Source organism: Nonomuraea sp. PA05, from assembly GCF_008086045.1.
In the GTDB taxonomy this organism is placed as follows: domain Bacteria; phylum Actinomycetota; class Actinomycetes; order Streptosporangiales; family Streptosporangiaceae; genus Nonomuraea; species Nonomuraea monospora.
In genome coordinates this window covers 1-52893 of sequence record NZ_VSEY01000066.1, presented here as the reverse complement: position 1 = coordinate 52893, position 52893 = coordinate 1, and the positions used below count along the sequence as shown (strand labels likewise).

The following is a 52893-nucleotide window of genomic DNA, read 5'->3' as shown; positions in this document are numbered from 1 at the left end:
GGGCCCCCCGGGGGGCGCCGCGGGGGGGGGGGGGGGGGGGGGGGGGGGGGGGGGGGGGGGGGGGGGGGGGGGGAGGGGGGGTGGGGGGGGGGGGGGGGGGGGGGGCGGGCGGCCGGGGGGGGGGGGGGGGCGCCCCCCCCCCCCCCCCGGGGGGGGGGGGGGGGGGCGCCCGGGGGGGGGGGGGGGGGGGGGGGCGCCCCCCCCCCCCCCCCGCCCCCCCCCCCCGCCGCTCCTCCGCCCCGCCCCGCCCTGCTCGCCCGCCCTGCTCGGCTGCCCGCCTGCTCACCCGCTCGCCTGGTTCGCCCGTTTGCCGCCCGCCTGCCCTGCAAGGCCCGCCGCCCGCTCAGCGGACCGGAGCGGGCCGGCGAGGACGGGCGAGCGAGGCGTGCGGGGCAGCCCGGACGCTCCGGACGTCAGCCGGGCGTCTGCTCGGACGGCGGGCGCAGGAGCAGCGCCTGCCTGGCGGACGCGACGTGATGCCGCATCGCGGCCACCGCCGCCTCAGGATTGCGCGTCACGATGGCCAGGAGGATCGCCTGATGCTCCTCTAACGAGCCGGCCCGCGGATGCTGCGCGGACAGGTTGCGATACTGCCGCATCACCAGCGGATACAGCAGCGTGTCATACGCCCTGGCCAAAGTCCGCTGATGCGCCGCCGCCTTCACCTGCTGATGGAACGTGCGGTTCCCCTGCGAGTACGCCGCCTGATCACCCCGCGCCTCGCAGTCCTCCATGAACTCCAGCGTCCGGCGCAACTCCTCGATCTCCTCCGCGGTGGCCCGCTCCGCGGCCTTGCCCGCCAGCGCCGACTCCAGCACCTCGCGCGCCTCCAGGATGTCCGCCGCCTCCTCGACGGAGAAGCTGCGCGTGCGCACCCCGCGGTTCACCTCGCTGGTGACGTACCCCTCCTGGGTCAGCCGGACCAGCACCGAGCGCATGGTGCTGCGGGAGACGTTGAACCTGCTGGTCAGCTCCGCCTCGGTGAGGCGGGCGCCGGGTTCGATGCCGCCCGACAGCAGCAGCGAGCGCAGCCCCTCGTACGCCTCGTCGTGCCGGGTGCGCGAGGTCTTGTCCTGCGCGTCGGCGTGTTCCCTGACTTCCACCATGATCACCTTGTGCTTCGGAGGAGATGCTCGTTGCTCCCGGAGTATTCCTGCTCTCCGGCCTGCCACCCGCCATGCCCCGAACGTCCCGTGTGTCGCCCGCCCCGGCTCGGCGTCCGGCGGGCGCGTCAGCGTAGGTGGCGGAGGATGGCGTGGCGGATCTGCTCGGGCGTCATCGGGTCCGTCGACAGGGCGCTGTGCAGGACGAGGCCCTCGATGAGCGCGTCCAGCTCCCTGGCCGTGGTGGCGTCGAAGTGGCGCTCCAGCGCCCGGCGGCTGCGCGCCATCCACGCCTGGGTGACGGCGCGCAGGGCGGGGTTGCGCGCCGCGGCCACGTACAGCTCCACGGAGAGGACCAGGTCGTGCCGCGAGCCGAGCAGGTCGGCCGAGACCATCGCGATGACCGCCTCGGCCGCCTCGTCCGGGTCGCGGGCGGCGCTCATGCGTTCGTCGAAGACGCGCGCCACCGCGTCGGCGTGCCGGGTGAACGCCTCGGCGAGCACCTCCTCCAGCGACGTGAAGTGGTACGTCATCGAGCCGAGCGGCACGTCGGCGGCGCGGGCGATCTCCCGGTGCGTCGTCCCGGCGACGCCGCGCTCGGCGATGACGGCGAGGGCGGCGTCGATCAGCCGATCCCGCCGCCCGGGATCGTGCCGCCGCGCCCGCCTCCGTGGCGCGGCCCCGCTCGCGTCCTCCGCGCCGCGCCCGGCCCGATCGTGCCCAGTCCCGCTCGGGTCGCTCCGATGGTGCGGGAGTCCGCTCGGATCGGGCCGAGTCCCGCTCGGGTCGCCCCGATCGCGCGGCGGCCCGTTCATCTCGCCTCTGTCGCGCCCGGCTCGATCGTACGAATCACCCGGGCGGGATTCCCCACCGCCACCACGTTCGCCGGCAGATCCCGGGTGACCACCGCCCCGGCCCCGACCACGGTGTTCTCCCCGATGGTGACCCCGGCCAGCACGATCGCCCCGCTCCCCAGCCACACGTTGTCGCCGATGACGATCGGCTTGGCGGCCTCCCACTTGGCCCGCCGCAGCTCCGGATCCACCGGATGCGTCGGCGTCATGAGCTGCACGTTCGACCCGATCTGCACGTCGTCGCCGATGGTGATCGAAGCCACGTCCAGGGCGACGAGACCGAAGTTGGCGAACGAGCGGGCGCCGATGCGGATGTGGCTGCCGTAGTCGACCCACAGCGGCGGCCGGATCACGGTCCCCTCACCGACGGCCCCCAGCAGGTCTTCCAGCAGCCGCTGCCGGAGCTGCGGGTCGCGGGCCGACGACCCGTTGTACGCCTCCATCAGGTCGGCGGCGCGCAGCAGGTGCTCGCCCAGCTCAGGGTCGTCGGCGAGGTAGAGGTCGCCGGCGAGCATCCGTTCGCGCATCGTGCGGTTGTCCACGTCAGGTATCATGTGTACGAGCGTACATAAGATTCCGTCAGCAGTCCTGCGACGCCGGCCGCGTGCCGACGGCCGCCAGCCGCCGCAGAGCCGCCTGGGAGGCGGAGCCCGGGACCGTCGTGAACAGGTCGAGCCGCAGGGGCGGATCGTCCGGCAGCGGCAGCAGCTCACCGTGCACCTCGATGGCGCCCACCTGCGGATGCTCCAGACGGTAGACGCGGTGTGTGACGCCGCGCACGTGCAGGGCGTTCCAGAGGCCGTCGAACTCGGGGCTCTCCGCCCGCATCCGCGCGATGTGCGCGGCCAGGGCGGCGTCCCCGGGGTAGCGGGCGGCCAGCGTACGCAGGTGCGCGACCGCCTCCCGCGCCACCCTGGATAGCTGGTCGCCGTGCAGCCGGCGGAAGTCCGCGTTCAGGAAGAGCAGGTGACTGATGCTGCGCCGCTCGCGCGGGACCACGGCGAAGTCGGCCCACAGGGCCGCGCCCAGCCGGTTCCAGGCGACGACCGTCGTGTCGCTGTCGAGGATGAGCGCGGGGACGGTCTCCATGGACGCGAGCAACTGGCGCAGCCCCGGCCGCAGCGCCGGGGTCTCCACCGGCGGGGCCGGCTCGGGGTGGGCGCGGCGGTGCAGGTAGAGGCGTTCGTCCTCGGTGAGGCGCAGCGCGCGGGCGACCGCGTCGAGCACGGCGGCCGACACGTTGCGCGCGTTGCCCTGCTCCAGCCGCGTGTAGTGGGCGATGCTCACCCCGGCCAGCGCCGCCAGCTCCTCGCGGCGCAGCCCCGGCACGCGCCGCCGCTCCCCTGACGCGGCCAGCCCGACGTCCTCCGGGCGCAGCCGGGCCCGCCTGGACTGCAGGAACGCGGCGAGCTCCCGGTCCTTACCCTTGTCGTGGCGCACGTCGGACCATGCTAGCCAGCCGCCTGATCAAACGTTGCGTAGGCAAGGCGGGGGTCTGGCTCGGGCGGCGTCCGGTGATCCAAGCTGGTCGCCATCCACGAGTTTGGGGGACGTTCATGACAGACGCAGGTGAGGGCCGCGCGTGGGTGGCGGGGTTCCGCTCGGGCGTGATCAGCCCGTACGAGCAGATCAAGCTGGCCGAGTCGCGCGGTTTCCGTGACGAGACGGTACGCCAGGCGCTCGTGCTGGCCGGAGGCGGCGACCAGGTGCGCGTCCGGCTCACCAACCGCTATGGCCGCGCGCCGCTGACGATCGGGGCCGTTCGGGTGGCGCTGCGCCCGACCGGCGATGGGTTCGTGCCGGAGACCGGGCGAGAGGCGCGGTCCGGTGACGCGGCCGGTGGCGAGGCGCGGTCCGGTGACGCGGCCGGTGGCGGGGTGCGGTCCGGTGACGCGATCGTGCCCGGGACCGAGCGGGAGGTGCGGTTCGGTGGGGCGGGCGAGGTGACGATCCCGGCGGGCGGCGAGGTCGTCGGCGACCCGGTGGAGCTGGTCGTGCGGGCGGGCGAGCACCTGGTGCTGAGCCTGTACGTGCCGGGCGGGACGGAGCCCGCGACCTTCTCCCACCAGCCGATGGAAACGGCCTACGTCGCGCCGGGCGACCAGGTGAGCGCCCCCGCGCTGCCCGGCGCGGAGCAGGTCGCCGCCCGCTTCTACGTGTCCGGCGTGGACGTGCGTGCGCCGCGCGGCACGTCGATCGGGGTCGCGTTCGGCGACTCGTGGTTCGAGGGCGTGGGCACCACGATGGGCGCCGACCGGCGCTCGGTGGACGTGCTGAACGCGCGCCTGCCACGCGGCTGGGTGGTCAACCAGGGCATCGCGGGCAACCGGCTGCTGGTGGACGAGATCGGCGAGCACGGCCTGGCCCGCCTGGAGCGGGACGCGCTGTCCGTGCCGGGCGCGACGCACGTCCTCGTGCACTTCGGCATCAACGACCTCGGCCTGCCGGGCATGGCCGGGGCGCCGCCCGCGACGGCCGAGGACCTGATCGCCGGGTTCACCGAGCTGGGCGGGCGGGTGCGGGCGGCGGGCATGAGGGTGCTGGCCGCCACGATCGGGCCGTTCGCCGGTGCGATCTATCCGGGGGTGAGCACGCCGGAGGGGGTGGCGGCGCGGCGGCGGGTGAACGAGTGGATCCGTACGGGTGCGGCGTTCGACGGGGTCTTCGACGTGGCCAAGGCGGTCGAGAAGCCGGACGAGCCCGACTTCATCAGGCCGGAGTTCGACGCGGGCGACGGGATGCACCTCAACGACGTCGGCGCCCAGGCCATGGGTGCTGCGGTGAACCTCGCCGACCTACTGCTCTGAACTGCTCTGAACGCCGTGCCGGTGGATGGATGGCAAGATGTGGTGATCGCGACGTACGACCAGAAAGAGGCACCACCGGCATGGCCGTCATCCACCGCACCGAACTCAAGCCGACCAAGCTGGAGCTGCTCACCGCCTGGTTGCCCACCCGCCCGTGGTACCGGGGTGGCGCGCCGGAGCTCGTCAAGGCGGGCGGTTTCCGGCTGGACGATCCCGAGGGGGCGGTCGGCATCGAGTTCATGGTGGTCACCGACGTCTCGGGGCCCGAGCCCGCGTCCTACCTGGTGCCGCTGACCTACCGGGGCGCGCCGCTCGACGGGGCGGAGCACGCGCTCGTCGGGACCATGGAGCACGGGGTGCTGGGGCGGCGCTGGGCGTACGACGGGTGCCACGACCCGGTGCTGGTCGGCCAGTTGCTGGCGCTGATCGGGGGCAAGGCGGAGGCTCAGGACCAGAACGCCAGCGACACGCCCGATCGGGAGGTCACCCGCTCCTGCTCCGGTCCCGTCCCCTCGGGGCTCGCCGCCGCCGACGACGATCGCGAGGGCACGGAGCTGCGCGCGCCGGACGGGACGGTGCTGCGCGTGCGCCGGCTCCTGCACCCGGACGCGAACGCCTCGAACGCCTCGAACGGCGCGGACGGCGCGGACGGCGGGAACGGCGCGGACGGCGCGGGGCCGGGGGTGACCGGCTATGTGGCGGGTGCCTGGAACCTGCTCGACGGCACCCGCGTCCGAGGCCTGCTGGCCGTTCTGAGCGAGTGAGAGGTCAGGCGTCGGTAGCGGTCTTGATCGCGCTGCCCGCCAGCCACTCCTCCCACGACTTGGCCCACGGCGTCGGCCCGTTGCCGAACTGGAGCCTTTGCGAAGTCCCGGTGACCTTGATGATGTCGCCCCGCTGGGTGAAGTTGTAGAACCAGCGGGCGTCGCCGGTCCCGGCGTTCACGCAGCCGTGGCTGACGTTGCGGTGCCCCTGTGCCCCGGTGGACCATGGCGCGGCGTGGAAGAACATGCCGCTGTAGGTCATCCGGACGTTCCACTTGGTGTGGTGCAGATACTCGCCCGGGATGCCGATGGTGGCGGAGTCCATGAGGAAGTTCTCCGCCTTCTCCTGGGCGATCATGGTGCCGGACCAGCTCTCGAAGCCCGGCTTGCCCAGGCTGACGGGGATCTTACGGACGACCTCGCCGTTCTTGCGCACGATCGCCCGGTGGGTCTTGTTGCGGATCGTGGTGATGTGCTCGGGCCCGACGGTGAACGTCACGCTGCGGTCCCTGGCGCCCCACACGCCCCGTCCGATCCGCAGGCCGGCCAGGTGCGCGACGACCGTGACCCGTTCGCCGGCCGGCCAGTACGCGCGCGGCCGGAACTGCACCTCCCGGTCGCTCACCCAGCTCCACGAGCCCTCCACCGGCTTGGACATGTGCACCGTCAGCGACCGTTCGACCGCGACCCGATCCTCCAGCCGGCTGGCCGGCTTGGACAGCAGGATCTGGATCGGCATCCCGACGCCGACCTTCTCGCCGTTGAGTGGCGACAGGCCGGTCTCCAGCACGTGCTTCGGCTTCAGCGTGGTGAACGCGGAGCGCTCCGTGACGGTCTGCCTGCCGTCGGCGCCGGTGGCCTGCGCCCGCACCGTGTAGGCGGTGGACGGCTTGAGCGGCCAGGTGGGCCGCCACGTCCCGTCCGGGCCCAGGTTCCCGGCGATCTCGTGCCCCTTGGCGTCCAGGACGGTCAGCGCGGTGACCCGGCCGTCGGTGACCTTGACGCCGATGCCGATGTCCGGCGGCACCTTCTTCGTGCCGTGGGCGGGTGAGATCGCCAGCGCGGGAGGCGGCGGCGCGACCTGCTTCTGGACCTTGACGGGCTGCTCGGCCGAGGTGCACCCGGCCAGCAGGAGCAGCATCACCGTGGACGTGCTGATGAGTATGGTGCCGCCGTTCCGCATCGCCGATGTCCTTACTTCTCCCGACACATGGTCCCTCTTCGGGACGAGAAGGGTTATGCCCGTCACTCAGAGTAATCATGCGGAAACGGCACCAACAGGTGCGTCAGCCCCGCGAGGCGGGCTTGAGCAGGCCGCTCTCGTACGCCGCGGCCACCGCCGCGGCCCGGTCCTTCACCCCGAGCTTGGCGAAGACGTGCAGCAGATGCGTCTTCACCGTCGCCTCCGTGATGAACAGCCTCCCGGCGATCTCCCGGTTGGTCGCCCCCCGCGCGATGAGGGCGAGCACCTCCACCTCCCGCGGACTCAGCACCCGGGCGGGAGCCTCGCGGGCCTTCTGGCTCAGCACCCCGGCCACCGTGGGCGACAGGACCGTCTCGCCCCTGGCCGCGGCCAGCACCGCGCGCCGCAGCTCGTCGCGCGGGGTGTCCTTCAGCAGGTAGCCGGTCGCGCCCTGCTCGATGGCGGGCAGCACGTCGGCGTCGTCGTCGAACGTGGTCACGACCAGCACCCGCACGTCCGGCTGCTGCTCGCGCAGGCGGCGGATGACCTCGACGCCGCTCATGTGCGGCATCCGCAGGTCGAGCAGGACCACGTCGGGGCAGGTGCGCAGCGCCACCGCCAGCGCCTCCCGGCCGTCGGCCGCCTCGCCGACGACCTCGAAGTCGCCGGTGGCGAAGATCCCGCGCAGCCCGTCGCGCACCATCGGGTGATCGTCCACGATGATCAGGCGAATCGGCATGGCTCACGACCTCGCGGGGGCGGGGATGGCGGGTACGGTGGCGGAGATCCCGGTGCCCTGGCCAGGGGCGGTCTCGACGGCGAAGCTGCCCGCCAGGCGGATGACGCGCTGCCGCATCCCGATGAGCCCGAACCCGCTCGACTCGCCGGGTTCGCCGGGCTCGTGCACGAAGCCCGTCCCGTCGTCGCGCACGTCCAGGGCGACCACGTCGTCCATGTAGGAGAGCGTCAGGACCACCCGGGCGGCCGAGGCGTGCTTGGCGACGTTGGCCAGCGCCTCCTGCGCCACCCGTAACAGCGTGCTCTCCACCTCGGCGTGCAGCGGCCGGGCGTCGCCCGTCACGGACACGGCGGCGGGCACCCCCGACACCCGCGACCACCGCTCCGCCACCTCGGACAGGGCCGCCGCGAACCCCGTGCTCTCCTCCAGCGGCACGGGCCGCAGCGCGTGCACCGAGCGGCGCGCCTCGGCCAGGCTCTCCCTGGCCAGGCCGCGCACCGTGTCCAGCCGCTCGCCGGCGCCCGGCACGTCGCCGAGCGCTTCGAGCTGGGTGAGGATCGCCGTCAGGCCCTGCGCGATGGTGTCGTGGATCTCCCTGGCCATCCGCTGGCGCTCGCCCAGCACGCCCGCCTCACGGGCCTGGGTCAGGAGCTGCGACTGCAGGTTCGCGTTCTCCTCGGCGAGCGCGGCCAGCCTGGCGGTGGTCTGCTTGAGCCGCTCGTTCTGCTCGGCGACCGTCTGGAAGACCAGGCCCGCCATCGAGGAGATCAGCACCCCCACGACGAAGGACGCGAGCAGCTCCACGGGGGTCCGCCCGTCGGCCGGGCGGGCGGCGACGAGCAGGCCGACCGTCACCGCCACCCCGGCGTACGCCCACAGGCCGGGCAGCAGGGCGAAGCACTGCAGGAACGCCCCCACCCCGGTCACCGTGAACACCGTGTCGATCCGCACCAGCGCCGCCACGGTCGCCAGCAGCACCACGAAGTGCACGATCACCACCCAGCGGCGGGCGATCCAGCCGGGGTGCGCCGTCACGACCACCCAGTGCCAGGCCACCGAGAACAGCGCCAGGGCCAGCACCTCCACCCGCCACTCCCGCAGCAGGGAGAACAGCGCGGGCAGCAGGACGAGCAGGTACGGCAGCGCCGCCAGGACCCGGTCCCAGCGCCTGAACGTCACCACCGGTACGCCTTCAGCGCGACGCCGCCCGCCACCACCGTGACAGCCACCATGATCCCCAGCGTAGCCCCCGAGGCGGGAACGCCCTCCCACCCGTCGCGGACCGCCCGCACCACGGGCGCCATCGGCATCAGGTCGCCGATCGCCCGCATGGAGCCCGACATCGTCTCGCGCGGGATGACGGCCCCCGACAGGAACACCATGGGGAAGAACAACCCGAGCCCGACCACGGTAGCCGCCCGCCCGCTCGGCACCACCGCGCCCAGCAGCAGCCCGATCGCGCCCAGGCTGAGCGCGCCGAGCAGCCAGCCCAGCAGCACGCCGGGCAGGCTCGCCGGAGCCGCCAGCCCGAACCCGGCGGCTCCGACGGCGACGATCAGCGCCGTCCCGGCCACCGCCAGCAGCGTGTGGGCGATCCACTGCGCGCCGAACAGCATGGCCGGCGCGGCCGGGGTGACGCGCAGCCGCCGCAGCACGCCCCGCTCCCGGTACTGGGCCAGCGTGGCGGGCAGCACCACCAGCGTGGCCAGCCCGATGACGAAGACGGCCAGCATCGGCACGGTCGCGTCCACGACCGGCACCCCGCCCGGCAGCGGCTTGTTCCCGCCGCGCAGCTTGACCCAGAGCATGATCAGCGGGAAGGCCAGCGCGAAGAACGCGGACATGGGGTCGCGCAGGCCCAGCTTGAGCTCGACGGCGACGACGTTGGCGAAGCCCTTCATGGTCAGTTCCTTCCGGTGAGTGCGAAGTAGGCGTCCTCGAGCGAGCCGGTGCCGGCCTGGCCGATCAGCTCGCGGGGGCTGCCCTGGGCGGTCACGCGGCCGCCGTCGATGATGGCGACGCGGTCGCAGAGCGCCTCCGCCTCGTCCATGAAGTGCGTGACCATCACGACGGTCACGCCGCGCTCGCGCATCGCGCGGATCAGACCCCACGTCGTACGGCGGGCGTCCGGATCCAGGCCCGTGGTCAGCTCGTCGAGCAGGACCACCTCGGGGTTGCCCACCAGCGCCAGGGCGATGAACAGCCGCTGCTTCCAGCCGCCGGACAGCCCGCCGAACCGGCTGCCCTTCCTCGCGGTCAGGCCCCATTCGTCCATGAGCGCCCGATAGTCGGCGGGACGGTCGTAGAAGGAGGCGTACATCCGCAGCGCCTCACCCACCTTGATCCCGTCAGGCAGCGCCGCCTCCTGCAGTTGCGCGCCGATGCGCTGCTGCAACGCGCGCCGGTCGCCGCCGTGCGGGTCCAGGCCCAGCACCCGCACGCTGCCGCTGTCGGGACGGCGCAGCCCCGACACGCACTCCACGACCGAGGTCTTCCCCGCCCCGTTGGGGCCGGCGAGCCCGAAGATCTCGCCGCGCCCCACCGTGAGGGAGACGCCGTTCACGGCCTGGTTGCCCTGGTAGCTCTTACGCAGGTCGGTGATCTCGATGACTGTCATGCATCGAGGATCTTCCGCCCGTGCCCGCCCCGATATCCACCGATCGGTTGACCCCCCCGCCCGGGAAAAAGCTGCCGTGGCGGCAGCTCACGACCGACGCGGCGGGTAGGCGAACTCCCGCACGTCGGCGAACGTCTGGGGGCCGGTGATCGCGTAGCCGTGGGCGGCCTCGCCGGCGAGGTGCCGGGGGCCCACGTCGAGAGTGTCGGCGGTTCGCCAGCGGCCGTTGATCCGTTGTTCGACGACGTACCTGAACTCGTTGAAGTCCTGCTCGGACGAGACGAACGTGTTGACGACGGTCAGCGAGCCGCGGCCGGTGGTCAGTGACGGCGGGAGCTCCGCCGTCTGGTCCTGCCATCGGTACGTTTCGCGTGCCGGCAGCGGGCGCCAGGTGGCTGCCTGGGTTCCGTTCACCGTGATGGTGGCGTGCTGCTCGCCGATGCCCGCGTCGAGGCGGCGGGTCAGGCGGACGCCTGTGTTGGACGGGTGCACTGTCACGGTGAAGCGGCTCGAACCGCCGGGGCCGAACGCGCGGCCGTCGTCCGCGATGGTGGGGGGTTCCGGGGTGGTTCGGTGTGGCAGCCAGGTTCCTACCAGGAGGCCCAGGATGGCGGCGGCCAGCGAGGCGAGCACGGCGACCCCCAGCGACCGGCCCCGCGCCCGCTCCTTGCCCGGCGACGTGTCCACGCACGTCCCGCCCGCCTGAGCCGCCGCTTCCGGCTCGTCCTGTGGCGCCGCCTCGTCGCGTTCCACCGTCGCGGCAGGCGTGACGCGCAGTGGCGACGCGACCGTGGCCAGCGCACTGAGCTGCGCCTGAGCCTCCGCCTGCGCCCGTGCCGCCATGGCCGCCAGCCGCGCCACCCGTACCCGCTCCCACGCCCGCTCCCACGCGGGCAGCCGATGCTCGGGCACCCGGCACCCCCGCAGGAACGCCACCATCACCGCCTTCTTCGGGAACCGCCGCCCCGCCAGCATGTCGGCGCAGGTGGCCCGGGGCAGCCGCGTCCCACCGGCCCGATCGGCCCGGGCCTGCAACTCCCGCAACGACACGTCCGCCCGCGCGAACTGCTCCGCCAGCAGCCGCACCAGCTCCTCGTGCCGCGTCACCGACTCCAGGCCGCCACGAGCCTGCGCCCCGGCGACCCCTTCCAGCTCCGTGCTCATCCGCGCCTCTCCCGACCAGAACCGGGGTGTGCCAGTGATGGTCAGTGTACGAGTGATGACGCTGCGTGCACGAAGCATTTTCCGCCAGGCGGGGTCTCCCCGCCCCCGCGCCGGGAGACCCTCGTGGAGCAGGCCGCAAGCGCCATGGGCGCCTCGGGCGTGAGGCTACGGCGCGCGGGCTTCAGGCCTGCTTCATCGGGTTGTCGTGACGGCGACGCCCGGGTGGCCGGTCGGCGAATCAGAGCGAGTCGATCCAGCGTTCCAGCCGGTGGCCCTCCGTCCGCATCAGGCCGGGGTCGCGGAAGGTGTTGGTCAGCAGCGCCGCCCCCTGGTACGCGGCGAACAGGGCGACCGCCAGCTCCCGCGCGTCCGCCCGCCCCATGGCCGCGAACTGGCTCTCCACCCAGTCGACCATCCGCCCCATGACCTGGGCGATGGCGCGGTCGAGGCCGTCGTCGCGCTTGTCGAGCTCGGCGGCGAGCGTGCCGGTCGGGCAGCCGTACTTGGCGGTGAGGTCGCTCTCGCCGATCCAGCCCCGCAGCAGCGCCTTGAGCCGCTCCTGTGGCGTGCCGAGCCGCTCCAGCGTCTCGATCATGGTGTCGAGGTGGTGGCCGTGCTCCTCGATGGCCGCCTCGACGAGCTGGTCCTTGGTCTTGAAGTAGTAGTAGACGTTGCCCACGGGAACGTCGGCCGCGCGCGCGATGTCGGCGAGGGTGGTCTTCTCGACGCCCTGCTCGTGCAGCACCCGTACGGCGGCGCCCGCGAGCCGCTCCCGCTTCCCCGCCCGTGTTGAGTTAGTCACCTGACTAACTATAGACACGCCGCTTGGCATCCCGCTATGGTCGTGGCACTGAGTCAGTCAACTAACTAACTCCTGAGGAGTGTTCCATGTTCGTCGTCACAGGTGCCACCGGGAACGTCGGAAGCGAGCTGGTGCGGCTGCTCGCCGCCGCAGGCGAGCAGGTCACCGCCGTCTCCCGGCGTCCCGCGCCCCTCCCCGGCGGTGCGCGGCACAGCGCCGGAGACCTGGGGGATCCCGCCGGTCTGAAGGCCGCCTTCGAGGGGGCCGGTGCGCTGTTCCTGCTCGTCGCCGGGGACGAGCCGCGCGCCGTGCTCGAAGCGGCTGCGGCGGGCGGGGTCCGGCGCGTGGTGCTGCTCTCCTCACAGGGCGCGGGGACCAGGCCGGGCTTGTACGGGCATCCGGTCGCCTTCGAGGAGGCCGTGCGCGAGTCGGGGCTGGAGTGGACGATCCTGCGGCCGGGCGGGTTCGCCTCCAACGCGTTCGCCTGGGCCGAGCCGATCCGCGCGCACCGCACGGCCGCCGCGCCGTTCGCCGACGTGGCCCTGCCCGTCATCGATCCGGCCGACATCGCGGAGGTCGCTTCCGTGGTGTTGCGTGAGGACGGGCATGCGGGGCGGACGTACGTACTGACCGGGCCGGGGCCCGTCTCGCCGCGGGAGCGGGCCGCCGTGATCGGTGAGGCGGTGGGGGCTGAGGTGCGGTTCGTCGAGCAGAGCAGGGAGGAGGCTCGGGCACAGATGCTGGGCTTCATGCCTGAGCAGGCCGTCGAGGGGACGCTGGCCATCCTCGGGACGCCGACCGAGGAGGAGCGGCGGGTCAGCCCGGACGTGGAACGGCTCCTCGGCCGCGCCCCGCGCACCTTCGCCGACTGGGCGGCCCGCAACGCCGTGGCCTTCCGGTGACCGGCGTGACCGCCTCTGATGGTCGCGGCCTTCCGGTGACCGGCGCGCCCGTCCGTAGCATCGCGGGCTCCCGATGACCGGCGCCACCGTCCGCCTGCCTCGCGCGGCGCGGGACTTCCTGGCCGAGCCCGGCGTGGCGACCCTGACCACGCTGCGGCCCGACGGCACCCCGCACGTGGTGCCCGTCCGCTTCACCTGGGACCGGGAGTCGGGCCTGGCCCGCGTCCTGACGGTCGCCACCTCCCGCAAAGCCCGCAACTTGACCACCACCCCCGCCACCCCGGCAGCCCTCCCCGTCCCTGCCACCCCGGCCACCCCCGGCGGCCGGGCGGCGCTCTGCCAGGTCGCGGGCTTCCGCTGGCTCACCCTGGAAGGCCGGGCCACGGTCTCCCACGACCCGCACCGCATAGCCGAAGCCACCACCCGCTACACCCACCGCTACCTCTCACCCCCGCCCGCCCCGCCAGGCCGGGTCGTGATCGAGATCGCGGTGGACCGCTTCCTGCACCTGAACCTCTGAAAGGACCCGCACGACATGCCCATCCAGCAAGTCCTCGACTCCGCCATCTCCTACCGCGACCTCGGCACCGGCGCCCCCATCGTCTTCCTGCACGGCAACCCCACCTCCTCTCACCTGTGGCGCGCCGTCATGCCCGCCATCGGCCAGGGCCGCCGCCTGGCCCCCGACCTGATCGGCATGGGCGACTCAGGAAAGCCCGCCATCGACTACACCTTCGCCGACCAGGCCCGCTACCTCGACGCCTGGTTCGACGCCCTGGACCTGCGCGACGTGCTGCTCGTCGGCCACGACTGGGGCGGCGCGCTCGCGTTCGACTGGGCCGCCCGCCACCCGGACCGGGTGCGCGGCATCGCCTTCACCGAGGCCATCGTCAAGCCGATGACCTGGGAGGAGTTCCCCGAGGGCGGCCGGCCGCTGTTCCGGGCGATCAAGACCGACGGTGTCGGCGAGACCATGATGCTCGACGACAACGCCTTCCTGCGCGGCCTGCCCGGCAGCGTCGCCACGCCGATGGCCGACGAGGACACGCAGGCGTACCTGCGGCCGTACCCGACGAGGGAGAGCAGGCTGCCGCTGCTGCGCTGGGCCCGCTCGATGCCGCTGGACGGCGAGCCCGCCGACGTGGTGGCCAGGATCGAGGCGTTCGACCGGTGGCTGGCCGCCAGCGTCGAGGTGCCGAAGCTGCTGATCGACTTCCGGCCCGGCCCCGGCATGATGTGGACGCGGGAGACCATCGACTGGTGCCGCGCGAACATCGCGTCCCTGGAGGTGGTGGAGCGCGAGGAGGTCGCGGGCCACCACACTCCGGAGGACCATCCGGAGGTGATCGCCGAGGTGGTCACGGCGTGGATGGCCAAGCACCTCTGACCGGTCGGGATGCAAGTCGTACGGGTGTTGGCCTACACTTGTTGTCATGGCATTCACCGAGAGATCGGCAGCCACCAGGAACGCCATCCTCTCGGCTGCCAGGAAGCTGCTCGTCGAGCGCGGCTACGAGGCGATGACGATCCGGGCGGTCGCCTCCCTGGTCGGCGTGGACCCGTCCATGGTCATGCGCTACTACGGCAGCAAGGCCGGGCTGTTCCACGCCGCCGTGGACGTGGACCTGCAGCTCGACAAGCTCGCCCGGCCGCCGCGCGAGCGGCTCGGCGAGCTGATCGTGCGGCACTTCCTGTCCCGCTGGGAGGGCGAGCAGGCCGACGACGTGCTCATCCTGCTGCTCCGCTCCGCCAGCACCAACCCCACGGCCGCTGAGCGGATGCGGGAGGTGTTCGCGACGCAGATCACCGCGCTCGTCGCCCGCCTGACCGGCGCGCCCGACGCCGAGCACCGCGCCGCGCTCGCCTCCACGCAGCTCCTCGGCCTGGCACTGACCCGGTACGTGCTGCGCTTCCCGCCGATGGCGGACGCCGACGTCGACACGCTCGCCCGCGACATCGGGCCGGTGGTGCAGCACTACCTGACGGGCGGCGCGCAGCCGCTCACGCGGTGATCCGGCTGCGCTCCTGCTCGATGATCGGCTCGATCTGCAGGTCGTAGTTGCACAGCACCACCGCGACCCAGTCGAGGTCGAGGTAGATGCTCCAGTTCGTCGAGCCGCCCGCGATGCCGCCGCCGTGGGAGATGTAGCGGCGGTCGTTGAAGGTGGACGCGGTCGGCCCGTACGCGTGGAACGCCTCCCCGCGGCGCGGATCCGCCGGGCCCTCCCGCAGGGGCGGGCCTGACACCTTCGCGTTCACGTACAGCTCGGTGTAGGCGCGCTTCAGCAGCTCGTCGCGTTGCAGCGCGAGCGCGAAGCGCACCATGTCGGGGGCGGTCGTGAAGCCGTTCCCGCCGCCGGACCCGATGAACGCGCGGGCCGAGTTGCTGCCCTTCACCCCGCTGACGCCGCCCTTGTCCAGGTTGCGCACGCCGTCGACGCGCGTGCCGTCCTCCTGCAGCATGTACGGGTGCGCGATGCGCTCGTCCGCCAGCCACCGCGTCCTGGTGAAGTAGGCCGAGTCGGCCATGCCCGCCCGCTCGAAGACGTGCTCGCGGACGTACTCGTGGAACGGCTGCCCCGACACCTTCGCGACCAGCTCGCCGAGCACCTCGTAGCCCATGCTGGAGTACTCCTTGGCGGTGCCGGGCGTGAAGCGCAGCCGCTGCGATCGGGCGCGGGCGGCGATGTCCTGGTTGCGTTCCTCGACGCTGGTGAAGACGCGCGGGTCCGTCGCGTCGTTGGTGGGGTCGGTCATCCCTGAGGTGTGCGTGAGCATCTGGTGAACGGTGACGTTCTCGGCGATCTCCGCCGGGAAGCCGTCCAGGTGGGCGCCGACCTTGTCGTAGAACCTGAGCTTGCCCTGCTGGGCGAGCCGCACCACGGCCAGGCCGGTGAAGGGCTTGGAGGCGGAGGCCATCGCGTAGATCGTGTCCAGGTCGTTGGGGACGCGTCGTTCCCTGTCGGCCATGCCGTACGCGCGGGCCAGCACGTGCCGGCCGCGGTGCGCCAGCAGCACCGTCCCGGAGAACTGGTCGCGTTCAGCCAGGTCCTTGAGGTACCGGTCGAACGCGCCGCCCGGCCGCAGGTCGGCGGGGATCCCGTCGGAGCGGTCGGCCGCCGCGGCGACGCCGGACGCGGCCACCACGCCTCCCGCCGTCAGGGGCACGGCTCCCAACAGGCCCAGCGCGGTGCGCCGGGACAGGCCGTGGGCACGTCCGGGCAGGTCGCGCGCGGTGTGCAGGGACGGACCGTGGACACGTCCGGGCAGGTCGTGCGCGGTGCGCCCGGACGGCTCGGCGGCGGATTCGGTCATGGGTGCCTCTTCTCGTCGTGATCTTCGCGGACTGGGCACGATGCAACCGCGCACGGCGTTTCCGCGCCGTTTCCGCCGCCTAGCGGGCGCTATTTCCCATGTAGCGCCTCCTGTCCGACAGACAAGAACCATCGGACAGGAGAACACGGATGACGATTCTCGTGACCGGCGCCACGGGGACTGTCGGCCGCCGCATCGTGAGCGAGCTGGCCGGACGCGGCGTACCCGTACGGGCGCTGACCAGGAACCCCGGCAAGGCCGCGTTCCCCGACGGCGTCGAGGTGGCCTGCGGCGACCTGACCGAGGCCGCGACGCTGGCCCCCGCGCTGGAGGGCGTGACGGGGCTGCACCTGATCACGTTCGGCGGGGACGACGGCGCGCCGCTGGAGAACGGGCCGGAGCTGGTCGAGCTGGCGGCCCAGGCCGGCGTGCGGCGCGTCAGCGTGCTGAGCGGCTGGGACGAGTCCACCGTCGAGGAGGCGCTGCGGGCCGGGATGCTCAGGTGGACGCGGCTCCAGTGCGTCGAGTTCATGGCCAACGCCTTCGACTGGGCCGACTCCATCCGGCGGGAGGGGGTGGTGCGGGTCTTCGGCAACCATCCTGGTGCCGTGGTGCACGAGGCCGACATCGCCGCCGTCGCCGTGGCGGCGCTGGTCGAGGAGGGGCACGCGGGGGAGACGTACCTGCTGACCGGGCCCGAGACGCTCACGCCGGAGCAGCGGACGCGGCTGATCGGCGCGGCGATCGGGCGGGAGCTGCGGTTCGAGGAGCAGAGCGAGGCGGAGTACCGCGCCGCCATGCGGGCGGCGGGGGTGGGCGACGAGCTGATCGAGTTCGGGGTCCAGCTCGGCGCGAACCCGCCGGACGCCGGCTCCGTCGTGCTGCCGACCGTGGAACGCGTCACGGGCCGTCCCGGACGAACGTTCGCCCAGTGGGCCGCCGAGCACGCCGCCGCCTTCCGCCCTCTCTGAGCCGAGCACCCCGCGGCCTTCCGCCCCCTCGGACGCAGAGCACCCCGCCGCCCTTCCGCACCTTTGAGAGGAAATTTCATGACCATTCACCCGTTCCGGATCGAGATTCCGCAGCAGGACCTGGACGACCTGCACGCCCGCCTGGCCCGCACCCGCTGGCAGGACCAGCTCCCCGGCACCAGCTGGGAGCGCGGCGTCCCGGTCGGCTACCTGCGCGAACTCGCCGAGTACTGGCGCACCGGCTACGACTGGCGCGCCCACGAGGCCAAGCTCAACGAGCTGCCCCACCACACCACCACGATCGACGGACAGCGCCTCCACTTCGTGCACGTCCGCTCGGCGCGCGCCGACGCGCTGCCGCTCATGCTGCTGCACGGCTGGCCGGGGACGTTCGTGGAGTTCCTGGACGTCATCGAGCCGCTCTCCCGCGACTTCCACCTGGTCGTCCCGTCGCTGCCGGGCTTCGGCTTCTCCAGCCCGCTGTCCGCCACCGGCTGGGACGCCGCCCGCACCGCCCGCGCCTTCACCGAGCTGATGGACCTGCTCGGGTACGGCCGGTACGGCGTGCAGGGCGGCGACGCCGGAGCCTTCATCGCCCCCGAGATGGGCAGGCACGCGCCCGATCGGGTCGCCGGAATCCACCTCAACGCCGCCCTCACCTTCCCCGCCGGGCAGGAGGGGGAGATGGACGGGCTGTCGGAGGAGGAGCGGCGGCGATGGGAGGCCATGGAGAACATGAACGACGGGTACCTGCAGACGCAGTCCAAACGGCCGCAAACCGTGGCGTACGGGCTGCACGACTCGCCGGTGGGGCAGCTCGCGTGGATCATGGAGAAGTTCAAGGAGCTGACCGAGCCCGTGGAGGGGCTGCCGGAGGAGTCGCTCGATCGGGACCTCATGCTGACGAACGTGAGCTTGTACTGGCTGACGGGGACGGCGGGGTCGTCGGCGCAGTTCTACTACGAGAACATGAGCGCTCCGGCGGGCTGGGGCGACTCCGAGAGCCCGGCCGGTGAGGATGACTGGGCCGCCGCTGCCCGGGGCGCCGTCCCCACGGGCGTGCTCGTGTCCAAGGCCTGCGACGTCACCATCCGCTCCTGGGCCGAACGCGACCACAACCTCGTCCACTGGTCCGAGTACGACCGGGGCGGGCACTTCTTCGCCGCCGAGCAACCCGCTCTCTTCACCGACGACGTCACGGCCTTCTTCACCAAGCTCCGCTGACCCAGCACCCGCCTTCTAGATCGGCAACTTGGTAGGGTGCCCAGGTCCGGTGCAGCGCGCAGGGGGAGAGGAGCTGGGCGACGATGCAGGCGTCAGAGGTCAGACGAGCCACAGCAGCGGCGATGGCGACCGCCGCATCACTCGGTCTGACCGCCGACGACGCGATCGTCCTCAACAACTCCAACAAGCTCGCTCTGCGCCTGCTGCCGTGCGACGTCCTGGCCCGCGTGGCACCCGTGGAGAACCAGGCGCTGGCGTTCGAGATCGACATGGCGCGACGGCTCGCCGAGGCGGGGAGCCCCGTGGCGAGTCTCGATCCGCGGGTGGAGCCGCGGGTGCACGAGCGTGACGGCTTCGCGATCACGCTGTGGACCTACTACTCACCGGCCACGCCCGACGAGATCCCGCCGGCCGGCTACGCCAAGGCGCTCGAACGGCTGCACGCCGGCATGCGCACGATCGACGTCCCGGCGCCGCACTTCACGGACCGGGTCGAACAGGCCCAGCTCCTCCTGGCGGACCGCGACCGCTCCCCGGAGCTCCCGGACGCGGACCGGGAGCTCCTCACCGACACGCTCCGGAACATGAGCCGGGCCATCAGCGAGCGCGGTGGCGCCGGGGATCAGCTCCTGCACGGTGAGCCGCATCCGGGCAACCTGCTCGCCACGCGGGAGGGGCCGCTGTTCATCGACCTTGAGACGTGTTGCCGCGGGCCCGTCGAGTTCGACCTCGCCCACGCGCCCGAAGCGGCCGGTCCGCACTACGCGGGTGCCGATCAGGAGTTGCTTCGTGAGTGCCGGGCGCTCATGTGGGCGATGGTCACGGCGTGGCGGTGGGATCGCAACGATCAGCTTCCGGACGGGCGGCGGCTGGGTGTGGAGTGGCTCGGCCAGGTCCGGGCGGCGATCGGGCGCGACGAGCTGGACGCTCGCGGGTGACAGGGCACCGCCCAGAACCGACCGACGCACCCCGCCACCGACCGCCAGCGTCCAGCCGACGAGTGCGCCTCGGAGGCTCGTGGGTGGCGATCAGGCGGACCAGCGCGCCCCGGAATCTGGTCGGCAGCGTCCAGCCGACCGATGCGCCTCAGAGGCTGGTGGGTGGCGTCAGGTGGACCAGCGCGCCCCGGAATCTGGTCGGCAGCGTCCAGCCGACCGGTGCGCCTCGGAGGCCGGTGGGTGCGTCAAGTCGACCAGTGCACCTCCGTCTCCGGCCGGTAGCGGCACGTCGAGCCGGTGGACACCGAGGCGCGCAGGTGGGCGGCCAGCTCCGGATGCCGCTGGTCGAGCTGGCGAAGCGTGTTGCGGATCCGGTTCGTGACCGCCTTACGAGCACGCTCGGCCTCGTCCCCCAGACGGCGGGGACGACCGCCCAGCCCGGTGGCCGCACGCAGCTCGTCCAGCAGCGCCTGCCGCTCCACGTCGAACTCGGCCGCACGACGCTCCTCGCCCAGCCCCACCGCCCGCTCGATCTCCTCGTCCAGTAACTCCAGCCGCCTGCGGTAACGCGCCCTGGCCTCCTCATCCAGCACGTCGTCACCGCCCATGCCGCGCGCCGTGACCACCACCTCACCACCGGCCGGGTCGAGCAACTCGACCGCAGGCACGTCCCTGCCGGGGTGGGCGAGCAGGACGCGCAGGTCGGCCAGGCCCTTGGCGTCGGGCAGGTGCACGGTGCGGCCGGCGAAGGTCAGGGCCCACACCTCCCCGTCCAGGCGGAAGGCGTTGGCGGTGCCGGGGCTGGGCAGGCGTACCAGCATGCCGAGCTCCGCCGCCTCCCGCTCCACCTGCTCGATCAGCGCCGAGGCGTCGTCGCCGCGCGCTTGGAGGGCCCGAGCCAAATGGGCCCGCGACTCGACCGACCAGGGCCGCGCGCCCAGGACGTCCGCCGCCTGGTAGGCCGCGGTGAAGCCGGCGATCGCGTCGTCCCAGCGTTCCTGGGCCGCGTCCAGCACGGCGGCCCAGTGGGCGTACGGGCCCTCGACGGTGACGGTCGCGGTGACGCCCCACTGGCCGACGTACGGGGAGATCGCGGCGCGGGCGCGCTCGCACAGCGCCGGGTCCTTCGAACGGGCCGCCGCCTGCGCCTGGAACCTCAGCCACAGCGGCGCCATCCAGCGCAGGTACTGCTCGCCCGCCGCCATGATCTGCGCCGGATACCGCCCGGCCGTCTCACCGCCGTCTCGCCACCGCCCGGCGGTCTCGCCGCCGTCGTCGTGCCGTGGCGCCGCCGTCGCCAGGTCGTCCCGCTGCACTGCCGTCACCGCCCGGAAGAGCGGGACGTGCTGACTGCCCGCCGCCTCCATCTCCGCCAGGACGGCGTCGGTCACGTCGAAGCGGCCCCTGAGGAGGGCGGCTGACCAGCGTTGCATCCAGCGCAGGTCCTGCCTGCCGATGCCGGGCTGCTCGCCGAGGTCGTAGGCGGCGTCGATGTGGGTGTCCGCCTCGTCGAAGCGGCCGGTGAGCGTGGCGAACATGGCCCGCAGCACGGTGGCCTCGTGCTGGAACAGGGCCAGCCCCGAGGACTCCGCCCGGGTGGTGAACGCGCGCTGCTCGGCCAGGCAACGGGGGTCGCCCAGCTCCAGCAGGGCTCCGGCGCGCCAGGAACGGGCGGTCAGGCCGAGCTGGTCGTCGCCGGTGCGGGCGGCCACCGCTGACAGCTCCGTCGTGATCGCCAGGCGTTCGGCCGTGGTGCCCGGGTCCCAGATGACGGCCAGTCTGGACAGGAGGCTGTAGGCGAGCGCCTCGTCGTCCGCGCCCTGTCTGGCCAGGTCGGCGGCCACCTCGGTCAGCTCACGCGCGGCGGCGTTCAGCCGGTCGTCGTCACCCTCACGCAAGCCCGCGCTCGCGCCCCCACCTGCGCCCGTCTCCCAGCTCGCGCTCGCGCCTCCGCGCGTGCTCGCGCCGCCGTCTGCGCCCATCCTCCCGCCCGCGCCCATCCTCCCGCCCGCGCCCATCCTCCCGCCCGCGCCCATCCTCCCGCCCGCGCCCATCCCGGCGCCCATCCTCCCGCCCGCGCCCGTCCTCCCGCCTGCGCCCGTCCCCGCGCCGGCACCCACTTCCGCGCCTGCTCCCGTCCCTGTGCCCGTCCCCGCGTCGGCGCTCATCTGTCCGCCGACGCCCACTTCCGGGCCTGCGCCCGTCCACACGCCTGCGCTCATCTCCCCGCCTGTGCCCATCCCTCCGCCCGCACCCAGCAGCGCGTGATGGGCGGCGTGGGCGAAGTCGGCCCAGCGCCCTTGCCCTGTGGCGCACACGTCGTGCAGCTTCAAAGCCGCGACCGCCAGCAGATCGGGCGCCCCCAGGCGACGGGCGACCGCGAAGGCCGCCTCCAGACTGCGTCCCCCCGAAACGCTGTCACCCGCGCGATGCTGCGCCACGCCCAGATCGAGCCCGATCACCGCCCGCCGCCGCGACTCGGACTCGGGCGTGAGCTCCAGCGCCCGCCGATAGTGCCCTGCCGCCTCCTCGTCCGCCATCCGCCCCTCGGCATCCCGGGCCGCCGCCAGCAGCAGGTCAACCGCGCCGGGCGCACCGGCCAGGCAGGCGTGGTGGGCGCGCACGGCGGGCGGCGCCGTGTCGAGCGCCACCAGGGCGGACGCGTGCAGGGCGGCCCGGCTGGGCACGTCCAGCTCGGCGTAGAGCGTCTCCCGCACCAGGTCGTGCACGAACGAGTGGCGCCCCGAGCCGTGCGAGACGACGAGCTTGGCCGCGACCGCCTGTTCGAGCGCCTCGACGACGGGCAAGCCGGGACGGGCGCCGTGCCGCAGGCCCGCGGCGAGGGTGTCCTGGGTGAACTCGCGCCCCAGCACGGCCGCCATCCGCAGGACAACCAGCACCCCGCCCGCCAGCCGCGACAGCCGCCGCCGGATCGCCGCCTCCACGCCCGGCGGGATGGTGGCGAGCGGGCTGCCGCCCTGCCACAGGCGGGCCGTCTGCTCCACGTAGAACGGGTTGCCGCCCGTGCGCCGGTGGATCTCCGCGACCAGGCCCGGCTCCGGGTCCAAGCCCGTCGTACGGGCCACCAGCCGCCGCACGCCTTCGAAGTCGAGGCCGGTCAGCGTCACTGTGGTGGCCTTGGCTTCGAGCGGGAGGCCGGTCACCTCGCCGTCGCGGTATGTGCCGATCACCAGCAGCCGCTCGGACCAGGCGTGCCGCACCACGAACTCCAGCAGCCGCAGCGACGCGGCGTCCGCCCAGTGCAGGTCTTCCAGCACGACCACCACCGGCTGCTCCCGCGAGGCGCCCACCAGCAGCCGCGTCACCGCGTCGTAGAGCTGGAACGCCTCCCCGTCGGCCCCCGCCAGGCTCTGCGGCGTGGCCCCCGGCGCGAGCTGCCTGACCACCTGCACCCACGGCCAGTGGCCCGGCGCGCCCTCGCCCTCCCAGCAGGCGCCGGCGAGCAGCCTGGCGCCCGCGCGGACGGCCTCCCCGGCGGCGCTCGCCACCAGGGTGCTCTTGCCGATGCCCGCCTCGCCCGCCACGAGCACCAGCGCCCCATGGCTGATCAGCGCGCGCTCGATCTCGCCGCGCAGGAGGGCGGCGGGGCGTTCGCGTCCGATGAGCGTGGCCATGGCGGGAACCTTACGCGGGCGCACCGACAATCCGGGGGCTGTGAAAGTTTCAGCGGGAACGCCCAGGTCGGTGGCGGTCCTCTGGCTGCCGATTTGACGGCCGGTCAAGGGCGTGCGATCAAGTCTCGTGCGAGGGCGCCCCGCTCCAGGAGGGCGTGCGATGTAGTACGGCGAACTGACGAGCCGGGCCTCGAGGAAGCGCGCCCTTTCTCGAGGCCCACGAATGTTAGCGCTACCAGAACGGAGGACCGGCGTGAAAAGACGCACGAGACGCCTGGCCATCCTGCCCATCCTGCTCATCTGCGGCTTCCTGTTACCGGCCCGCCCGGCCCTGGCGGACACCAACGTCGCCACGACCGCGACCCCCACCGCCTCGTACACCTCCCCCTGGGAGAGCGTCGCGGCGATCAACGACGGCATCACCCCGCCGAGCTCGAACGACACCGCCAACCGCCGCTGGGGCACCTGGCCCAACACCGGCTCCCAGTGGGCCGAGCTGACCTGGAGCGCCGCCCAGCCGCTCATCTCCGCCGAGGTGTACTTCTTCGACGACGGCGGCGGCGTGCGCGTCCCGTCCTCGTGGAAGCTGCAGCGCTGGACCGGCAGCGCGTACGCGGACATCCCCGGCAGCTACCCGATCGCCGTGAACGCCTACAACAAGGTCACCTTCGCCTCGGCCGTCAGCACCACCCGGCTGCGGGTCGTGCTGCAGAGCGGGCAGGGCTCCGTCGGCCTGCTGGAGGTCAGGGCGTGGACCGCGGGCTCGCCGGGCGGCACGGGCTGGAGCCCGCCGGCCAACCTGGTCACCCCGCTGAACGAGGTCTGGCAGCACCAGGAGAGCACGTACCCGAACCTGTACGGCTTCCGCAACTACGGCTGGGACCAGGTCATGGCCAACGGCGGCTCGATCAACTACTGCGTCCGCTGGGACACCGGCGCCTCGGTGACCGCCGCCCAGCGCGACCAGATCCACGCCACGCTGGCCCGTCAGTTCAAGAAGTGGATGGACCTCATGGTCGGCCACAACGGCTGGCCGTACAGCAGCGTGCCGGTGAAGGTGGTGGGCTGGGCCGTGCGCGACCGCGCGCAGCTCCAGTGGAGCGACACCTCCGTGGACATCTACGTCAACAACATCCGCGAGAACGCGCCCCAGTGCGCGGAGGCGTGCGGCCGCTTCTTCAACCAGAGCGGCAACTACCCGAACTGCCCGGGCGGCGCCTCGCACCACTACGACATGTCGCTCTGGCTGACCGCCGGCTTCGGCGGCGGCGCCGGCGGTGACTGGGGGCAGCGGATCGGCAGCGAGTACTACCTGTCCAACCTGAACACCGACAACGTGCACATCCTGCTGCACGAGATGGGGCACTCGTTCGGCCTGGACGACTTCTACGACTGGACGCCGACCGGCGTGTGCTGCTTCCTGATGAAGGCGGGCAGCGCGTCGTCCATCACGGAGTTCGACGCGTGGATGTTCCGGGACTGGTGGCGGCATCTGAAGAGCCGCTACGGGCTGTGAGCCGGGTGTAGGGCCGCGGCGCGGCGTGCGGGGCTGGTGCCGGACATCGGTGCCGGCCGCAGGCACCAGGACGAACGCCGCGCCGCGGGTCTCAAGGGCGGCCCCGGTCAGTGACCGGGGCCGCGTGCGTGCCGGTCAGCGCTGGGCGCAGCCGGGGGAGTCCACCGAGCCGATCGGCACCTTGACGCCGACGCCGGCCGCGTCGACGTCTTGCAGGCAGAGGTTGTTCCCGTTGAGGACGTTGTTGCCGTTGAGCGCGTCGATACCGCTGGGGATGGTCGCTGCCGCCGGCCCGGCGACGGCGGCGAGCGCGAACGCGCCGGCGAGGGCGAGGGTGGCGATGCGGGCTGATTGACGCATGGAGATGCCTCTCTGTGAGTGGAGGGGGCCGTGGTTTGTCCTGTGTTGACTTTGCCGATCGCGATGGTTACTCAACGTAACCAGCGGTTACGGTGTGCTGTCAGAGCTGGCATCGAGGGCTGCCGAACCCGCAACCCCTTTTCATGCGTCTAAGGCGCCCGCCACCGCTCTGAACTGCGGAAATCGGTATCTGACCGGACGCCCGCTCAGCGGACGCTGCTCCGGCGGGGACGCAGCTCGGTGGGCAGGACCACCGTGGCCGGACGGGCGGCGGGCGCGGCGATCCGGTCGGCCAGGAGACGGGCGGCCATCCGGCCCAGCTCGTACGTCGGCTGCGCCACCGTCGTGAGCGACGGCCGGACGAGATCCGCCCACGGGATCTCGTCGAACCCGACTAGCCCCACCTGCCCTGGCACCTCCACCCCCCGGTCGGCCAGGCACCGCAGCGCCCCCACCGCCATCAGGTTGCTGGCCACGAAGACCGCGTCGGGCCGCGCGGCGGACGACAGCAGCGCGGCCATGGCGTCGTAGCCGCCCTGCTCGCGAAAGTCCGTCCGGACGACCACGGGCGCGCCGCCCAGGGCGGCGGTGTAGCCGCGCAGCCGCAGGTCGGCGGTGCTGACGCCCTCCGGCCCCGTGACGCAGGCGACCCGCGAGTAACCGGCGTCCAGCAGGTGGCGGGTGGCCGCGCGGGCGCCCTCCTCGTTGTCCACCACGACCGTGTCGACGGCCCCGCGCGGCAGCTCGCGGTCGATGGCGACGACAGGGACCGGCGAGTCGAGCAGGCACCTGGCCGCCTTGACGCTGCCCGAGGAGGCGATGATGACGCCCGCCATCTGCTCGCTCAGCGCCGCCGCCACGTACGTCTCCTCCTTGGCGGGGCTCTCGTCGCTGTTGCACAGCACCACCGAGTAGCCGGCCTGCTGGGCGACGTCCTCGATGCCGCGGACCGTCGAGGTGAAGAACGGGTTGCCGATGTCGGGGACGATCACGGCCCACAGCGTCGTACGGCTGCGGCGCAGGTTGCGCGCCACCGCGTTCGGCCGGTAGCCCAGCTCGCGGACCGCCGTCAGCACGCGGGCGACCATCTCGGGATCGACAGTGCGCCGGCCGTTGAGCACCCGGGACACGGTGGCCGCGGAGACGCCGGCCTGGCGGGCGACGTCGTAGATCGTGGGCATCGCAGCAAGTGTCCACCATCGGCGGCGGCCTCCGCGCCCAGACGCTCACGCGGAATCGATTTCCGGGACGAGCGCTGCTCAGGAGTCCGAAATATGCGTACTGACCTGCCGACCCCTCCGGCGCTCCGTACCCGTGAGAGGGTGAGCGGCAGTTGACCATTCGACCGACGAGTGAGGATCCCGTGCCTTCGAACCAGGCTGAAGACGCCGGCGGCGTGCGCAGCGTGCAGCGGGCGTTCGACATCCTGTCGCTGCTCACCGAGGACCGGCGGACGCTGACGATCCGCGAGGTGGTGGACGAGACGGGGCTGGCCAAGACCACCGCCCTGCGGATGCTGCAGACGCTGGAGCACATGGGGCTGCTGTGGGCCACGCCGAAGGGCTACGCGGCGGGCCCGGCCCTGTGGCGGTGGGCGCACCTGGCCCGCAACGCCTGGGAGCTGCCGCCGGAGACCGTGCAGCTCATGCGGGAGCTGGGCGCGCGGCAGCGGGAGACCGTCAACCTGTACGTGCTGCGCGACGTGCACCGCGTCTGCATCGCGCAGCAGGAGAGCCCGCAGCCGCTGCGGCACGTCGTGCGCGTGGGCGACGAGCTGCCGCTGTGGGCGGGCGCGTCCTCGAAGGTGCTGCTCAAGGACGCGCCGGAACGGCTGCTCGAACGGGTGGCGCGCGCCTCGCCGTACGGGGAGGGGCATGTGGCGGCACTGCGGGAGTGGGCCGCGCGGACCGAGCGCGACGGGTACGCGATCAGCCACGGCGAGCGCGAGCCAGGGCTGTCGGCGGTCGCCGTCCCCGTGACCGGCGGATCCAAGGCGACGGTCGCCGCGCTCACGCTCAGCGGGCCGACCGTGCGTTTCACCGACGAGCGGGTCGAGGAATTCAGGGCGGACCTGATGGAGGTGGCCAGGCGCATGTCGGAGCGCGGCTTCGAGCATCCGCTCACCTGACCGGACGGGACGAGGGCGGCACCAGGCAGAGCGTCACCAGCGACGACAGAAGCGTCACCGCGCACGCGGCGTTGAGCGCCACCGGCAGGCCCGACAGCTCGCTCAGCGCCGGGCCCGCGAAGGCGCCCGTCATGGTGGCGGCGGCCTCCACGGTGAGGAACGCGGCGGTGACCCGGCCGAGGAGGCGGCCGGGGGTGGCGCGCTGCACGTACGTCTGGATCGCCACCAGCACCGTCACCCCCGGCAGCCCGAGCAGTGCGGCGGCGGCCAGTGCGGCGGGCAGCGTGGTGCTGTTGAACAGCAGCAGGAAGGCGACGCCTGCGAGTGCCTGGGCGATGGAGATGACGCGCCTCGGCGCGAAGCGGTCCACCAGGCGGCGGCTGACGGGGGCGCCGAGCAGGAAGCCGAGGCCCAGCGCGGACAGCAGGTAGCCGACCTCGGTGCTGCCGCCGAGCCTGGCGACGCCGAAGGGGATGAGCAGGGCGGTCAGGGCGGCGTTGGCGAGCAGGTACACGCCGTCGGCGGCGAGCAGCCCGCGGGTCGCGGGCGCCTGCCACACCGTCCGCAGCCCTTCCCCGACGAGAGCATGCTCCGGCCTCTCCCCGGCGGCCCTGGGCGAGGTGCGGGCGACGGCCAGGGCCGCGAGCAGCCCGGCCGCAGCCGCCGCCGCGACGACCGCGCCCACCCCGGATGTGGCGAAGATCAGCCCGCCGAGCGGCGGCCCCGCCAGCCCGACCACCCCCGTGGTGACGGCGCTGACGGTGTTCGCGCTGGTGAGGGCGGGGCCGGTGCCGACGACGGCCGGGATGTGCGCCCGGACGGCCGGACGGAAGAACACCGCCGCCATCCCTTGCCCCAGCACCGCCACGTACACGAGCCAGACCGTCTCGGGCGTCCTGGCGAGCAGCACGACGGACACCGCCAGCACGTGCACCAGGTTGGTCGCGATCATCAGGCGGCGGCGGTCCCACCGGTCGGCCAGCACGCCGGAGACCGGTCCCAGCAGCAGCGACGGCAGGTGCTCGAACGCCAGCGTGACGCCGGTCGCCAGCACCGAGCCGGTGACGGCGTAGACGTGGGCGGGGACGGCGACGACGAGCATGCCGCTGCCCAGCCCGCCGGCGGCGCCCGCCGCCCAAAGGTGCCGGAAGTCGCGGTTGCGCAGAATGTGGGCATGCGGCATCGCCGTTCCTCCTCGTCAGGGAAATTATTCTCACAAGAGAGAACAGGCTGCCGATTATTCTGTCAAGATAGCCTTGTGGATGCTGTGGAACTGGGCCGGCGGCTGCGCGCCCGCCGCGCCGCACTCGGCCGCACCGTCGCCTCGGTGGCCGCCGACGCCGCGCTGTCGGTCCCGTACGTCGCCAACCTCGAGAACGGGCGGGGCAACCCCACCGTCTCCGCCCTCGACCGGCTCGCCGAGGCGCTCGGCACCCGGCTGGTGATCACCCTCGACGGCACGGAGCCGGGCGCGCCGGTGCCGCCGCCGTCCCTGGTGGAGTTCACCCGCGGACGCCGCTTCCGCCGTGCGGCCGGGACGCTGGCACAGTCGCTGGGCGAGGACGACGCGGTGCTGCGCGCGAAGCTGGCCGGGGCGCTCGCGGCCGTGGCCGTGCCGCTGGGGCGCGACCTCGGCGAAGGCGACTGGCAGCGGCTGCTTGACGCGCTGGTGCTGATCCTCGGCTGCCCGGCGGGCGATTGACGGATCCCCTGGGACGCGCGGCGGATCTCCGGTTGTCCCGCGAGCGGGTCGCGGCGCTAGGGGCGGGACGTCAGGGCGTCGAGAGCGCGATCGACGTCGTCCTCCGTCGTGTACACATGGAAGCTGGCCCGCACCCTGCCCGCCCGCACCGCCGCCCTGATCCCGGCCGCCTCCAGCCGCTCGCCGGGCGCGTCCACCGAGACGATGGCCGTGTCCGAAGGCGGCAGGCCGAGGCCCGCCCGGAAGCGGTTGGCCAGGGCGACGTCGTGGTCCCGGACGCGCTCGACGCCGAGCTCGTTCAGCAGCTCGATGGCGGGGGCGGCCCCGACGTAGGAGAACCAGGCCGGCGACAGGTCGAACGCGCGCGCGTCTGCGGCCAGCCGCAGCGGCGGGCCGTAGTAGGAGCCGCCCTCGTCCGCGCCGCCGTACCAGTTCGCGGCCAGCGGGCGCATGCGCTCGCGCAGCGACGGCGACAGGTAGCCGAACGCCGCCCCGCGCGGCGCCATGAGCCACTTGTACGCGGCGCAGGCCAGCGCGTCCACACCCGCGACATCGACGGGCAGCCAGCCGCACGCCTGCGAGGCGTCCACGATGACCAGCGCGCCGTGGTCCCGGGCGGCGGCCACGATGTCCGCGAGCGGTGCCACGTACCCGGTGGCCGACTGCACCAGGCTGAACGCCACGGCTGCGGTGTCCCGGGTGATCGCCTCGGCCAGCCGGTCGGCGGGCACCGTCTCGACCCCGGCCGCCACCGCCCAGGGGAACAGGTTGCTGGTGAACTCGACCTCGGGCACCACCACCTTGCCGCCGGGCGGCAGCGCGGTCGCCACCACGGACATGATCTGGGACACCGTCGAGCTGACGCTCACGTCGGCTGCCGGGGCTCCGATCAGGCGGGCGAACGCCGTCCTGGCGCGCCCGACGGAGGCGTCCCAGGGTTTCCAGTCGGTGTCGCCGTGCCGCCAGTCGGTCAGGACGGTCTGGAGCTCCTCGAAGGCTCGGCGTGGAGGGAGGCCGTAGGAGGCGGTGTTCAGCCAGCCGGGGGTGGCGTCCCAGAGCTTGGCGGCCGTGGTGATGTCCATGGTTTCAGGGTAGAGGGGCGCTGCGGGAAATCTACAATGTAAAGGCGCTCGGCCGGGTGCCGCGCCCGGTGGGCGAGCTTGCCAGTGGGCGGTGTGTCAGCGGGCGGCGCGTTGCCACAACGCGTTCCAGCCGCCGTGCCCCAGCCAGGCGACCGGCACGTGCAGCCCCTCACCGGCGACCCGCTCCCGGAACGCGTCCAGGTCCGCGCCCAGTTCCACGGCGCCGGGAAGCGCGCGCTGCCACGGCCCCGACGGGTCGTCGAGGTCGGAGCGGGGAAAGCCGGGCACGCACGTTCTGCCTGGCTCGCTCACCGCGACGGTCGGCAGGGCGGGATCCGGCGGCCAGGACGTGACGGCCACGACCAGCGAGCACAGCACCGCCGTGTCGGCGCGGCGGGCCACCTGGTGGGCGAGCGCGGGGTCCCCGGCGCGGGCCAGGCGGCCGATGGCGGCGCGGATCCGGCGGGCGACGAGCTCCATCGAGCGGGCGGGCGCGATGGCGTCGTGGCGGGCGAGCTTTCTCAGAGAGCCGGGCAGGGGCGCGTCGAGCAGGAGGAGTGATAGCTGCGGCCGGCCGCCGGCGTCCTCCGGGGCGCGGGCGGAGGGGAGGGCGATGAGGGCGCGTTCCAGGGGGCGTGCCGAGGTGGCTCGCCACAGCGCCGGTAAGCCCACCGCCTGCAGCTTGTTACGGCTGAGCCGCTGGACGCGGTCGGCGGAGAGGCGGCGGAGCGAGGTCAGCGCCTCCGCCGGAGGCGCACCGCCCGAACCGTGCAGCACGCGGAGGGCGTCCACCGTCTCCTCGGCGGCCAAGGCGTCGGCCGCCAGCCGCGCCAGCGGCCCGCTGACCTCCTGGAACGTGCGATCGACCCGCCGACGGAAGGTGGGCCGGGCCGCAGGAAGGCGCTCGCCCTCCGGATCGGCGGCCGGCTCCTCCACGATGGCCGAGGGGAGGGCGGCGGCCCAGGCGACGACGCTCCGGCGCAGCTCGAGATCGGGATCGGCGTTGAAGCGGGCGCGCATCTCCCCGACCCGCCACCCCCGGACGTGCTGGTCGAGCTTGACGTTGACGACGATCCGCCCGTCCTCGTCATGTAAGGCGACCAGAGCGGACTCGCCCTGTTCGGCAGCTTCGACGTACGGCAGCGAAGCGATGCAGTTGCCCATGTAAGTGGCCCACCGCGTGAGGGCGCGCGCGTCCCGGGCGAACCGCAGCCGCACCTCCGTGCCGGGCAGGACGGTGCCGTCGAGGGCGAGCAGCGGCTCGGGGACGCGGAAGGCGGTGGTGAGCCGCTGCGTGACGCCCAGGGCGGCGAGGAGCCGGTCGGTGAGGTCGGGCCAGGTGCGGCACTGGCGGGGCGGCGGCCCGCCGAACGAGACGAGTTGCGCCGCTCCCGCCAGGGCGGCGGGCAGGGAGTCGAGCGAGGGCACGAGCTGCCGGTCGTCGTCGGGGACGGGGTCGTGGTCGATGTACGGGTAGTGGGCGCCGTACTCGACGTCGGCCTGCTCGTGGCCGTTGAGCTGGGCGAGCGCGTCGGCCAGCTCGGCGTACCAGAACAGGTCGCCCGCCGTCTCCTCCTCGGCCGCCGGCACGCCGGGGCGGGCCTCCAGGCGTTCGGCGAGCGGGGGACGGCCGTCTCCGACCGGCGGTTGCGCCCATCGGGCGGGGTCGCGGCCGGTGAGGTACCCGACGCCGGCGCGCCAGTCGCGCATGCTGATGGACGGCCAGCCGCCGAGCTGGTTCCGGAACTCGATGAGGCGGTCGGTGGCGACGTCGAGGAGGATCTCGGCGTACTCGGCGGCTCTGGCCAGGCGCTGCCGTACGTACTGTTCGGCGGGGTTGCCGAGCTGGGCGGCCAGGTCCCTGACGTAGCAGCCGGGGCGGGCGGGGAGCCCCGTGAGGCCGGGGACGCGGCGGGCGGCGGCGCGGGCCTCCTCCTGGCTGATGGCGCGGGCGGCGGCGGTGAGCAGGGCGGTGGAGCGGTTCATGCCCTGGACGACGCCGTGGTCGCCGACGTTGACGGCGGTGCGCACCAGGGCGGTGGCGGCCAGGGCGTCGGCCAGGGTGCGGTTCAGGGACACCTCCGCCTGCCAGGCGTAGGGGAACCAGCGGGCGGCTTCGGCGACCGTGGGCTCGTGGCCGAGCTCCTGGCGGATCTGGTCGAGGAGCAGCGCGTCGTCGTGGCTGCGGTAGCGGGCGGTGAGCTCGTCGAGCCTGCTCCGCTTGCCCTGGGTGGCGCGCCGCCGCTGGTCGCGGCGGAGCCGTTCCTGGCGGGCGGCGACGCGCTGCCACAGGTCGAGGAGGAGGTCGAGCCGCCGTTTGCCGGAGTACGGGGCGAGGAGCTGCCCGAGGTGGGCGGCCATGGTGGAGGCGGCGGCGTCGGGGGTCGGGTCGATCGGCGGGCCGTCGAGGGTGAGGAGGCGGACGAGTTGTTCGGCGCCGAGCACGCCGCTGGCGGCGGAGGCGAGCTGGAGCGCGGCCCAGCGGCGCTCGGCGATGGCCTGCCCGGCCGCGGCGGCCAGCGGCTTGGTGGCCTCCGCGCCGAACAGCGCGACCAGGACGCCCGCCCGCTCGCCGAGCCGGTGCAGGCCGTCGAGGCCGAGGAGCTGGACGGCGGCCAGTACGGCGTCGCGCCGGTCACCGCGCGCGCCGTGCAGCCGGGCGGTGACGAAACCGGGGGAGAGCGCTATGCCGGCGCCGGCCGCGGTCAGGGTGCCGCCGTCGCCGTGAAGGTACCGGGCGAGCGCGGCCACGGCGGGGCGCGGGTCGGCCCCGGCGGGCCCGGCCGCGACGGCCGCCCCAGCCGCGGCGAACCCGGGCGCGCCGGCCCCGGCGGCTTCGCTCTCGTCTGCCACCAGCCGCCCGTGCGCGTCGAGCACCTGCTGATCCCGCCCCGTCACCACGCCGAACGCCATCCGTACCACACGCACATGATTCGGGCAGGAGACGGCGCCAGGCAAGCGGAATTCGCGCCCCGGGGGCCGGGTTGACGGCGGCGGCGGGTCGGCCAACGCTGGAGGGAGGCGGCCGAGAGGAGCGGCGCGTGGGGCAGATCGTCGGTGCGGCGGGCGTGCCGCACACCCCGCACTTCCCCGGCATCGTGCGGCGTGGCGAGCCGCTGGGGCGGGAGCTGGAGCGGCTCTACGGCGAGGTGGCTGGGGTGTTGCGGGAGCTGGCGCCGGACGTGCTGGTCGTGTTCACCTCCGACCACTACAACACGTTCTTCGTCGAGAGCGTGCCGATCTTCAGCATCGGGGTGGCCGAGTCGGCCGCCGGGCCGAGCGACTACGCGGAGCTGCCGCGGTGCGAGGCGCGGATCGACGCCGCGTTCGCCAGGCGGATCCAGGCGGAGCTGGTGCGGGCGGAGTTCGACGTCGGCATGAGCCAGGAGTTCGAGCTGGATCACGCGGTGACGGTGCCGCTGCACTTCCTGATGCCGGGGATGGACGTGCCGATCGTGCCGGTGTTCGTGAGCGGGCTGATGCCGCCGATCCCGTTGTCGCGGCGCTGTCACGCGCTGGGGGCGGCGATCAGGGCGGTGGTGGAGGAGGATCCGGCGCCGACGCGGGTGGCGGTGCTGGCCAGCGGCAGTTTCTCGCTGGAGATCGGCGGGCCGCGGATCAGCGCGGACTCGCACACGGGGGTGCCGGATCCGCGGTGGGCGGAGCGGGTGCTGACGCTGCTGGACGCGGCGGAGGTGGGCAAGCTGGTGGCCGAGGCGAGTGAGGAGCAGCTGGCGCGGGCGGGCAACGCGGGTGGTGAGCTGCTCGACTGGATCGCGATGCTGGGGACGTTCGATCCGCGGGCGCCGGTGTTCCTGGAGGCACAGGAGAGATTCGGTCATGCCTACGCGGCGTGGCGGATGACGTGACGGCGCGAGGTCAGTGGCGGGGACGTGACGGCGTGGAGTCAGTGGCGGGTGAGGTGACGGCGGTGAGTCTGTACGCGGTGAACAAGGTGTGTTACCGGGTGGTCAGGGAGCCGGAGTTCCGGCGGGAGCTGGCGCGGGCGCCGGAGGAGGCGCTGCGGGCGGCCCGTCCGCCGTTGGACGAGGCGGAGCTGGCGGCGCTGCTGGCGGGCGACGTCGGCCGGCTGTCGCTGATGGGCGCGAACCATTTCCTGCTGCACCAGCTCGGCCGTTTCCGGGTGCTGGGCCTGGACCTGCCGACGTACGCGGACCGGATCCGCGCCGCTCACCGCTGAGGGGCGGGCGGCGGTCCGGAGGCGGCGCGGCGGGCGCCGAGCACCTCGTGCAGCTCGGCCGAGCAGCGGGCCAGGTCGGCGGCGTAGGCGTGCTGGCCGAGGGTGCGCGGCCTGGGCACGTCCACGTCCACGACGGTGAGGATGCGGCCGGGCCGCGGGGTGAGGACGACGACGCGGTCGGCGAGCAGCACGGCCTCCTCGATGGAGTGGGTGACGAGGACGACGGTGGCGGCGTGCTCCATGTGGATCTGCTGCAGCTCGATCGACAGCTCCTCGCGGGTGAGCGCGTCGAGGGCGGAGAAGGGCTCGTCCATGAGCAGCACGCGGGGCCGCTGGATGAGCGCCCGGCACAGCGCGACGCGCTGCTGCATGCCGCCGGACAGCTCGTGCGGCAGCCGCCGGTGGAATGCCTCCAGCCCGACCATCTCCAGGAGGCTGTGCGCGTGGGCGCAGTGTTCCTGGCGGGGCCAGCCGAAGATCTCGACGGGCAGCAGGACGTTGTCGAGCACGCTGCGCCACGGCAGGAGGGCGGGCCGCTGGAACATGATGGCGACGTCGCGGCGGGGTTTGACGACGGGCTCGCCGCCGACGCGTACCTGGCCGGAGGTGGCGGTGAGCAGGCCGGCGATGAGCCGCAGGAGCGTGGACTTGCCGCAGCCGGAGCGGCCCACGACGGCGGTGAACTCGCCGTCGGCCACTTCGAGGTCGAGGTCGCGCAGCGCTTCGACGGCGCCGCGGCGTCCGCCGAACACCTGGGAAACCTCGCGCAGCAGGATCACCTGAGGACCTCCTGACCCCGATGGTATGCCGGGTGCCGGGCCGGAACATCTTGACCGTCGCGCAGGGTCCGTCATGATCTGGGGCATGGGGCGACTGCCGCGCGTCATCACGATCTCCGTTCTGGTCGCGACGTCCTTCCTCCCCGCCGCCTGCGGCTCGGGGGTGCGGGAGCCGTCGCCGTCCCGGCGGGCGGCCGATCAGGTCACGTGGGTGACCGGGTTCGGCGCTTTCGGCCGGGAGGCCTATGTCTACGTCGCGCAGGAGAAGGGCTTCTTCCAGGAGGCCGGTCTGGAGGTCGCCGTGCAGCCCGGTCAGGGCAGCGGCGAGAACCTGGCCGCGGTTCTCGGCGGCCGGGCGCAGTTCGCCGCCGTGGACTTCACAGCCACGCTGATCAGCGCCGCCGGGGGCAAGGCGGAGGGCGCGGTCGCGGTGGCGGCGCTGCACCAGCGCACGCTGGCCGCGCTGATGGCGCTGGACGGCAGCGGGATCAGCGCTCCGAAGGACCTGGAGGGCAAGACGGTGGCCGACGCCGCGTCGTCGGTGATCAGCATGATGTTCCCCAGCTACGCCCGGCTGGCCGGGGTGGACGCATCGAAGGTGAAGTGGGTCAGCCTGGAGCCGGCGCAGCTCGCCGCGAACCTGGCCTCGGGGCAGGTGGACGCGATCGGCCAGTACGTGGTCGGCCGGCCCACGGTGAGCAACGCCGCCAAGGGCAAGGAGGTCACGGTCCTGCCGTTCGGGGACGTCATCACCGACCTGTACGGCTCGGCCGTGACGACCTCCACCAAGGTCGCGGCGGGCCAGCCGGATCTGGTCAGGAGGTTCACCGGGGCGCTGCTCAAGGGCCTGGCGTACGCGGTGGACCATCCGCAGGAGGCGGCGAAGATCCTGGTCGCGAAGCAGCCCACGCAGAACGCCGAGGTGGCCGCCGCCGAGCTGACCCTGATGGCCGGGTACGTGCGCCCGGACGGCGGGGCGCCGATGGGCACGATGAGCCGGGAGCGCGTGGAGCGGGCGATCACCGCGCTGAGCACGGCCGGGGCGCTGGAGGAGGAGCTGACGCCGGACTCGGTGGTGTCGTTCGACCTGGTGCCCAAGGGCTGAGGCGGGTGGAGCGCGGCCGGGACGCGGTGACCGCGGCGGGCTGGTCCACGCTGGGCGTGGTCGTCGCGGTCGGCGCGTGGGCGCTGGTGGCGTCGGCGTTCGCGATCCCGGAGATCGTGCTGCCGTCGCCTGGTGACGTGGTGGCGGCGTTCCTGCGGATCCCGGACTACCTGCTGGAGCAGGCGGTGGTGACGCTGGGCGAGACGGTGCTGGGGTTCGTGCTGTCGGTGGGCTGCGGGCTGGTGATCGGGATGCTGATCGCGGCGTTCCGGGTGGCGGAGCTGATGTTCTATCCGCTGCTGGTGGCCTTCAACGCGGTCCCGAAGGTGGCGCTGGCTCCGTTGCTGGTGGTGTGGATGGGGTTCGGTCAGCAGCCGAAGGTGGTCATGGCGCTGCTGGTGTGCTTCTTTCCCGTGGTGTTGTCGGTGGCGGGCGGGCTGGCCTCGACGCCGCCGGAGCTGGTGGAGCTGGCCAGGTCGCTGGACACGCCGCGCTGGCAGACGTTCGTGAAGATCCGCTTTCCCGGCGCGTTGCCGCAGGTGTTCACGGGGTTGAAGGTGGCGATGCCGCTGGCGTCGGTGGGCGCGGTGATCGGGGAGTTCAGCGCGGGGGACGCGGGGCTGGGCTTCGTGATCGTGCAGGCGGGCGGGAGTTCGGACACGGCGCTGGCGTTCGCCGCCATCGGGTTGCTGGGCGTCATGAGCATCGCGTTGTTCTACGCGCTGGTGCTGGCCGAGCGGCTGTTGCTGCCCTGGGTGCGGGAGACGGCGGCCGTCCGCTGAGCCTGCTGGAGGCCGATGGCCGAACGGCGTGTTGCGGCGCGGTCTGGGCGGGTACGCGTACCTCCTGCCTCTCGTGTGGGAAGGACGCTGATGTTCGGAAGGCTGATCGACCTGGGCGGCTTCGGTCTGGGTGCCGCCGCCGCCCTCGTCCGCAACGGGTTGCTCGGCCCGGTGCACCCGTCGGCGCTGGCCCGCGTCGTGGAGGCGTACCGGCACTTCCACCTGACCCCCGCCACGGGGCTGGCCGCCGCCGCGGCCCGCTGGCCCGATCGCCCCGCCGTGCTGGACGAGGACGGCACGCTCACGTTCGCCGAACTCGACGCCCGCGCCGCGGCGCTGGCGTCGGCCCTGCACCACCGCCTCGGCATCGGCCCCGGCCACACGGTGGCGGTCATGTGGCCCAACCACCGCGGCTTCGCCGAGGCCGTCGCCGCCGTGTCCCGCCTGGGCGCGGACCTGCTGCTCCTCAACACCGGCCTGGCCGGGCCGCGCCTGCGCGACGTGCTGCGGCGCGAAGCCGTCCACGCCCTCATCGCCGACCCCGCCCTCCCGCGCGTCGGCTTCGACGGCCCCCGGACCGGCGACCTGGACAAGCTGATCGAGGAGAACGGCTCGGCCACGGCACCCGCGCCCCACCGGCCAGGGCGGCTGGTCCTGCTCACCTCCGGCACCACGGGCGTCCCCAAGGGCGCACCGCGACGGCTCTCCCCGGCCGCCGTGGCGGAGCCGTTCCTGTCGATGCTGGCCACCGTGCCGATCCGTGGCGGCGAGCCGATGCTGATCGCACCGCCGCTGTTCCACGGGCTCGGACTCCTCTGGTACGCCGCCGCGCTCGTACTCGGCTGCCCGGTCGTCCTCATGCGCCGCTTCGACCCGCAATCCGTCCTCGACGCCCTCGACCGGCACCACGCCGGAGCGCTGGTCGCCGTACCGGTGATGCTGAAACGCCTCCTGACCTGCGACCCCCGCCCCCTCCCGCACCTGCGGGCAGTGGTCTCAGGCGGCTCGGCACTGCGACCGGACCTGGCCACCGCGTTCATGAACACCTACGGGGACGTCCTCTACAACCTCTACGGCTCCACCGAGGCGGGCTGGGCCGCCCTGGCCACCCCGGCCGAGCTGCGCGCCGCCCCCGGCACCGTCGGCCGCCCCCCACGCGGAGCGACCGTGCGCATCGAAGGCCCGGACGGACGCGAGCAACCGGCCGGCGAGGTGGGCCGGGTGCTCGTCGGCGGCGGCCTCACCTTCGCAGCGGGGAACGGAACAGGACCGGACGGCCTGCTGGCCACGGGCGACCTCGGGCACCGGGACGGACAGGGGCTGCTGTTCATCGACGGGCGCGACGACGACATGATCGTCTCCGGTGGCGAGAACGTGTTCCCGCAGGAGGTGGAGAACGTGCTGGCCCGCGTCCCCGGCGTCGCGGACGTGGCGGTGCTGGGGATGCCTGACGAGGAGTACGGGCAGCGGCTGGCCGCTTACGTGGTGGCGGATGACGGGGCCCGGCTGTCGGCGGAGGGGCTCAGGCGGGCGGTCAAGGAGGAACTGGCGGGGTTCAAGGTGCCGCGCGATGTCGAGTTCGTGGCGTCCGTGCCGCGCAACCAGACCGGCAAGGTGGACCGGGACCGGCTCCTACGAGGATGAGCCCGTCACCTCACCCCCGGTGCCTGGCACGCGACCAGGTCGTGTTGTTCCCGGGACGTTGTCATCGCCGTACCCCGCCCCGCTTCCGGCCCTCCGCTTCCGGACGAGCGCAGAGCCGTCGGGGGGCACCCGCCCGGGCGCGTCACCTCTGGTGGATGAGGCGCTCGATCGGCGGGTTCACGCGGGCGAATCCCTCCTGGCTGCGATACGGGTAGTAGGGGTAGGCGGCCGTCACGGTGCTGGCGGCGTCGAGGCGGGCCACCTGGCCGGGGGTGAGGGACCAGCCGACGGCGCCCAGGTTCTCGCGCAGTTGCTCCTCGTTGCGGGCGCCGACGATGACCGAGGCCACGGTCGGGCGGCTGAGCAGCCAGTTGAGCGCGATCTGCGGAACGCTCCGCCCGGTCTCCTCGGCGAGCTCGTCGAGCACGTCCACCACCGCGTACAGCCGCTCGTCGTCCACGGGCGGTCCGTAGGCGGCGGTGCGGTGCAGGCGGCTGCCCTCGGGGAGCGGACGCCCGCGACGGATGCGGCCGGTGAGGCGGCCCCAGCCGAGCGGGCTCCACACCAGCGCGCCGACGCCCTGGTCGAGGCCGAGGGGCATCAGCTCCCACTCGTAGTCGCGGCCGATCAGCGAGTAGTAGACCTGGTGGGCCACGTAACGCGGGTAGCCGTGCCGGTCGGCCGCCGCCAGCGACTTCATGAGGTGCCAGCCGGAAAAGTTGGACACGCCCACGTACCGGAGCTTGCCGGACGCGACGAGGTCGCCCAGCGTGGACAGCACCTCCTCGACCGGCGTGGCCGCGTCGAAGGCGTGCAACTGGAACAGGTCGATGTGGTCGGTGCCCAGCCGGCGCAGCGCGTCGTCCACCGTCCTGATCAGGCGGGGCCGGGAGGTGCCGGCGCCGTGCGGGGTGTCGTCCGTGGGAAGGCCGGCCTTTGTGGAGATCAGCACCTTGTCGCGGCGGCCCTTGATCGCCTGGCCGAGCACCTCCTCGGAGGCGCCGCCGGAGTAGACGTCGGCGGTGTCGAACATCGTCACCCCCGCCTCGATGGCCACGTCCACCAGGCGTCTGGCCTCTGCCACGTCGGTGTTGCCCCAGGCGCCGAACAACTCACCCCTGCCGCCGAACGTTCCGGCGCCGAAGCTCAGCGCGGGCACCTTGAGACCGGACGCCCCCAACTGACGATATTCCATGATTCCATCCTTTAACGGGTCGAAGTTCCCGTTAAGAACGGTAGCACACTAATGGAGTTTTTGTTTCATTAGGAGTCGCGGGCCTCGCCGGGGCTTGCGTCGTCGCCCGCGCGGGGCCGGCTCGCCGGACCGAGCAGCGCCGTCGCCATCTCCTGGACGGAGCGGGTAAAACGGCGAGGGTCGCCGGGCGTCGTCACGTGCCGGATCAGGTCGCCGTCGAAGACCGCCAGCAGGGCGTGGGCCAGGAAGTCGGCGTCAAGGCCGGGACGTGCGGTGGTGAACAGGGCGGCGAGGTGGCCGTGCCACAACCGGTAGCTGGGGTCGTCGTACTTGTCCTGCGCGCATGCCTGCTCGTGCGCCGCCAGCAGAACGGCGTTGCCCTCCGCGATCGCGCCGAGCCCGTCCAGGAAGGCGTGCAGGCGGTCGCGGGCGGGCGCGCCGGGGCCGAGGGGCGGCGGGCCGCTCGTGATCGCCTCCCGCAGCTCGCGTGAACGTTCTTCGAGCAGCGCTTGCAGGAGACCTGCCCGGCTCCCGAAGCGCCGGAAGACCGTGCCCTTGCCCACTCCGGCCAGTGCGGCGACCCGATCGAGCGATACGTGGTCCCCGCCGCCCTCGGCCAGTAGTCGCTCGGTGGCGCGGAGCACCGCCTGCCGGTTGCGCGCCGCGTCGGCCCGTTCGGCCCGTTCTGTGCGCTTGTTCTGTGTGGCGCTCCCCGTGTTCTCGATGCCGTTGGAGTGGCGGCCGGCCATGGGACCCCTCGCGAGACGGTTGCGGACTGTCGGTCCGATTATGCTACCGTCCAGCCAAGCGGACTGACAGTCCGAATCCTCCTGAACGGAAGGACGATCACACATGCACGCCCTCCTCGTCACCCCCGACGCCCCCGGCTCCCTCCGCCTCGGCCCGGCCCCCGACCCTGCCCCCCAGCCCCACCAGCTCCTCCTCGCCGTCCACCACATCTCCCTCAACCGCGGCGAGGTCGCCTTCGCGGGCCGCCGCCCGGCCGGAACCGTCCACGGCTACGACGCCGCCGGAATCGTCGTCCGCGCCGCCGCCGATGGAAGCGGGCCCAAGGTGGGCGCCAGGGTGGCCGCGTTCGGCGCGGGGGCCTGGGCGGAGCGCATGGCCGCGGACACCACCGCGGTCGCCGAAGTGCCCGACGCGGTGGACCTTGCCGACGCCGCCGCTCTTCCGATGGCCGGCATCACCGCACTGCGCACGTTGCGTACCCGGGACATCCTGGGGCGGCGAGTGCTGATCACCGGCGCTGCGGGTGGCGTCGGACGGTACGCGGTGCAGCTCGCCGCGCTGGGCGGTGCTCACGTGATCGCGTCCGTGGGGTCTGCGGCGCGCGGTGAGGGGCTGGCCGAGCTGGGTGCTCAAGAGGTGGTGGTCGGGTTGGCGGGCGTCGAGCGGCCCGTTGACCTGATTCTGGACAACGTGGGCGGGCCCCAGCTCGCCGCCGCCTGGCAGCTTCTCGCGCCTGGTGGGAGTGTGCAGAACATCGGGTGGGCGTCGGGCGAGCCGGCGGTGTTCGAGGCTTACTCGCTGCTCTCCGTCGGGGCTGCCAAGACGATGAGCACGTTCGGTGACGTGCACGAGGTGGGGCCGGATCTGGGGACGTTGCTCGGGTTCGCGGCGGCGGGGCGGCTCTCGCCGGAGATCGGCTGGCGCGGGTCCTGGGAACGGATCGCCGAGGCCGCGGAGGCGTTGCTGGAGCGGCGTGTCGCAGGCAAGGCCGTGCTGGATGTGGCCTCTCCCGCCTGACGCCCGCTCGCCGTCCGGCACGTTCCCGCCCGCCGCCCCCGCCTGCCTGCGGACACGTCCGGCTGACGACCCTACGACACGGGTGCGTCCGAGCGGGCCCGGTCGAGGTCCGCAGTCCGGTAGAGCCGCTCAGGGATGCCGGCCAGCCGCGACGAATGCACCTGCCCCCCAAGCCCGTAAAGTTTCTGGAAGCTCATGATCAACGGCCGCCAGGCATCAGGATCAACATGATCATCAGTCCCGGCGAGCCGGATCTCCTCATGCGCCCACACCCGCACCACCCGGACCTCGAAGGCGAGCGTGCCCCCATCGGCCACCGGATGCACCGCCTCCACCACGCACTCCATGGCGACCGGGCACTCGGCCACCCGCGGCGGCGCCACCACCTCGGAAGGCACGGCCGTCAGCCCCGCGTGGCCGAACTTGTCGGTCACGTGCCGGTACCCCCGCTCGTACTTGCGTTCCGGCACCGGGTCGGAGCCCGTGGTGAGCGCAAGGCGGTCCACTGCCGGCGCGAGCGCGTCGGAGGGGAGGTTGAGGACGCATTCGCGGGTTCTGCGCAGGTTCGCGGCCGTCTTCGATCTGGCCCCGAGCCCCAGCATGCCGCGCCAGCCCAGCCAGAACGCCGACGACATGGGGGCCAGGTTGGGGGTGCCGTCCTCGTTGCAGGACGAGATGAGCACGACGGGGGTGCCGAAGTAGAGGATGTTCGGCTCGATGCGGACGTGTTCGTGCACCACGGTGTTGTCGTTCATGGGTGACAACTCTCGTGCCTGGCCCCGCCGGGCGCTGGCGGAGTTCGGACCTCCCGTTCGCCTCCCGTTCGCCTCCCGTGAAGGGCGGTGCGGGGGTGTCAGTCGGCGCGGGCGGCCATCATGGCGAACGCGTCCACCCACAGGCGCTGCTTGTCCTCCGGCTGGCCGACCAGGTAGGTGGCGCGTAACTTCGGCGGCAGGTGCGGCAGCAACCGCGCCACCACCTCCAGGTGCTCGCGCAACTGCGACACCTCCGCGTTGGCGAAGATCTGGTGGACGGTGTCGGAGTCGCCGGTGCCCTCGTCGTGCCGCCCGGCCGCGGCCAGCCGCGCCTCCCAGTCGTCCGCCTCGGCTGCCAGGTCGCGGATGCCGACCGCGCGGCGGCCCGACAGCCGGTGGCGCAGCCCCGCGAGGGGGATGGGCGCGTACTCGCCCTCGCCCAGGTAGATCAGCCCCGTCTCCAGCGGCTCGCCGACGTGGTGCAGCTTGATCAGCCGCTCCAGCGTGCGTTTGGTGACCCATTCGCGGCCTTCGTCGTCGATGTCGTTCTTCCACCACTCCAGGACCACTTCCGCGGTCTGGCCGTAGGTGTCGATCAGCCACTGGTTGGCCGGGATGTCGTCGGGGCGCACCTCGTAGCTGACCGTGAAGCGGCTGGCCTGCGCCACGTTGTTGGAGCTGACGAGAAGCCTGCGGCCCAGGTGGTAGGGCGGGTTCTGCAAGGCGACCTGGGCGCGCAGACCCGGGATGGGCCGCCCCGCCAGCGACCACTCCTGGGTGACCTCCATCAGCTTGGCGAACGTCGACTTGTCCTTCGGCCGGTTGTACTCGTCCCAGACCAGCACCTTGGGGTCGGGGCTCAGCAGCGAGCGCGTCATGAGCACGTCCAGCGTGCCGTCAGCGGACGGGATGGGCACGCAGAGGTCCTCGACGTTGGTGACGGGCAGCGAGAAGTAGACCGGCGGGCGCCCGATCTCCTCGGCCACGACCTGCTTGGTGATCTCCGTCTTGCCGCAGCCCGGCGGCCCCTGCAGCAGCACCGCCCACCGGTTGCGGACCGCCGCCCGCAGGATGCGCCGCACCGGGTCGGCGATGCGGCCGGGGTTGGCCGCGCCCGCCGCCGCCGCGATCCGATCGAGGATCTCGTCCGTACGGTCGGCGCCGGGCGACCCGTCGGCCCCCGGCTCGGCGAGGGCGACGCGGGCGCCGTTCAGCAGCGGCAGCCCCCACCGCAGCGGAAAGCCCTCGCGGGCGCAGGCGAGCACGTGCTCCAGCGTGCGCGGCGACAGCAGATGCCGCAGGTACGGCCCCAGCCCCGCCCAGATCCTGAACACCTCCGTGAGATCCCGGTCCGGATGCCGGGACGCCAGATGCCGCCGCCAGGCGGTGTCGTTGGCGGTGATGCGCAGCGTCACCATGCGATCGAGCACGGCCAGGTCGGTGCGGCGCGCGCTCGTCTCGGCCACCGACTCGTTGTCGGTCAGGAACACCCCCACGCACCCCAGCTCGCGCAGGTCGTGCTCGCCCAGCGTCCAGTTGCACGCCACCTGCATGAGCTGCGACTGGATCGTGTCGCCCGCCTGCAGCGAGTCGTCGATCAGCAGCACGAACGGCCTGCCCGGCCGCAGCTGGCGCATGATGAGCTGCTGGAGGGCCAGCTCGCCCCGATCGCCCCGGACGGGCGCGTTGACCAGCAGGTCGTCGGGCGTCAGGTTGGCGGCGGGAACCAGCACCACCTCGGTGCCCGGATGGGCGCGCGGGATGTACGACAGGAACGTCGAGGTCTTGCCGATGCCGTGCTCGCCGAAGACCTGCCCGGTCTGCCCCATGGCCAGCATCGCGTCGATGAACCGCTCCAGCCGCGAGCGATCACCCGCCTCGGGCGGGTCGGGGTAGGTGGCGTTCGGCTTCCACTCGGCCACAGTGGTGGTGGTCACGGCGCGGATCGTCTCCATCTCTCGTCGGTACGGGGGTCAGCGCTCGCCGGTCGTGACCCGGTGGCAGGCCATCGGCGGGTGGTGCGTCTCGGGCCAGGTGCTGCCGCCGTCGGTGATCAGCCAGATCCACCGGTCGGGATCGGACGGCGTGACCGGCGGCGCGTAACCGTCGGTCACCATGATCACAGCGTCGGGCCGGTGCTCGAACGCCCGCCCCGCCACCTGCAGCCGGCCCTCGGCGTAGTCGACGACGTTCTGGAAGTTCGTGCCGCCGCCGCCCAGCACCCGCTCGCCCGCCACGAACGGCATCACCGCGCCGTCGAAGCTCAGCCAGTGCGTCTCCACGCCATCGGTCCGCCCGACGAGCGTGGTCAGCCACTCCACCACCGTGTCCGGCATCGAACCCGAGGTGTCGAACGCCACCAGCACCACCTTGACCCGCTCGGGCCCGCGCCGCGACAACATCGGGTCGTGCCCCAGCGACAGCAGCACCGCGCCCAGCTTCTTCGGATAGACCAGGCGCTCGCCCTCGCGCAGCTTGGAGGCCAGCGTGTCGGCCAGCCACCGCTTCCACCACTCGACCCGCCGGGTGCGCGGCGTCTCGCCCCGCAGCGCCGCCAGGCCCAGGTCACCCCACAGGCGCTCCAGCCGTTCGCCGCCGCCCTCGGTGCGGCCGGCCAGCTCCAGCAGCTCGGCGCGGGCGTGCTCGCTGCCGCCCAGCGCCTGCCGCATCACCTCGGCCAGCACGTCCTTGGCGACCCCCGCCAGGGTCTCCGCGTCCACCGGGACATCCTCGCCCAGATGCACGCAGACCGGCTCCGGCACGGGCGGGTCGGCCATGCGCTTGAGCTCGCCGTAGACCGTCAGGTCGGTGCGCACGAACGCGTCGTACGGCAGCGGCTCCAGCCCCTGGCCGCGCAGGTCGTCGGTGTAGGCCCGGTGTACCTCGCGCGGATCGACGCCCGTGCTGCCGCCCTCCGGGGTGCGCGGCAGCTCGTGCCTGCCCAGCCGGGTCAGCACCACGTGGTTGATGCTCACCTCGGTGGCCAGCGTGAACACCGGGTCGGCGCGCAGCGTCTCGTCCACGTACAGGTGGCGCTGGATGAGGTGGCGCGCCTCGTGGTACAGCACGAACTTGACGCCCTGGACGCCGAGGCCGTCGAAGAAGACCGGGTTGTACAGCAGCAGGCACGTGCCGTCGCCCGAGGCCACGACCGCCGCCGTGGGCACGGCCGTCGTCGGGATCTGGTGGTGGCACTTGGTGTACAGCCACGAGGCGACCACGCTGTCCTTGATGCCGAAGTCGAGCAGCGCGGCCTCCTTCCACCGCCGCGCCCGCTCGATCACCTCCGGGTCGGCGGGAGAGCAGGCGGCCAGGGCGCGCCGGTCGGTGAGGTCGATGACGCGCCCGCGGGTGGTCGCAGTGGCCACGTGTCCCCCTTCGTGTGTTGCGTTGTAGCTGGTGTTGCGTTGTAGCGGCACGTTATCGATCGCCACCGACAAACCCGCGCCGGCCGATGGCGGGCACGAGGCCCGTCCCTCAGCCCGCCGCCGCGGGGCAGGCGGAACGGTCAGCCCGCCGCCAAGCCCGCCGTGCGCAGCAGCTCGGCCACCGTCCCCGTGAAGTCCGGCACCATGGACACCGCCAGCAGCCAGGCGTCCGCGCCGCCCTTGAGCGTGCCGTCCATGAGCACGGCCAGCGCCGCGCGCCCCTGCTCGTCCTCGCCGAGCTGCTGGAGCACGGCTCTCGCCGGGCGCGCGTGCTCCAGGGCCTGCGCCCAGGTGACGCGGCCCCGTCGTATCGCCTGGAGCAGCCACTCACGTCCCATGGAGTCGAGGTGGTCGGCGTCGGACTCGGCGAGCACCTCCGCGGCCGGGACGCCCGCCATCAACTGCCGGTACGGCTTGCCCTCCCAGCTCAGCAGCACCGTACGGGCCTCGCGCCGGAACTCGTCCGGGCAGTCGGGCAGGCGGGGCAGCAGCCCGACGAGATCGCTGTGGAACGGCTCGCGGCGGTGCTCCTCCAGCAGCTCGGCCCAGTGCCATCGATGGGTCTCCTTCACCATCGCGGCCCGGTCCCTGCGCCCGCGCCACATCGCGGCCTGTCCCCGCGCGCTCGTCCCCTCGGCCACCCGCGCCTCCAGCTCGGCCAGCGCGGCGGCACGGCCGGGCAGGGCCAGCAGGTCCCGGATCTCGTCGCGCGATCCGTCGTAGGTCGAGTACGTGACCGGAGTGCGGGTGAGCATCGCCGCGACCTGGCCGGGGCCCCAGGTGCGCCAGACGTGGCAGAAAAGTTCGAGCTGCGGCACGCGGCCGAGGACGAACACCTCCTTCAGCGCGCGCAGGAACAGGTCGGGGGAGGGGCAGGCGCAGAGGTCGCCGAGCCGCCAGCCCTGCGCGTGCTCAGGCAGGCTCACCAGGCGGTCGAGCTGGGCGAGGAGGGGCTCCGCCGCGGTGGACATGATGCGGGCGCGCTGGTCGCCGGTGGTGGCGAGGTGCCAGAACAGCGTGGTGAGCACCTCGGGGTCCGGGACGTCCAGGAGCCGTTCGACCGCGTCCACCGGCAGGCCCGGCCGTGCGGCCAGGATTCGCGCCGGCGACGCCGACTCCGTGGTGGCCGCATGGCCCGGCCACGAGTGCCGCCAGGAGCAGAAGCGGTACAGGTCGTGGGTGGTCCGGGCGTCGAGGTGGGGGAGCAGGGCGGCGTGGGCGGTGTCGGGGGCGGCGTCCAGCAGCGTCACGAACGCGGCTCGCGCGCCGGACAGGGAGGAGGGTGAGGACGTGAGGGGGTGGTCGGCGGCTTCCGGCCACTCGGCCGCCGGACTTGGGTGAGGAACGGCGGCGGCTTCGGCCAGCAGCTCGGGAACGGTGCCCGCGAAGCCGCCCAGCAGGGCGCGCGCCGAACGCCAGGCGTGGACGTCATCCCCGAGCCGCTCCGCCACCAGCCCCGCCAGCACCTTGGCGAACGCCTCCCACTCCGCCCGCGCCGCCCCCGGCTCCCCGGGCCGCGCCCGCATCGCCTCCAGGACCGCGACGGCCGGGGCGCCGTCCATGGCCAGGGCGGCGCCGCCGATGCCCTGGCCCAGGCCGCGCTGGATCAGCGTGCGCACCGCCTTGGCGCGGCTGCGCTTCGGGCACGGCGCCGTGACCAGGTTCAGGTCGAGGTGGGCGGCGCGCTCGGCGACCGCCGCCGGATGCCGCGTGTAGAGGAGGTCGCGCAGGTCGTCCGGGCAGCCGGGGTGGGCGGCCACCGCCGCGGCGGCGTCCTTCGGGAACATGTTCTCGCGTGCGGCGGCGGTCAGGGCCGCCCAGTCCAGGGGCTCTCTGGCCGCCAGGGAAACGTCGTGGCCGGGGAACGGGGCGTGCAGCTCCGCGACGAGGCCTTCGGCGCCCATGGCCCGCTCGGCCGCCGCTCGCAGCCGCTCCCCGCCGTCGAACGGGTGCAGCACCTCGGCGACCTCGGGCAGCAGCCGGTCGGCGGCGACCCCGGCCAGGCGCTCCCCGTGCTCGTGCAGGACGAGCAGGGCGTAGAGCTGGTCGGCGGCGGACACCCAGCCCTTGTGCCCGAGCAGCTTCCACGCCTGACGAACCGCCTCACCAGGCCCTGCGGCGGCCAGCACCTTGCGGCGCAGCCGGTAACTCCAGCCGGTGCCTCCAGGGACGTGCGCCTCATCCGCGACCCGGGGGTGCCCCGTCTCCGCCAGCCGCTCCCGTACCTCGGCCCGGCTCACCATGGCCCGCCGCACCAGCAGCGGCCCAACCAGCGGCCGGATGTCACCGGCCAGCGCGAGCTCCGCGATCTGGTCGAGCAGGGCCGGGTCCGCGAGCACCTGGTCGTTGCCCAGGACGGCGTCGAGGAAATCCGGCTCACGTTGCCCGATCGCGCACTCCAGCAGCCCGTCAGGGATGACGCCGCCGTGCCGGAGCTGCTCCGTCAGCAGCTCGGCGGCCCCGGACAGCGGCCGGGACCAGTCGTCGACGGCGGCGGCCTCGATCAGCGGCCGGACGTCCTTCCAGCGGTGGATGCCTGCCATGGCGGGGGCTCACTCCGTTCCGTGGGCGAGGACGACGCCGGTGGCCGTGGCGGCGGTGCGCAGCAGCTCGGCGACCGAGCCGGTGAAGTCGGGCAGCATGCGCAGCGCCAGCACCCACGCCTCGGGGGCGGGGTCGAGGCAGGCACGGACGAGGGAGGTGAGCGGGTCGCGCAGCCGTTCGCCGCCCCAGAGCATCAGCACCCTGAGTGCGGGCCGTGCGGACTCCAGCACCTCGTCCCAGGTGAGCTGCCCCGTCTTGGTCGCCTGGTGCACCCAGGTCACGACGTCATAGTCGATCGAGCCGCCGCGCAGCAGCTCCCGCGGTGTCGTCCCGGCCGCCAGGGCGTCGAGAACCTCCCGGGGAGCCTGGTCGTAGCCGTGCAGCGCGGCCTGGGCGCGCAGCTCGTCAGGGCACTCGGGGATCTTGGCGAGGCCGTTGAGCGCCACGCCCGGCAGCGGGTCGCGGGCGTGTTCGGCCATCAGGTCCGCCCAGTGCCACAGCTGCGCCTCCTTGAACAGCTCGTTGCCGGAGTGGTCCTGCTCGCGCAGCGCGGCGATCTGCCACTGGACGGTCTCGCCCTCGGTGACCCTGGCGCGCAGCTTGGCCAGGGCGGCTTCGCGGTCGCGCCCGGCCAGCAGTTTGGTCAGGTAGGCGCGGACCTCGCGGCGGATGACCTTGCGGGTGTGGGCGATGGCCTGCGGCTCGTCGTCCAGCAGGTTGGTCACCTGGTCGGCGCCGTGCCGCTCCCACAGGTTGAGCATCATGCGCAGCTGCGGGACGATGCCGCGCACCCGGACGTGCCGCAGGATGTGCCGCTGCAGCTCCAGGTCGGCGCAGTCCACCGCGTCGCGCCCGCGCCACCCCGCCGCGCGCCGCGACAGCTCCTTGACCATCTCGGGGTCCAGGGGGAGCGGGCCCGGGGCGTTGAAGGGCCGTCCGGACAGCAGGCGCTCGCGTTGCGGGGCGGTGGCGGCGGTCCGCACGAACAGGCGGGCGTTGACGGCCGGGTCGTCGAGGCGCATCAGCACGTCGATGGCGGCGGCGGGGAGGGAGCCGCGGTTCGTGAGGACCCGCAGGTGGCGGGGGTCGGGTGAGGAGAGTGCGAGGTCGATCCACTCCGGACGCCACCGGCCGTGGCCGAACAGGTCGCAGACGGTGCGGCCGTCGAGGTGGGGGAGCAGGGCATCGTGCGCGGGGGCGGCGTCCAGGAGGGTGAGGAAGGCGGAGCGGGCGCCGGTGACCGTGGTGGAGCGCTCGGACTCCGGCATGGCGCTCCCGCCGGGCCATCCACCGGCCTGCTTCCCGGCGGGTGGGGCCTGGTGCAGGAGCTCGGCGACCGTCCCGGCGAACCTGGGCAGCCGGGCACGCACCGCCCGCCACGCCTCGACGTCCTCGCCCAGCCGCTCAGCCACCAGGGACGCCAGCGACGCCCAGACGGGCCCGGCGCCGCCGGACGGTTGCCGGAGCGCCTCCAGCACCGCCACGGCGGGCCGCGCCGCCTCCAGCACCGCGACGACAGCCGAATCGCCGGGCCCCTCGTCCAGCACCCGCCGCGCCACCACACCCACCGCCTTGGCGGCACGCGCCCCACCCGGCGCCACGGCGAACATCCCCACGTCCACCCGCGCCGCACGCTCCGCCACCGCCACCCCGTGCACGCGATAGAGCTCATCCCGAGCCCAGCCGGGACAGTCCGCCCGCGCGACGAGCGCCCCGGCGGCGACCTCGTCGAACGCCTCCGTCCAGGCGGCCACCAGCGCCCAGTCCACCTCGTCACGCAGCCCCAGAAGCTCCTCGCGCTCCGCCGACCCGGTGTCGAGCAGCTCCTCGACCAGCCCGTCCGTGCCCTCGGCGACCTCCGCCGCCTTCCGCAGCGCCCCGGCGTCACCAGTAGCGAGAACGTCCCGCACCACCTCGGCGACGACCGGACGTAACCAGGAAGCCCCGTCCAGCAGCCGGAGCGCGGCCGGCCCGCCATCGTGATCGTGCACGGTCAGCAACCCGCGCAGCTGCTCGGCCCGGGTCAGCCCACCACCCACCGCGACCAGCACGCCACGAGCCACCCCGGCCACCGGACAGCCCACGGCGGCCCGCAGCAGCCCCGGGTCGGACATGGCCAGCAGCGCCGTCGCCACCCCTTCCGGCCCCGCCCACCCCGCACCCCCGGCACAGTCCAGGACACGCCGCCGGGCACGCAGCGGCCACGCGGTCTCCCGGGCGTGGCCCAGCCCCAGGATCACCCGCGCGACCGGGGCGCAGCCGGTGGCGGCGAGCCGGTCGCGCAGGTCAGGCCTGTCGGAAAGAAGCCGCTGGTTGGCCGCCAGGAGGCCGAGCTGGGCGGGTTCGCCGGCGGCCAGCACCGCTTCGACGAGGGCGCCGGGCAGCGGGGCGCCGGCGAGCGCGGGCCGCAGGACGTCCGCGGCAGAGGCGAGGGGGTGGGTCCAGTCGGGCAGGGCAGAGACGAGCAGCGGGAGGAACAGCCGCTCGCTCTCCTGCGGCCCGAGCCGGTACGGCCAGGTGTCGATGGCGGGCTCCGTGAAGGCCAGGGGGACGAAGCCGGGAAGCGTACTTGATCTCCGCCCGCCCGTCAAAGATCGTCAGCCCGGCGTCCCCGCGCCGAGCCTGGGCCGCCGGAGCAGGCCGACCAGCAGCGGAGCCACCTGGTCCAGCGGCACCACGTGGTCGACGGTCGCGTCCTGCACGATGCACGCCGCGGGCATGTCGAAGTGGTTGCTGGTCGCGGCGTCGGTGGCGACGACGGTGCCGCCGAAGCGGTGCACGGCGGCGGCGCCCGTCGCGCTGTCGTTGCCCTTGCCCGACAGGACGACCGCGATGGCGTCGGGCCCCGCGGCGAGGGCAAGGGTCACCAGCAGCAGGTCGGCGGACGGCCGGGACGGCGGGTACGGGCCCGAGGGGGTGAGCGCCAGCCGCCGGTCGCCGGACACCAGCAGGTGCGAGCCCGGCGGCGCGACCGCCACCCGCCCGGGGACGAGTGGCTGCCCGTCGTAGGCCGCCGCCACCGGCAGGAGTGTCCGCCGGCCGAGGATCTCCGGCAGGAGGCTTTTGTGGTCCGGCGCCATGTGCTGCAGCACGATCACGGCGGCGTCCAGCTCGGACGGCAGGCCCGCCAGGACCGTGCCGGTCGCGGTGAGCCCGCCGGCCGAGGAGACGAGGGCGACGACCGGGCACGCGGCACGGCCCGGCGAAGCGGGCCCTGACCTGTCGGTTGCGGAGACCATGACGGTGCTCCTTCCCTCAGGAAAAGCGACATCGCAGGTCATGCCGCCGGAATCCCTCGGATTCCACTCTACGACGACGGCCGCGGTGGCGGGGCGGAAGGCCTCCATAACGGGCGGCGGACGGCTGGGGAGGCAATCGGAACGCTCCCTTGACAGATGCTGACTTTCCGATCAAATTAGGCAAGGCTTACCTAACTAAAGCATTCGGGGAGGACTTGCCGCAATGGACGGGATCGAAGGCGGCATCGCCTACGCCGCGTCCAAGGCGGCGGCGCGCATGTTCACCCGCTGCCTCGGCCTGGAGGTGGCCAGGCACGGCATCAGGTGCAACGTCGTCTCACCCGGCTCGACCGACACGGCCATGCTGCGCGCGCTGTGGAGCGGAGAGGACCCGGACGAGGCGCTGTCGGCCACGCTCGCCGGCGACCCCGGCGCCTTCCGCGTCGGCATCCCGCTCGGCCGGGTGGCCGACCCGGCCGACATCGCCGACGCGGTGGTGTTCCTGTGCTCGGAACGCGCCAGGCACATCACCATGCACGACCTCCTCGTGGATGGCGGCGCGACCCTTCGCGCCTGACGAGATTGGAACTTCATGCATCTGCTGACAACCGCGGCGGATCCGCTGGCGGGCTCTGACCGCGCGGAGTCGGTGCTGTTCGCCTCGGCCAAGGACCTGCACGAGCACCGCCTCGTCGCCGAGGCCGTGGCCGACGCGCCGGCGCCGTACTGCAAGGACCTGCACGGGCCGGTCATCCCCGAGCCGACCTCCACCGAGACGATGTGGCACCTGTCCAGCCGCGTCATGACGCTCATCGAACGCCGGCAGCGGGAGGGGCGCACGATCGGCTTCCCCGGCCTGGTGGAGCAGCCGCCGATCGCGGCGTGGGCGCAGCTGCTGGAGGGGCGGTCGCCCGCGTGACCCAGCAGAGCATGCCGCTGTCCGGAGCGCAGGCCGGAATCTGGTTCGCCCAGCGCCTGGACCCCGGCAACCCCGTCTACAACGCGGCCGACCGGATCGACATCCACGGCCCGCTACGGGTGGACACCTTCGAACGGGCCCTGGAGCGCTGCCTGGCCGAAGCCGAGCCGCTACGGCTGCGCTTCACCGACGAGCCCGCCCAGTACCTGCCCGAGTACGACTCCCTGCGCGGCTGCCTCACCGTCGTCGACCTGCGCGGCGAGCCCGACCCCGAGACCGCCGCCCGCGAGTGGATGGCCGCCGACCTGCGCACCCCCGTGGACGTCGTGACCGGCCGCCTGTCCCGCCACGCGCTGCTGCGGCTGACCGGCGAGCACCACGTCTGGTACCTGCGGGCGCACCACATCCTCATCGACGCCTACGCCCTGTCCATGCTCGTCTCCCGCACCGCCGGCATCTACACCGCCCTCGCCGACGGGCTGACGCCGGGCGCGGGCCCGTTCGGGTCGATGGCGCCGGTGCTGGCGGAGGAGGAGGCCTACCGGGCCTCCGGACGGTACGCGCGCGACCGGGCGTACTGGCTGGACCGGCTCGGCGGCGCCCCGGCACCGGCCGGCCTTCGCCGTCGGGGTTCTGCGTGCTCTCTCTGCGGTTCCCCGCGCCCCCACGCCTTCCTCCTCCCTCGCGCCCCCTCGCGGCCCCCCGTCTCCACGGCCCGACGCGCTTGCG

48 protein-coding genes are annotated in these 52893 nt (G+C 73.4%); 21 read left to right on the top strand and 27 right to left on the bottom strand.

The genetic code is table 11. The features are described 5' to 3' along the window. Positions 1-413 precede the first annotated feature (413 nt). From FXF51_RS55780 to FXF51_RS55765, 4 genes are all read right to left on the bottom strand, one after another. Positions 414-1106, bottom strand: a complete 693-nt coding sequence (locus tag FXF51_RS55780) for a GntR family transcriptional regulator (protein WP_148443011.1) — start codon at positions 1104-1106, stop codon at positions 414-416. A gap of 125 nt (positions 1107-1231) precedes the next feature. Beyond that, a complete protein-coding gene (locus tag FXF51_RS55775) occupies positions 1232-1918 on the bottom strand; it encodes a TetR/AcrR family transcriptional regulator (RefSeq protein ID WP_148443010.1) in 687 nt (228 codons plus the stop codon). After that, positions 1915-2511: a sugar O-acetyltransferase gene (locus FXF51_RS55770; protein WP_148443009.1), complete on the bottom strand. Its 597-nt coding sequence runs from the start codon at positions 2509-2511 to the stop codon at positions 1915-1917. The genes FXF51_RS55775 and FXF51_RS55770 overlap by 4 nt, the downstream gene beginning before the upstream one ends. 25 nt (positions 2512-2536) lie before the next feature. After that, on the bottom strand, positions 2537-3397 hold the full coding sequence (locus FXF51_RS55765; RefSeq protein ID WP_148443008.1) for a helix-turn-helix domain-containing protein: 861 nt from the start codon (positions 3395-3397) through the stop codon (positions 2537-2539). A 116-nt stretch (positions 3398-3513) separates the two neighbouring features. On the opposite strand from FXF51_RS55765, the gene FXF51_RS55760 reads away from it, so the two are divergent. Together FXF51_RS55760 and FXF51_RS55755 are read left to right on the top strand one after the other, a co-directional pair. Next, positions 3514-4764 (top strand): GDSL-type esterase/lipase family protein, encoded by a 1251-nt coding sequence (locus FXF51_RS55760; protein WP_148443007.1) that lies wholly within the window; start codon positions 3514-3516, stop codon positions 4762-4764. 80 nt (positions 4765-4844) lie between these two features. Further along, the gene (locus FXF51_RS55755) at positions 4845-5528 is read left to right on the top strand and encodes a maltokinase N-terminal cap-like domain-containing protein (RefSeq protein ID WP_148443006.1); all 684 of its coding nucleotides are present in this window, start codon (positions 4845-4847) and stop codon (positions 5526-5528) included. A gap of 4 nt (positions 5529-5532) precedes the next feature. On the opposite strand, the gene FXF51_RS55750 is transcribed toward FXF51_RS55755, so the two are convergent. The 7 genes from FXF51_RS55750 to FXF51_RS55720 form a co-directional block, all read right to left on the bottom strand. After that, complete coding sequence (locus tag FXF51_RS55750; RefSeq protein WP_148443005.1) at positions 5533-6711, bottom strand: Ig-like domain-containing protein; 1179 nt, start codon at positions 6709-6711, stop codon at positions 5533-5535. Positions 6712-6814: 103 nt separating this feature from the next. Further along, positions 6815-7450 (bottom strand): response regulator, encoded by a 636-nt coding sequence (locus FXF51_RS55745; RefSeq protein WP_148443004.1) that lies wholly within the window; start codon positions 7448-7450, stop codon positions 6815-6817. Positions 7451-7453: 3 nt separating this feature from the next. After that, positions 7454-8632 (bottom strand): sensor histidine kinase, encoded by a 1179-nt coding sequence (locus tag FXF51_RS55740; RefSeq protein WP_148443003.1) that lies wholly within the window; start codon positions 8630-8632, stop codon positions 7454-7456. Next, positions 8626-9351, bottom strand: coding sequence for an ABC transporter permease (locus FXF51_RS55735; protein ID WP_148443002.1), 726 nt, complete (start codon positions 9349-9351; stop codon positions 8626-8628). Before FXF51_RS55735 ends, FXF51_RS55740 begins: the two co-directional genes overlap by 7 nt. A gap of 2 nt (positions 9352-9353) precedes the next feature. Further along, the gene (locus tag FXF51_RS55730) at positions 9354-10067 is read right to left on the bottom strand and encodes an ABC transporter ATP-binding protein (protein WP_148443001.1); all 714 of its coding nucleotides are present in this window, start codon (positions 10065-10067) and stop codon (positions 9354-9356) included. Positions 10068-10154: 87 nt separating this feature from the next. After that, positions 10155-11231: a hypothetical protein gene (locus tag FXF51_RS55725; protein WP_148443000.1), complete on the bottom strand. Its 1077-nt coding sequence runs from the start codon at positions 11229-11231 to the stop codon at positions 10155-10157. A gap of 238 nt (positions 11232-11469) precedes the next feature. Beyond that, a complete protein-coding gene (locus FXF51_RS55720) occupies positions 11470-12033 on the bottom strand; it encodes a TetR/AcrR family transcriptional regulator (protein WP_262380542.1) in 564 nt (187 codons plus the stop codon). 86 nt (positions 12034-12119) lie between these two features. Between FXF51_RS55720 and FXF51_RS55715 the strand changes: the two genes are divergently transcribed. The 4 genes from FXF51_RS55715 (at position 12120) to FXF51_RS55700 (ending at position 14947) form a co-directional block, all read left to right on the top strand. Further along, on the top strand, positions 12120-12935 hold the full coding sequence (locus FXF51_RS55715) for an NAD(P)H-binding protein (RefSeq protein WP_148442998.1): 816 nt from the start codon (positions 12120-12122) through the stop codon (positions 12933-12935). A gap of 73 nt (positions 12936-13008) precedes the next feature. Then, positions 13009-13455, top strand: a complete 447-nt coding sequence (locus FXF51_RS55710; RefSeq protein WP_148442997.1) for a pyridoxamine 5'-phosphate oxidase family protein — start codon at positions 13009-13011, stop codon at positions 13453-13455. 15 nt (positions 13456-13470) lie between these two features. Beyond that, on the top strand, positions 13471-14322 hold the full coding sequence (locus FXF51_RS55705; protein WP_148442996.1) for a haloalkane dehalogenase: 852 nt from the start codon (positions 13471-13473) through the stop codon (positions 14320-14322). Positions 14323-14368: 46 nt separating this feature from the next. Continuing rightward, positions 14369-14947 carry a TetR family transcriptional regulator gene (locus tag FXF51_RS55700; RefSeq protein WP_148442995.1) on the top strand — a complete coding sequence of 193 codons (579 nt, stop codon included), beginning with the start codon at positions 14369-14371 and terminating at the stop codon, positions 14945-14947. Here FXF51_RS55700 and FXF51_RS55695 read toward each other — a convergent pair. After that, positions 14937-16250: a serine hydrolase domain-containing protein gene (locus tag FXF51_RS55695; RefSeq protein ID WP_148442994.1), complete on the bottom strand. Its 1314-nt coding sequence runs from the start codon at positions 16248-16250 to the stop codon at positions 14937-14939. The two genes, FXF51_RS55700 and FXF51_RS55695, sit on opposite strands and share 11 nt — an antisense overlap. Before the next feature lie 149 nt (positions 16251-16399). On the opposite strand from FXF51_RS55695, the gene FXF51_RS55690 reads away from it, so the two are divergent. The 3 genes from FXF51_RS55690 (at position 16400) to FXF51_RS55680 (ending at position 19383) form a co-directional block, all read left to right on the top strand. Then, positions 16400-17221, top strand: a complete 822-nt coding sequence (locus FXF51_RS55690; protein WP_148442993.1) for an NAD(P)H-binding protein — start codon at positions 16400-16402, stop codon at positions 17219-17221. A gap of 78 nt (positions 17222-17299) precedes the next feature. Then, positions 17300-18445: an epoxide hydrolase family protein gene (locus tag FXF51_RS55685; RefSeq protein ID WP_148442992.1), complete on the top strand. Its 1146-nt coding sequence runs from the start codon at positions 17300-17302 to the stop codon at positions 18443-18445. Positions 18446-18528: 83 nt separating this feature from the next. Continuing rightward, on the top strand, positions 18529-19383 hold the full coding sequence (locus FXF51_RS55680; RefSeq protein ID WP_148442991.1) for an aminoglycoside phosphotransferase family protein: 855 nt from the start codon (positions 18529-18531) through the stop codon (positions 19381-19383). A 245-nt stretch (positions 19384-19628) separates the two neighbouring features. Here the strand turns inward: FXF51_RS55680 and FXF51_RS55675 are convergent, their stop codons facing one another. Beyond that, complete coding sequence (locus FXF51_RS55675) at positions 19629-23018, bottom strand: ATP-binding protein (RefSeq protein ID WP_148442990.1); 3390 nt, start codon at positions 23016-23018, stop codon at positions 19629-19631. Positions 23019-23271: 253 nt separating this feature from the next. On the opposite strand from FXF51_RS55675, the gene FXF51_RS62285 reads away from it, so the two are divergent. Continuing rightward, positions 23272-24534, top strand: coding sequence for a hypothetical protein (locus FXF51_RS62285; RefSeq protein ID WP_222871919.1), 1263 nt, complete (start codon positions 23272-23274; stop codon positions 24532-24534). A gap of 135 nt (positions 24535-24669) precedes the next feature. Here the strand turns inward: FXF51_RS62285 and FXF51_RS55660 are convergent, their stop codons facing one another. Beyond that, positions 24670-24894, bottom strand: a complete 225-nt coding sequence (locus FXF51_RS55660) for a hypothetical protein (protein ID WP_148442989.1) — start codon at positions 24892-24894, stop codon at positions 24670-24672. 206 nt (positions 24895-25100) lie between these two features. Then, on the bottom strand, positions 25101-26075 hold the full coding sequence (locus tag FXF51_RS55655; protein ID WP_148442988.1) for a LacI family DNA-binding transcriptional regulator: 975 nt from the start codon (positions 26073-26075) through the stop codon (positions 25101-25103). Positions 26076-26257: 182 nt separating this feature from the next. On the opposite strand from FXF51_RS55655, the gene FXF51_RS55650 reads away from it, so the two are divergent. Further along, complete coding sequence (locus tag FXF51_RS55650) at positions 26258-27022, top strand: IclR family transcriptional regulator (protein WP_222871918.1); 765 nt, start codon at positions 26258-26260, stop codon at positions 27020-27022. Here FXF51_RS55650 and FXF51_RS55645 read toward each other — a convergent pair. Next, on the bottom strand, positions 27015-28205 hold the full coding sequence (locus tag FXF51_RS55645) for an MFS transporter (protein WP_148442987.1): 1191 nt from the start codon (positions 28203-28205) through the stop codon (positions 27015-27017). The genes FXF51_RS55650 and FXF51_RS55645 overlap by 8 nt on opposite strands. 75 nt (positions 28206-28280) lie before the next feature. Here FXF51_RS55645 and FXF51_RS55640 point away from each other — a divergent pair, with 75 nt between their 5' ends. Then, on the top strand, positions 28281-28724 hold the full coding sequence (locus FXF51_RS55640; RefSeq protein WP_187415115.1) for a helix-turn-helix domain-containing protein: 444 nt from the start codon (positions 28281-28283) through the stop codon (positions 28722-28724). 56 nt (positions 28725-28780) lie between these two features. Here FXF51_RS55640 and FXF51_RS55635 read toward each other — a convergent pair whose 3' ends face one another. Together FXF51_RS55635 and FXF51_RS55630 are read right to left on the bottom strand one after the other, a co-directional pair. Further along, positions 28781-29806, bottom strand: coding sequence for an aminotransferase class V-fold PLP-dependent enzyme (locus FXF51_RS55635; RefSeq protein ID WP_148442985.1), 1026 nt, complete (start codon positions 29804-29806; stop codon positions 28781-28783). 96 nt (positions 29807-29902) lie between these two features. Then, the gene (locus FXF51_RS55630; protein WP_187415114.1) at positions 29903-32734 is read right to left on the bottom strand and encodes a hypothetical protein; all 2832 of its coding nucleotides are present in this window, start codon (positions 32732-32734) and stop codon (positions 29903-29905) included. Positions 32735-32847: 113 nt separating this feature from the next. Between FXF51_RS55630 and FXF51_RS55625 the strand changes: the two genes are divergently transcribed. Both FXF51_RS55625 and FXF51_RS55620 read left to right on the top strand, forming a co-directional pair. Further along, entirely contained in the window at positions 32848-33675 is an 828-nt protein-coding gene (locus tag FXF51_RS55625; protein WP_187415113.1) for an extradiol ring-cleavage dioxygenase, read from the top strand. 62 nt (positions 33676-33737) lie between these two features. After that, complete coding sequence (locus FXF51_RS55620; RefSeq protein ID WP_148442982.1) at positions 33738-34007, top strand: hypothetical protein; 270 nt, start codon at positions 33738-33740, stop codon at positions 34005-34007. Here FXF51_RS55620 and FXF51_RS55615 read toward each other — a convergent pair. Next, positions 33998-34786 carry an ABC transporter ATP-binding protein gene (locus tag FXF51_RS55615; protein ID WP_148442981.1) on the bottom strand — a complete coding sequence of 263 codons (789 nt, stop codon included), beginning with the start codon at positions 34784-34786 and terminating at the stop codon, positions 33998-34000. The genes FXF51_RS55620 and FXF51_RS55615 overlap by 10 nt on opposite strands. An 85-nt stretch (positions 34787-34871) precedes the next feature. Between FXF51_RS55615 and FXF51_RS55610 the strand changes: the two genes are divergently transcribed. The 3 genes from FXF51_RS55610 (at position 34872) to FXF51_RS55600 (ending at position 38317) form a co-directional block, all read left to right on the top strand. Beyond that, a complete protein-coding gene (locus tag FXF51_RS55610) occupies positions 34872-35891 on the top strand; it encodes an ABC transporter substrate-binding protein (protein WP_187415112.1) in 1020 nt (339 codons plus the stop codon). Between the two features lie 5 nt (positions 35892-35896). Then, positions 35897-36673: an ABC transporter permease gene (locus FXF51_RS55605; RefSeq protein WP_222871916.1), complete on the top strand. Its 777-nt coding sequence runs from the start codon at positions 35897-35899 to the stop codon at positions 36671-36673. 90 nt (positions 36674-36763) lie between these two features. Continuing rightward, positions 36764-38317: an AMP-binding protein gene (locus tag FXF51_RS55600; RefSeq protein WP_148442979.1), complete on the top strand. Its 1554-nt coding sequence runs from the start codon at positions 36764-36766 to the stop codon at positions 38315-38317. Positions 38318-38459: 142 nt separating this feature from the next. Here the strand turns inward: FXF51_RS55600 and FXF51_RS55595 are convergent, their stop codons facing one another. Both FXF51_RS55595 and FXF51_RS55590 read right to left on the bottom strand, forming a co-directional pair. Continuing rightward, positions 38460-39512 (bottom strand): aldo/keto reductase, encoded by a 1053-nt coding sequence (locus FXF51_RS55595; protein ID WP_148442978.1) that lies wholly within the window; start codon positions 39510-39512, stop codon positions 38460-38462. 68 nt (positions 39513-39580) lie between these two features. Beyond that, on the bottom strand, positions 39581-40261 hold the full coding sequence (locus FXF51_RS55590; RefSeq protein WP_148442977.1) for a TetR/AcrR family transcriptional regulator: 681 nt from the start codon (positions 40259-40261) through the stop codon (positions 39581-39583). A 103-nt stretch (positions 40262-40364) separates the two neighbouring features. Here FXF51_RS55590 and FXF51_RS55585 point away from each other — a divergent pair, with 103 nt between their 5' ends. Next, the gene (locus tag FXF51_RS55585) at positions 40365-41279 is read left to right on the top strand and encodes a zinc-binding dehydrogenase (RefSeq protein ID WP_148442976.1); all 915 of its coding nucleotides are present in this window, start codon (positions 40365-40367) and stop codon (positions 41277-41279) included. Positions 41280-41350: 71 nt separating this feature from the next. On the opposite strand, the gene FXF51_RS55580 is transcribed toward FXF51_RS55585, so the two are convergent. From FXF51_RS55580 to FXF51_RS55555, 6 genes are all read right to left on the bottom strand, one after another. Continuing rightward, on the bottom strand, positions 41351-42034 hold the full coding sequence (locus FXF51_RS55580; protein ID WP_148442975.1) for a flavin reductase family protein: 684 nt from the start codon (positions 42032-42034) through the stop codon (positions 41351-41353). 98 nt (positions 42035-42132) lie between these two features. Then, entirely contained in the window at positions 42133-43971 is a 1839-nt protein-coding gene (locus FXF51_RS55575) for an AAA family ATPase (RefSeq protein WP_262380541.1), read from the bottom strand. A 36-nt stretch (positions 43972-44007) separates the two neighbouring features. Continuing rightward, positions 44008-45402, bottom strand: coding sequence for a DUF2201 family putative metallopeptidase (locus tag FXF51_RS55570; protein ID WP_222871915.1), 1395 nt, complete (start codon positions 45400-45402; stop codon positions 44008-44010). Between the two features lie 140 nt (positions 45403-45542). Continuing rightward, entirely contained in the window at positions 45543-48005 is a 2463-nt protein-coding gene (locus FXF51_RS55565) for a hypothetical protein (protein ID WP_148442973.1), read from the bottom strand. A 9-nt stretch (positions 48006-48014) separates the two neighbouring features. After that, positions 48015-50597: a hypothetical protein gene (locus FXF51_RS55560; RefSeq protein WP_148442972.1), complete on the bottom strand. Its 2583-nt coding sequence runs from the start codon at positions 50595-50597 to the stop codon at positions 48015-48017. A 6-nt stretch (positions 50598-50603) separates the two neighbouring features. After that, positions 50604-51245 (bottom strand): chemotaxis protein CheB, encoded by a 642-nt coding sequence (locus FXF51_RS55555; protein ID WP_187415111.1) that lies wholly within the window; start codon positions 51243-51245, stop codon positions 50604-50606. A gap of 223 nt (positions 51246-51468) precedes the next feature. Between FXF51_RS55555 and FXF51_RS55550 the strand changes: the two genes are divergently transcribed. The 3 genes from FXF51_RS55550 to FXF51_RS55540 form a co-directional block, all read left to right on the top strand. After that, a complete protein-coding gene (locus FXF51_RS55550; RefSeq protein WP_148442970.1) occupies positions 51469-51822 on the top strand; it encodes an SDR family oxidoreductase in 354 nt (117 codons plus the stop codon). Between the two features lie 15 nt (positions 51823-51837). Then, entirely contained in the window at positions 51838-52164 is a 327-nt protein-coding gene (locus FXF51_RS55545) for a chorismate-binding protein (protein WP_148442969.1), read from the top strand. Continuing rightward, positions 52161-52893: condensation domain-containing protein (locus tag FXF51_RS55540; RefSeq protein WP_262380538.1), on the top strand; the 733-nt coding region annotated here is incomplete at its 3' end. The genes FXF51_RS55545 and FXF51_RS55540, both read left to right, overlap by 4 nt.

What these genes read in the sequence shown, in the direction of transcription:
- FXF51_RS55780 (WP_148443011.1), bottom strand. Translation starts at nt 1,106, where the DNA reads ATGGTGGAAGTCAGGGAACACGCCGACGCGCAGGACAAGACCTCGCGC.
- FXF51_RS55775 (WP_148443010.1), bottom strand. Translation starts at nt 1,918, where the DNA reads ATGAACGGGCCGCCGCGCGATCGGGGCGACCCGAGCGGGACTCGGCCC.
- FXF51_RS55770 (WP_148443009.1), bottom strand. Translation starts at nt 2,511, where the DNA reads ATGATACCTGACGTGGACAACCGCACGATGCGCGAACGGATGCTCGCC.
- FXF51_RS55760 (WP_148443007.1), top strand. Translation starts at nt 3,514, where the DNA reads ATGACAGACGCAGGTGAGGGCCGCGCGTGGGTGGCGGGGTTCCGCTCG.
- FXF51_RS55755 (WP_148443006.1), top strand. Translation starts at nt 4,845, where the DNA reads ATGGCCGTCATCCACCGCACCGAACTCAAGCCGACCAAGCTGGAGCTG.
- FXF51_RS55750 (WP_148443005.1), bottom strand. Translation starts at nt 6,711, where the DNA reads ATGCGGAACGGCGGCACCATACTCATCAGCACGTCCACGGTGATGCTG.
- FXF51_RS55745 (WP_148443004.1), bottom strand. Translation starts at nt 7,450, where the DNA reads ATGCCGATTCGCCTGATCATCGTGGACGATCACCCGATGGTGCGCGAC.
- FXF51_RS55735 (WP_148443002.1), bottom strand. Translation starts at nt 9,351, where the DNA reads ATGAAGGGCTTCGCCAACGTCGTCGCCGTCGAGCTCAAGCTGGGCCTG.
- FXF51_RS55730 (WP_148443001.1), bottom strand. Translation starts at nt 10,067, where the DNA reads ATGACAGTCATCGAGATCACCGACCTGCGTAAGAGCTACCAGGGCAAC.
- FXF51_RS55725 (WP_148443000.1), bottom strand. Translation starts at nt 11,231, where the DNA reads ATGAGCACGGAGCTGGAAGGGGTCGCCGGGGCGCAGGCTCGTGGCGGC.
- FXF51_RS55715 (WP_148442998.1), top strand. Translation starts at nt 12,120, where the DNA reads ATGTTCGTCGTCACAGGTGCCACCGGGAACGTCGGAAGCGAGCTGGTG.
- FXF51_RS55710 (WP_148442997.1), top strand. Translation starts at nt 13,009, where the DNA reads ATGACCGGCGCCACCGTCCGCCTGCCTCGCGCGGCGCGGGACTTCCTG.
- FXF51_RS55705 (WP_148442996.1), top strand. Translation starts at nt 13,471, where the DNA reads ATGCCCATCCAGCAAGTCCTCGACTCCGCCATCTCCTACCGCGACCTC.
- FXF51_RS55700 (WP_148442995.1), top strand. Translation starts at nt 14,369, where the DNA reads ATGGCATTCACCGAGAGATCGGCAGCCACCAGGAACGCCATCCTCTCG.
- FXF51_RS55695 (WP_148442994.1), bottom strand. Translation starts at nt 16,250, where the DNA reads ATGACCGAATCCGCCGCCGAGCCGTCCGGGCGCACCGCGCACGACCTG.
- FXF51_RS55690 (WP_148442993.1), top strand. Translation starts at nt 16,400, where the DNA reads ATGACGATTCTCGTGACCGGCGCCACGGGGACTGTCGGCCGCCGCATC.
- FXF51_RS55685 (WP_148442992.1), top strand. Translation starts at nt 17,300, where the DNA reads ATGACCATTCACCCGTTCCGGATCGAGATTCCGCAGCAGGACCTGGAC.
- FXF51_RS55680 (WP_148442991.1), top strand. Translation starts at nt 18,529, where the DNA reads ATGCAGGCGTCAGAGGTCAGACGAGCCACAGCAGCGGCGATGGCGACC.
- FXF51_RS55675 (WP_148442990.1), bottom strand. Translation starts at nt 23,018, where the DNA reads ATGGCCACGCTCATCGGACGCGAACGCCCCGCCGCCCTCCTGCGCGGC.
- FXF51_RS55660 (WP_148442989.1), bottom strand. Translation starts at nt 24,894, where the DNA reads ATGCGTCAATCAGCCCGCATCGCCACCCTCGCCCTCGCCGGCGCGTTC.
- FXF51_RS55655 (WP_148442988.1), bottom strand. Translation starts at nt 26,075, where the DNA reads ATGCCCACGATCTACGACGTCGCCCGCCAGGCCGGCGTCTCCGCGGCC.
- FXF51_RS55645 (WP_148442987.1), bottom strand. Translation starts at nt 28,205, where the DNA reads ATGCCGCATGCCCACATTCTGCGCAACCGCGACTTCCGGCACCTTTGG.
- FXF51_RS55635 (WP_148442985.1), bottom strand. Translation starts at nt 29,806, where the DNA reads ATGGACATCACCACGGCCGCCAAGCTCTGGGACGCCACCCCCGGCTGG.
- FXF51_RS55610 (WP_187415112.1), top strand. Translation starts at nt 34,872, where the DNA reads ATGGGGCGACTGCCGCGCGTCATCACGATCTCCGTTCTGGTCGCGACG.
- FXF51_RS55600 (WP_148442979.1), top strand. Translation starts at nt 36,764, where the DNA reads ATGTTCGGAAGGCTGATCGACCTGGGCGGCTTCGGTCTGGGTGCCGCC.
- FXF51_RS55595 (WP_148442978.1), bottom strand. Translation starts at nt 39,512, where the DNA reads ATGGAATATCGTCAGTTGGGGGCGTCCGGTCTCAAGGTGCCCGCGCTG.
- FXF51_RS55590 (WP_148442977.1), bottom strand. Translation starts at nt 40,261, where the DNA reads ATGGCCGGCCGCCACTCCAACGGCATCGAGAACACGGGGAGCGCCACA.
- FXF51_RS55585 (WP_148442976.1), top strand. Translation starts at nt 40,365, where the DNA reads ATGCACGCCCTCCTCGTCACCCCCGACGCCCCCGGCTCCCTCCGCCTC.
- FXF51_RS55580 (WP_148442975.1), bottom strand. Translation starts at nt 42,034, where the DNA reads ATGAACGACAACACCGTGGTGCACGAACACGTCCGCATCGAGCCGAAC.
- FXF51_RS55565 (WP_148442973.1), bottom strand. Translation starts at nt 48,005, where the DNA reads ATGGCAGGCATCCACCGCTGGAAGGACGTCCGGCCGCTGATCGAGGCC.
- FXF51_RS55555 (WP_187415111.1), bottom strand. Translation starts at nt 51,245, where the DNA reads ATGGTCTCCGCAACCGACAGGTCAGGGCCCGCTTCGCCGGGCCGTGCC.
- FXF51_RS55550 (WP_148442970.1), top strand. Translation starts at nt 51,469, where the DNA reads ATGGACGGGATCGAAGGCGGCATCGCCTACGCCGCGTCCAAGGCGGCG.
- FXF51_RS55545 (WP_148442969.1), top strand. Translation starts at nt 51,838, where the DNA reads ATGCATCTGCTGACAACCGCGGCGGATCCGCTGGCGGGCTCTGACCGC.